35 protein-coding genes, 3 pseudogenes and 1 riboswitch are annotated in these 41,083 nt (G+C 69.4%); of the genes and pseudogenes, 25 read left to right on the top strand and 13 right to left on the bottom strand.

Going from position 1 to position 41,083, the window contains the following annotated elements; translation table 11 throughout:
• The 3 genes and pseudogenes from Asi03nite_RS33470 to Asi03nite_RS33460 form a co-directional block, all read left to right on the top strand.
• Nucleotides 1-322: pseudogene (locus tag Asi03nite_RS33470) on the top strand (methyl-accepting chemotaxis protein); the annotation flags it as partial.
• Between the two features lie 80 nt (nt 323-402).
• Nucleotides 403-723: pseudogene (locus Asi03nite_RS33465) on the top strand (glycosyl hydrolase family 28-related protein); the annotation flags it as partial.
• A gap of 120 nt (nt 724-843) precedes the next feature.
• Nucleotides 844-1,731: an NAD-dependent epimerase/dehydratase family protein gene (locus Asi03nite_RS33460; protein WP_203684519.1), complete on the top strand. Its 888-nt coding sequence runs from the start codon at nt 844-846 to the stop codon at nt 1,729-1,731.
• A gap of 60 nt (nt 1,732-1,791) precedes the next feature.
• Here the strand turns inward: Asi03nite_RS33460 and Asi03nite_RS38665 are convergent, their stop codons facing one another.
• A complete protein-coding gene (locus Asi03nite_RS38665) occupies nt 1,792-1,917 on the bottom strand; it encodes a hypothetical protein (protein ID WP_275409513.1) in 126 nt (41 codons plus the stop codon).
• A gap of 505 nt (nt 1,918-2,422) precedes the next feature.
• Here Asi03nite_RS38665 and Asi03nite_RS33455 point away from each other — a divergent pair.
• The 5 genes from Asi03nite_RS33455 (at nt 2,423) to Asi03nite_RS33435 (ending at nt 7,132) form a co-directional block, all read left to right on the top strand.
• Nucleotides 2,423-3,862: an MFS transporter gene (locus Asi03nite_RS33455; RefSeq protein ID WP_239103104.1), complete on the top strand. Its 1,440-nt coding sequence runs from the start codon at nt 2,423-2,425 to the stop codon at nt 3,860-3,862.
• A gap of 258 nt (nt 3,863-4,120) precedes the next feature.
• On the top strand, nt 4,121-4,528 hold the full coding sequence (locus Asi03nite_RS33450) for a TOBE domain-containing protein (RefSeq protein ID WP_203684517.1): 408 nt from the start codon (nt 4,121-4,123) through the stop codon (nt 4,526-4,528).
• Nucleotides 4,525-5,310 (top strand): molybdate ABC transporter substrate-binding protein, encoded by a 786-nt coding sequence (gene modA / locus Asi03nite_RS33445; RefSeq protein ID WP_203684516.1) that lies wholly within the window; start codon nt 4,525-4,527, stop codon nt 5,308-5,310. The genes Asi03nite_RS33450 and modA overlap by 4 nt, the downstream gene beginning before the upstream one ends.
• Nucleotides 5,307-6,095, top strand: a complete 789-nt coding sequence (locus tag Asi03nite_RS33440) for an ABC transporter permease (protein WP_203684515.1) — start codon at nt 5,307-5,309, stop codon at nt 6,093-6,095. The genes modA and Asi03nite_RS33440 overlap by 4 nt, the downstream gene beginning before the upstream one ends.
• The gene (locus Asi03nite_RS33435; RefSeq protein ID WP_203684514.1) at nt 6,092-7,132 is read left to right on the top strand and encodes an ABC transporter ATP-binding protein; all 1,041 of its coding nucleotides are present in this window, start codon (nt 6,092-6,094) and stop codon (nt 7,130-7,132) included. Before Asi03nite_RS33440 ends, Asi03nite_RS33435 begins: the two co-directional genes overlap by 4 nt.
• 12 nt (nt 7,133-7,144) lie before the next feature.
• Here Asi03nite_RS33435 and Asi03nite_RS33430 read toward each other — a convergent pair whose 3' ends face one another.
• From Asi03nite_RS33430 to Asi03nite_RS33420, 3 genes are all read right to left on the bottom strand, one after another.
• Nucleotides 7,145-8,485, bottom strand: a complete 1,341-nt coding sequence (locus tag Asi03nite_RS33430) for a serine/threonine-protein kinase (RefSeq protein ID WP_203684513.1) — start codon at nt 8,483-8,485, stop codon at nt 7,145-7,147.
• A gap of 141 nt (nt 8,486-8,626) precedes the next feature.
• Nucleotides 8,627-9,280: a biliverdin-producing heme oxygenase gene (locus tag Asi03nite_RS33425; protein WP_203684512.1), complete on the bottom strand. Its 654-nt coding sequence runs from the start codon at nt 9,278-9,280 to the stop codon at nt 8,627-8,629.
• 524 nt (nt 9,281-9,804) lie between these two features.
• Complete coding sequence (locus Asi03nite_RS33420; protein WP_203684511.1) at nt 9,805-10,590, bottom strand: S1 family peptidase; 786 nt, start codon at nt 10,588-10,590, stop codon at nt 9,805-9,807.
• Nucleotides 10,591-10,782: 192 nt separating this feature from the next.
• On the opposite strand from Asi03nite_RS33420, the gene Asi03nite_RS33415 reads away from it, so the two are divergent.
• The 5 genes from Asi03nite_RS33415 (at nt 10,783) to Asi03nite_RS33395 (ending at nt 17,102) form a co-directional block, all read left to right on the top strand.
• On the top strand, nt 10,783-11,535 hold the full coding sequence (locus Asi03nite_RS33415) for a sugar isomerase domain-containing protein (protein ID WP_203684510.1): 753 nt from the start codon (nt 10,783-10,785) through the stop codon (nt 11,533-11,535).
• Nucleotides 11,536-11,649: 114 nt separating this feature from the next.
• On the top strand, nt 11,650-12,810 hold the full coding sequence (locus Asi03nite_RS33410) for a glycoside hydrolase family 16 protein (protein ID WP_239103103.1): 1,161 nt from the start codon (nt 11,650-11,652) through the stop codon (nt 12,808-12,810).
• A gap of 73 nt (nt 12,811-12,883) precedes the next feature.
• A complete protein-coding gene (locus tag Asi03nite_RS33405) occupies nt 12,884-13,330 on the top strand; it encodes a hypothetical protein (RefSeq protein WP_203684508.1) in 447 nt (148 codons plus the stop codon).
• 51 nt (nt 13,331-13,381) lie between these two features.
• A riboswitch (cobalamin riboswitch) is annotated at nt 13,382-13,592 on the top strand.
• A gap of 136 nt (nt 13,593-13,728) precedes the next feature.
• On the top strand, nt 13,729-16,107 hold the full coding sequence (locus Asi03nite_RS33400; protein WP_203684507.1) for a ribonucleoside-diphosphate reductase subunit alpha: 2,379 nt from the start codon (nt 13,729-13,731) through the stop codon (nt 16,105-16,107).
• The gene (locus Asi03nite_RS33395; protein ID WP_203684521.1) at nt 16,107-17,102 is read left to right on the top strand and encodes a ribonucleotide-diphosphate reductase subunit beta; all 996 of its coding nucleotides are present in this window, start codon (nt 16,107-16,109) and stop codon (nt 17,100-17,102) included. The genes Asi03nite_RS33400 and Asi03nite_RS33395 overlap by 1 nt, the downstream gene beginning before the upstream one ends.
• 212 nt (nt 17,103-17,314) lie before the next feature.
• Here Asi03nite_RS33395 and Asi03nite_RS33390 read toward each other — a convergent pair whose 3' ends face one another.
• Genes Asi03nite_RS33390 through deoC form a run of 3 tightly spaced genes read right to left on the bottom strand, consistent with a single transcriptional unit; the run spans nt 17,315 to nt 20,165 of the window.
• Nucleotides 17,315-18,109, bottom strand: coding sequence for a peptidase (locus Asi03nite_RS33390; protein ID WP_373872202.1), 795 nt, complete (start codon nt 18,107-18,109; stop codon nt 17,315-17,317).
• 5 nt (nt 18,110-18,114) lie between these two features.
• Nucleotides 18,115-19,413, bottom strand: a complete 1,299-nt coding sequence (locus Asi03nite_RS33385) for a VWA domain-containing protein (protein ID WP_373872201.1) — start codon at nt 19,411-19,413, stop codon at nt 18,115-18,117.
• 56 nt (nt 19,414-19,469) lie between these two features.
• Nucleotides 19,470-20,165 (bottom strand): deoxyribose-phosphate aldolase, encoded by a 696-nt coding sequence (deoC, locus tag Asi03nite_RS33380; protein ID WP_203684504.1) that lies wholly within the window; start codon nt 20,163-20,165, stop codon nt 19,470-19,472.
• 69 nt (nt 20,166-20,234) lie between these two features.
• On the opposite strand from deoC, the gene Asi03nite_RS33375 reads away from it, so the two are divergent.
• Nucleotides 20,235-20,954 (top strand): GntR family transcriptional regulator, encoded by a 720-nt coding sequence (locus Asi03nite_RS33375; RefSeq protein WP_203684503.1) that lies wholly within the window; start codon nt 20,235-20,237, stop codon nt 20,952-20,954.
• A gap of 139 nt (nt 20,955-21,093) precedes the next feature.
• Nucleotides 21,094-21,651 carry an AMIN-like domain-containing (lipo)protein gene (locus Asi03nite_RS33370; protein ID WP_203684502.1) on the top strand — a complete coding sequence of 186 codons (558 nt, stop codon included), beginning with the start codon at nt 21,094-21,096 and terminating at the stop codon, nt 21,649-21,651.
• Between the two features lie 72 nt (nt 21,652-21,723).
• On the opposite strand, the gene Asi03nite_RS33365 is transcribed toward Asi03nite_RS33370, so the two are convergent.
• Nucleotides 21,724-22,086 carry a hypothetical protein gene (locus tag Asi03nite_RS33365; protein ID WP_203684501.1) on the bottom strand — a complete coding sequence of 121 codons (363 nt, stop codon included), beginning with the start codon at nt 22,084-22,086 and terminating at the stop codon, nt 21,724-21,726.
• A gap of 65 nt (nt 22,087-22,151) precedes the next feature.
• Between Asi03nite_RS33365 and Asi03nite_RS33360 the strand changes: the two genes are divergently transcribed.
• Nucleotides 22,152-22,364 carry a hypothetical protein gene (locus tag Asi03nite_RS33360; RefSeq protein ID WP_203684500.1) on the top strand — a complete coding sequence of 71 codons (213 nt, stop codon included), beginning with the start codon at nt 22,152-22,154 and terminating at the stop codon, nt 22,362-22,364.
• Nucleotides 22,365-22,489: 125 nt separating this feature from the next.
• Nucleotides 22,490-23,725, top strand: coding sequence for a glycosyltransferase family 39 protein (locus tag Asi03nite_RS33355; protein ID WP_203684499.1), 1,236 nt, complete (start codon nt 22,490-22,492; stop codon nt 23,723-23,725).
• Between the two features lie 271 nt (nt 23,726-23,996).
• Here the strand turns inward: Asi03nite_RS33355 and Asi03nite_RS33350 are convergent, their stop codons facing one another.
• The gene (locus Asi03nite_RS33350; RefSeq protein WP_203684498.1) at nt 23,997-27,272 is read right to left on the bottom strand and encodes a DEAD/DEAH box helicase; all 3,276 of its coding nucleotides are present in this window, start codon (nt 27,270-27,272) and stop codon (nt 23,997-23,999) included.
• Nucleotides 27,273-27,504: 232 nt separating this feature from the next.
• On the opposite strand from Asi03nite_RS33350, the gene Asi03nite_RS33345 reads away from it, so the two are divergent.
• The gene (locus Asi03nite_RS33345; protein WP_203684497.1) at nt 27,505-29,031 is read left to right on the top strand and encodes a plasmid pRiA4b ORF-3 family protein; all 1,527 of its coding nucleotides are present in this window, start codon (nt 27,505-27,507) and stop codon (nt 29,029-29,031) included.
• 126 nt (nt 29,032-29,157) lie between these two features.
• On the opposite strand, the gene Asi03nite_RS33340 is transcribed toward Asi03nite_RS33345, so the two are convergent.
• The 3 genes from Asi03nite_RS33340 to Asi03nite_RS33330 are packed head-to-tail and all read right to left on the bottom strand — an operon-like array spanning nt 29,158 to nt 30,995.
• Entirely contained in the window at nt 29,158-29,418 is a 261-nt protein-coding gene (locus Asi03nite_RS33340; RefSeq protein WP_203684496.1) for a hypothetical protein, read from the bottom strand.
• A 53-nt stretch (nt 29,419-29,471) separates the two neighbouring features.
• On the bottom strand, nt 29,472-29,774 hold the full coding sequence (locus Asi03nite_RS33335; RefSeq protein WP_203684495.1) for a hypothetical protein: 303 nt from the start codon (nt 29,772-29,774) through the stop codon (nt 29,472-29,474).
• Between the two features lie 30 nt (nt 29,775-29,804).
• Complete coding sequence (locus tag Asi03nite_RS33330) at nt 29,805-30,995, bottom strand: WXG100 family type VII secretion target (RefSeq protein ID WP_203684494.1); 1,191 nt, start codon at nt 30,993-30,995, stop codon at nt 29,805-29,807.
• A 1,730-nt stretch (nt 30,996-32,725) separates the two neighbouring features.
• Here Asi03nite_RS33330 and Asi03nite_RS33325 point away from each other — a divergent pair.
• Nucleotides 32,726-33,247 (top strand): hypothetical protein, encoded by a 522-nt coding sequence (locus tag Asi03nite_RS33325; protein WP_239103102.1) that lies wholly within the window; start codon nt 32,726-32,728, stop codon nt 33,245-33,247.
• 857 nt (nt 33,248-34,104) lie between these two features.
• Nucleotides 34,105-34,383, top strand: a complete 279-nt coding sequence (locus Asi03nite_RS33320; protein WP_203684493.1) for a hypothetical protein — start codon at nt 34,105-34,107, stop codon at nt 34,381-34,383.
• Nucleotides 34,384-34,542: 159 nt separating this feature from the next.
• On the opposite strand, the pseudogene Asi03nite_RS33315 reads toward Asi03nite_RS33320, so the two are convergent.
• Nucleotides 34,543-35,379 (bottom strand): annotated as a pseudogene (locus Asi03nite_RS33315) (ISAzo13 family transposase); the annotation flags it as partial.
• A gap of 328 nt (nt 35,380-35,707) precedes the next feature.
• Here Asi03nite_RS33315 and Asi03nite_RS33310 point away from each other — a divergent pair.
• From Asi03nite_RS33310 to Asi03nite_RS33290, 5 genes are all read left to right on the top strand, one after another.
• Nucleotides 35,708-36,421 (top strand): creatininase family protein, encoded by a 714-nt coding sequence (locus Asi03nite_RS33310; RefSeq protein WP_203684492.1) that lies wholly within the window; start codon nt 35,708-35,710, stop codon nt 36,419-36,421.
• Between the two features lie 128 nt (nt 36,422-36,549).
• Nucleotides 36,550-39,159, top strand: coding sequence for an FtsK/SpoIIIE domain-containing protein (locus tag Asi03nite_RS33305; RefSeq protein WP_203684491.1), 2,610 nt, complete (start codon nt 36,550-36,552; stop codon nt 39,157-39,159).
• A 38-nt stretch (nt 39,160-39,197) separates the two neighbouring features.
• Nucleotides 39,198-39,458: a hypothetical protein gene (locus Asi03nite_RS33300; protein ID WP_203684490.1), complete on the top strand. Its 261-nt coding sequence runs from the start codon at nt 39,198-39,200 to the stop codon at nt 39,456-39,458.
• Nucleotides 39,459-39,778: 320 nt separating this feature from the next.
• Nucleotides 39,779-40,234 carry a hypothetical protein gene (locus tag Asi03nite_RS33295; RefSeq protein ID WP_203684489.1) on the top strand — a complete coding sequence of 152 codons (456 nt, stop codon included), beginning with the start codon at nt 39,779-39,781 and terminating at the stop codon, nt 40,232-40,234.
• A gap of 48 nt (nt 40,235-40,282) precedes the next feature.
• On the top strand, nt 40,283-40,912 hold the full coding sequence (locus tag Asi03nite_RS33290; RefSeq protein ID WP_203684488.1) for a hypothetical protein: 630 nt from the start codon (nt 40,283-40,285) through the stop codon (nt 40,910-40,912).
• Nucleotides 40,913-41,083: the final 171 nt, after the last annotated feature.

Raw genomic sequence — 41,083 nt, 5'->3', positions numbered from 1 at the left:
CCGGCGGGTCGCCGCGATCCAGGCGGACACCGCCGGCGCGGTCACCGCGATCTCCGAGATCTCCGAGATCATCAGCCGGATCAACGAGTTCCAGACCACCATCGCCTCGGCGGTCGAGGAGCAGACCGTGACGACCAACGAGATGAGCCGCAACGTGGGCGAGGCCGCCGAGGCCGGCGCCCGGGTCGCCGGGACGATCACCGGGGTGGCCGAGTCGGTGCGGCAGACCACCGCCGGGGTGGCCGAGGCGAACCGGGCCGCCGCGCAGCTCGCCGGGATGTCCGGAGACCTGCGCCGGATCGTGGAGCGATTCAAGCTGTAGCGCCGCGAATGACCAGCGCGGTCCGGCAAGAACCAAGCAAAGGTGCGGCTCACCGCCCGGCGGGTGACCACCACCGTCGAAACATCGGGCTCGGGGCGATCCGGTTGCTCGCTCCGGACTCCAGCATCGACGCGGACATCCGGGTGGACGGCGCCGGCACCAGCGTGGTCAGCGCCCGGTCGGCCGGCGACGCCACGTCCGAGAACGTCGACGCCCGCAACGTCGGCGCGGCCGGGGTGAACAACTGCGGCTCGTTCAACCTCACACCCAGCGGCTCCGAGTTCACTCTCGGTGACCTCGATGGCAATGACGGGGGCTGGCTCGGACCGTACCCGCCGAACGTGATCAGCTGCGCCGACCGCCCGGCCGTCGTCCCGCCTCCGGCGCCTTCTTCCTGGTGACCGATATTGTCGAAGTTTGATCCGGCGAGCCGCGGCCGCGCCCGACCTGTTCGGGCGCGGCCGTCGCTCTTGATAGCCTTGTCCGCGCATTTGCCGCGGCGGAAGAGGTTGGGAACTACGTTGAGTCAAACCCTGCTGGTCACCGGCGGCGCCGGATTCGTCGGCACCGCCCTGATCAAGTCCCTGCTGACCGAGTTCCCCGACGCCGCCGTCGTCTCATTGGACAACTACTTCACCGGCACGCCGGAGAACCACATCAACGACCCCCGGGTGACGTACCTGGAGGGGTCGACCACCGAGATCGCCAAGATCTGGGCCGGTCGCGGCCTGCCTGCCCCGGCGCTGGTCTTCCACCTCGGTGAGTACTCGCGGATCGTGCAGTCCTTCGAGGACCACGACCTGACCTGGGACTACAACCTGCTGGGGACCAAGGAGGTGGTGAAGTTCACCGCCGCCGCGGGCGCCAAGCTGATCTACGCCGGCTCCAGTTCGAAGTTCGGCAACGACGGCGACGACGAGAACCTCAGCCCGTACGCCTGGACCAAGGCCAAGAACATCGAGTACATCAAGAACTACTCGAACTGGTTCGGCCTGAACTACGCGATCGCGTACTTCTACAACGTCTACGGGCCCGGCCAGATCGGCAACGGCAAGTACGCCACCGTGATCGGCATCTTCGAGCGGCAGTACCTGGCCGGCGAGCCGCTGACCGTGGTCTCCCCGGGCACGCAGACCCGCGACTTCACGCACATCGAGGACATCGTCCGCGGCCTGATCCTGGTCGCCCGCGGCGGTGACGGCGACGGTTACCTGCTCGGCACCGGCCGGGAGTGGCCGCTGGCCGAGGTGGCCGCGATGTTCGGCGTCGAGTTCAAGCTGATCCCGGCGCTGCCCGGCGAGCGGGTCCGCGGAAAGGCCGACCTGACCAAGGCGGCCGGGCTCGGCTGGCAGCCGCAGAAGCAGCTCAACGAATACATCGCCGAGTTCGTCGCCGCCAACCCCCGCTGAGCGCCAGCGGCCTCAGGGGCGTCGCCCGTTCCCGCCGGCATCCCCGAAGCACCGGGTCCTTCACGGATTGGCGGCTTTCGCCGCGATGGCTTCGAGGATCTCGGCGGCGCGGATCGCGTCGCCGAGGGTGGCGCCGTGCGGCACGCCCTCGGCGATCGAGCGGACGAACAGCGCCGCCTCGATCACCTTGAGGTCGTCGTAAGCTCATCGCGATGCCGGGGCCGGGCCGGAACGCGGAGTACTCGCCGTCGCCCGGCCCGGCGAAGACCGTCCGGCCGTCCACGACCAGCTCGCTCATGCGGCGAAAATCCCAGATCAGGGCGCCGGTCGTACCGTGCATGGCGAAGCCGTAGCGGTTCTGCTCTCCACTCGCGACGCGGCTGGCCTCGACGACCACCCGGCCCCGCCGGCCCGCAGCAGCGGCGCGAACCAGTCGTCGTTCTCCACCGGGCGCAGCGGCCCGGCGCCGCGCCGATCCGCGGGTCGCCGAGCAACTCGCGCCAGTCGGTGGCCCAGGAGGCGAAGCCCAGCCGAACTTGACCACGGCGACACCTGTCGCATCCATCACCGTGCATGGTAATCGGCGTCGCGGGTAAGCGGTGAGCTACATCATGGAACAATGGAGGTGCATCCTATGGCGCAAAGCCTGGGATCTCCTGCCCCGGCTCCCGATTCGGGGACGATCCGGAGCTTGATCCCCGCACGCATCGACCGGCTCAGCTGGTCGCCGTTCCACACCCGCATGATCCTGGCGCTGGGCACCGCGTGGGTGCTCGACGGCCTGGAGATAACCATCGCCAGCGCGATCGGACCGGTGCTCACCGAGAAGGAAACGCTGTCGATGAGCTCGGCCGAGGTCGGCGCGATCGCCACGGTCTACCTGATCGGTGAGGTGTTCGGCGCGCTGTTCTTCGGCCGGCTCTCCGACAAGCTGGGCCGCAAGAACCTGTTCGTCGTGACCCTCGGCGTCTACCTCGCCGGCAACGCGCTGACCGCGTTGACGTGGGGCAACGACATCGCGGCGATCATCTTCCTGTATCTGACCAGATTCGTCGCCGGAGCCGGTATCGGCGGCGAGTACGCAGCGATCAACTCCGCGATCGACGAGATGATGCCGGCGAAGTACCGCGGCCGGGTGGACATCGGGGTGAACGGCACCTACTGGGGTGGCGCGATCCTGGGCACACTGGGCACCTTCGTACTGCTCAACCACATGGACCTGAGCCTGGGCTGGCGGCTCGGCTTCCTGATCGGCCCGGTCATCGGCGCCTGCATCTGGTCGCTGCGCAAGCACCTGCCGGAGAGCCCGCGCTGGCTGATCATGCACGGGCGCGAGGCCGAGGCGGAGGAGAACATCCAGCAGATCGAGCGGGCGGTGGAGTCCTCCGGGCAGACGCTCGCCCCGGTCGACGACGCGAAGGCGATAGACATCCGGCCGACCGAGTCGCACGGCTACCTGTCCCTGATCCGGGTGCTCTTCCGGGAGCTGCCACAGCGGTCGATCCTCGGCGCGACCCTGATGATCACGCAGTCCTTCCTCTACAACGCCATCTTCTTCACCTACACGCTGGTGCTGACGAAGTTCTACGGCGTCGACGAGAAGAACGCGCCGATCTATCTGATCGCGTTCGCGGCGGGCAACCTGATCGGGCCACTCACCATCGGCCACCTCTTCGACGTGATCGGGCGGCGCAAGATGATCGCCGGGACGTACCTGCTCTCCGGGGTGCTGCTGGCGATCACCGCGGTGCTGTTCGACGCGGGCGCGCTGAACGCGATCACCCAGACCGTCGCCTGGTGCGTGATCTTCTTCTTCGCGTCGGCGGGGGCCAGCTCGGCCTACCTGACGGTGAGCGAGATCTTCCCGCTGGAGATCCGGGCACAGGCCATCGCGGTGTTCTTCGCGATCGCGCAGTGCTTCGGGGCGATCGGCCCGATCTTCTACGGCTGGCTGATCGGTGAGGGGGAGGATCCGGGCAAGCTCTTCATCGGCTACCTGATCGGCGCCGTGGTGATGGCGATCGGCGGGGTGGTGGAGATCTTCCTGGGGGTGGACGCCGAGGGCAAGTCGCTGGAGGACGTGGCGACGCCGCTGTCCGCGGTCGCCACCCGACCCCGGGCCACCGGCTGACCCCGACACCCACGTGAACCTTGGTGTCCGGTCCCACCCAGCCGGACTCCGAGGGCGCCTCGACCCCGCTGGGCACCCCTGGCACCCAGCCGGAGCTGATCCGGCTGGGCTTCCGGGGTGCCTCGGGGCGGGCGCGGCGCCTCGGGCGGTTCGAACCGCGGTCGTCGCAGATACGAGCGCTGGAAGGCTCCACCGTCCGAGGATGCGCGTCAGAATTGCGATTTCGGCTTGCAGGTGCGAATCGCTAGGGTGAGTGCCGTGACGGTGTTCCAGATCGGCGAGGCGGCCGAGTTGCTCGGGGTCAGCCCGGACACGGTGCGCCGCTGGGTCGATGCCGGGCGGCTCACCGCCTCCCGCGACGAGCACGGGCACCGGCTGATCGACGGGGTGGACCTGGCCGGTTTCGCGCGGGCCCAGGCCGGCGAGCCGGACGAGCGCTCGGACTCCTCGTCGGCCCGCAACCGGCTGCGCGGGATCGTGACCGCCGTGGTCAAGGACACCGTCATGGCTCAGGTCGACATCCAGGCCGGTCCGTTCCGGGTGGTGTCGCTGATGAGCCGGGAGGCCGTCGACGAGCTGGACCTGCGGGTCGGCTCGGTGGCGGTGGCCGTCATCAAGTCGACCACGGTCGTGGTGGAGCGATCCGCATCGGGGAGGACCAGTTGAGGCTCACGTTCGCGGTCGCGGGGCTGGCGGCCGTGCTCACCCTCGGCCCGGCCGGTTGCGGCGACCCGGCCGGGACGCCGACGGCGCGGGCCGGCGAGGGCGGCGTCAGCGGGACGGTGAACGTCTTCGCCGCGGCGTCGCTGACCGAGTCGTTCACCACGCTCGGCAAGCGGTTCGAGGCGGCGCACCGGGGCGCCACGGTGACGTTCAACTTCGCCGGCAGCTCGGCGCTGGCCACCCAGATCAACCAGGGCGCGCCGGCCGACGTGTTCGCCTCCGCCGCGCCGGCGAACATGAGCACCGTCACCGCCGCCGGCAACGCCGCCGGCACGCCTACCACGTTCGTCAGGAACCAGCTGGTCATCGCGGTGGCCAAGGGCAATCCGAAGAAGATCGCCGGGCTGTCCGGCCTGACCGGCCCCGGCATCAAGGTGGCGCTCTGCGCCGAGGCGGTGCCCTGCGGCGCGGCCGCGAGGACCGCGCTGGACGCCTCCGGGGCCGCGCTCACCCCGGTCACCCTGGAGCAGGACGTGAGGGCGGCGCTCGCCAAGGTCAAGCTGGGCGAGGTGGACGCGGCGCTGGTCTACCGCACCGACGCAAAGGCGTCCTCGGGCGACGTGGACGCCATCGAGTTCCCGGAGTCGGCCAAAGCCGTCAACGAGTACCCGATAGTGGTGTTGAGGAAGGCCGCCAACGCGGCCGGCGCGCGGGCGTTCGTCGACTACGTGCTCTCCGCCGACGGCCGGAGCGTGCTGACCGGAGCGGGGTTCCAGGCGCCGTGACGAGGGGACGGGTCCCGGGTGCGCTGCTCGTGCCCGCGATCGGCGGGCTGATCTTCCTGGTCCTGCCGCTGGCCGGGCTGCTGTGGCGTACCCCCTGGGCCACCCTGCCGCAACGCCTCACCGAGCCGGAGGTGGTCGAGGCGCTCAAGTTGTCGCTGCTCACCGCGAGCCTGGCCACCCTGCTCTGCCTGGTGCTCGGCGTTCCGCTGGCCTGGATGCTGGCCCGCGTCGCGTTCCCGGGCCGGCGCGTGGCCCGGGCGCTGATCACCGTGCCGCTGGTGCTGCCACCGGTGGTCGGCGGCATCGCGCTGCTGCTCGCGCTGGGCCGGCGCGGGCTGCTCGGCGGCTGGCTCGACTCGACGTTCGGGGTGAGCCTGCCGTTCACCACGGCCGGGGTGGTGGTCGCGGAGGCGTTCGTGGCGCTGCCGTTCCTGGTGATCTCCGTGGAGGGGGCGCTCCGGGGCGCCGACACCCGTTACGAGGAGGCCGCCGCCACCCTCGGGGCGAGCCGGTGGACCACCTTCACCCATGTGACGTTGCCGCTGGTGGCACCGGGGATCGCGGCCGGTGGGGTGCTGTGCTGGGCGCGGGCGCTGGGCGAGTTCGGGGCGACGATCACCTTCGCCGGCAACTATCCGGGGATCACGCAGACCATGCCGCTCGCGGTCTACCAGACGATGGAGAGCGGCGACCTGGACGGCGCGGTGGTGCTGAGCCTGATCCTGCTGGCCGTCTCGGTGACGATCCTCGCCGCGCTCCGCGACCGCTGGCTGGCGGCGCCGTGAGCCTGCTGGACGCGCGCCTGGTGGTACGCCGCGGCGACTTCCGGCTGGACGTCGCGCTCACCGTCGGACGGGGCGAGACGGTGGCGCTGCTCGGACCGAACGGGGCCGGCAAGACCACCGCACTGCGGGCGCTGGCCGGGCTCACCCCGCTCTCCGGCGGGCACCTGACGCTGGCCGGGCGTGATCTCTCGACCACCCCGCCGGAGCACCGCCGGGTCGGCGTGGTCTTCCAGGACTATCTGTTGTTTCCGCACCTCAACGCCCGGGACAACGTGGCGTTCGGACCGCGTCGGCAGGGCGCCGGCCGGCGAGCCGCGCACGCGACCGCGGAGCGCTGGCTGGAGCGTGTCGGGCTGACCGATCTGGCCCGCCGCAAGCCGCGGAGCCTCTCGGGTGGGCAGGCGCAGCGGGTCGCGCTGGCCCGGGCGCTCGCCGTGGAACCGGTGCTGTTGCTGCTGGACGAGCCGCTCGCGGCGCTGGACGCGCGGAGCCGGCTGGAGACGCGGGCCGAGCTGCACCGGCATCTCAGCGCGCACCCGGGAGCGACGCTGCTGGTCACCCACGATCCGCTGGACGCCCTGGTGCTCGCCGACCGGTTGGTGATCGTCGAGGACGGGCGGGTGGTGCAGGAGGGCGACGCGGCGACGATCACGGCCCGGCCGCGTACCGACTACGTCGCCCAGCTGGTCGGGCTCAACCTCTTTCGTGGCCGGGGCGAGGGCCACGCCGTACGGCTGGCCGGGGATTTCGTCCTGACCGCGACAGACGTCGTGCACGGGGACGCGTTCGTGGCCTTTCCCCCGGCGGCTGTCGCGTTGCATCCGGCGCAGCCGGACGGCAGCCCGCGGAACACCTGGCCGGCGGTGCTCACCGACATCCAGCGGCACGGGGACAACCTGCGGGTCCGCCTGGACGGGCCGATCGTGGTGGCGGCCGACATCACGCCGGCCGCCGCGGCGCAGCTGGACCTGGCTCCCGGGCGCGCGTTGTGGGCGGCCGTCAAGGCCAGCGAGACCCGGGCGTATCCGGCTTCCTGAGTCCGGAGGTGATCAGCGGCCCGCTCGGCGCGGCGCGGAGTCGGTCTCGTCCGGCAACGGCTCGCCGGCATCGTCCGGCCACAGGTCGCCGGAGCTCGGCGGATCCATGACGGTGCCGGATGCCGGTGGGGTGGGCTCGGTCGCCGGCAGCAGGCTGATGGCGGCGAAGGCGCCTCCGGTGAAGATCAGGACGGCGGCGACCACGACTCCCGTGACGGTCAGCAGGCGGCGGGTCCGAACCCGCCGCTGGTCGTGGCCGCCCGAGGCGGGGGAGGCCGAGTCGCCGGAGGCCGGGCCGTGCCGGTCCGGCGCGGGCCTCGCCGCGCCGGCGAACCGCGCCCGCCCGGCCACGGTGCCAGCCATCCGGGTGGACCGGTCCGCGACAGCACCGGCCCGCGTCGCGGCGGCCGCGACGCTGCCCCGGGCCGCGTCGGCCGCGCGCGCCGGGACGGGAGCGGCCGCCTCCGGCGGATGGGGGCCGGCGCCGGGCTGTGGCGGCCGCGCCCCGGCCAGGTGGCTGAGCAGCCGGGTCGGCGTGATGCCGTCGATGCTGCGCAGGTGGCGGCACTGCGTGATGATCTCGTCGGGTGAGGGCCGCGCGGCCGGATCGCGGGCGACGCAGGACCGGATCACCGCGGCGAGCCGCGGGTCGACGCCTTCCAGGTCGATCTGCTCGCGCATCAGGCGCAGGTAGATCGCCTGGAACGAGCCATGGCCGTACGGCCGCCGCCCGGTCGCCGCCCAGGCCATCGTCGCGCCCAGCGCGAACACGTCAGCGGCCGGCGTGAGCCGGTCGCTCTCCACCATCTCCGGCGCGATGTACCCGGGTGTGCCCATCGCGATCCCGGTGAGCGTCAGACCGCTGGCCCCGGTCCCGCGGGCCAGGCCGAAATCGATCAGCTGCGGCCCGGTTGCCGACAGGATCACGTTCTGTGGCTTGAGGTCCCGGTGACAGATGCCGTGCCGGTGGATGTCGGCCAGCCCCTCGGCCAGCGCCGCCATCACCTCGGCGCAGGCGCCGGGCGCCATCGCGCCGTCCGCCTCGACCGCCGCGGACAGCGTCGGCCCGGGAATGTACTCGGTGGCCATCCAGTACGGCGGCGTGTCCAGCTCGCAGTCGATCAGCCCGGCCGTGTACGCGCTGCGGACCGCCCCGAGCATCTCGGCCTCGCGCCGGAACCGGGCCACCGCCTCCGGATGACCCAGGTAATCCGGGCTGATCACCTTGATCGCGGCCGGCCGGCCGCCCGGCGACCGTCCCAGATAGACAGTGCCCATCCCGCCGCTGCCGAGCGACCCCTCGATCTCGTATCTGCCGACCCGCAGCGGTTCACCGGGCAGAAGTGGCCGCATCGATCCGCAATCCCCTTCGGCCGTAGATCAGCAAGAGACCCGCACATGGTCGCAGATGCTTCAAAACCGCCTGGATCCGGGACGATTTCCCGAACGTCCTTTTTGTTCAGGTGGACCAGGCCGCTTCCGGCCGCCGGCTCGTCAGGCCGCCGGGACCAGATTCCCGGGGTACGTCGTACCGAGCTCCTGGAAGACCGCCGCGTTCAGGGTGAACGCCAACCGCGACTCGTTCACCAGGACGTCCAGCTCCCCCGGCGAGAGTTCGAGCGCGTCCAGCCGGGCCCGGTAGACCGCCTTGTACGCCTTCGGATCGGCGATGCGATCGAACCGGTAGAACGCCGTGCCGCGCCGGTCCAGCCCGTACGTCGCGGCCACCTCGCGCCCCACCAGCTGCCCGCCGGAGAGATCGCCCAGATAGCGCACGTAGTGATGGGCCACGAAGTGCGCCGGCGAGGTGTGGCAGTGCTCGCGCAGCCGTTCCGCGTACCGCCGGGTCGCCGCGACCGGCTCGACGTGCGCCTCCCAGTCCGGGCCGTACAGGTGGGCCAGATCCGACTCCAGGGCGGCGACCCGGGACAGGGCCGGGTCGGCGAAATCGCCTGCCACCGGGTTGCCGCGCATGGTCACCGCCGCCGCCTCCAGCTCCCGGTAGACGATCAGGTACTGCGCGGTGAGCGCGGCGAAGCCGGCCGGCGGGACGGTGCCGCCGATCAGCCGGGCGATGAAGCCGCGGGTCTCGGCGTCGCGGTGCTCGGACATGGTGGCTTGGCGGAGGCGTGCGGCGAATCCGGTCATCTGTCGGCTCGTCCTTCCTGGCGGCGGTGGGGAGGACGCACGACCGCGGGCGTCGTACTCGATCATGCTGCGGGGGCGGGGCGGTGTCCAATGCCGTGGCATCGGCCGGCACCGGCGCCGAGATCGGGTACGGGATGTCCGGCCGGGTGCTCGCCGGCGCGGTGCGGCTCGCGGCGCCGGGCGTGGACTGGACGCCCAGGTCGGTGGGCCGGCGCGCGGGTGCGGCGACCAGCGCTGCACCGACGGACATGGTGCTCCCTACGATGGGTGCGGACCGGCCGGGAATCGTTGCGGAATTCCCGGCCGGTTCCCCCGCCCGAGCGCCGCGGGTGCGGCTGGCCCTACAGGGTGGTCATCGGCCCGTTCAACCACGATGAGCACCAGCCGGCGGGTCCGGCTGGTGCTCATCGTGGTCATCGCCCCCGTTTCGACGACGATGAACGCCGGCGTGGGCGGGTTGGCCGAGGGGGAAGCGGCGGCCGGCCGCTGGGGGGAGGCGGCCGGCCGCTGGACGAGGTCGCGGGTCAGCCGCCGAGGGAGGCGGCAGCCGAGGCGATGGCCGAGGCGAAGTAGCTGACCTGGGTGTAGACGCCCGGCCTGTTCGGGCGGGCGCAACCGTCGCCCCAGCTCACGATGCCGACCTGGACCCAGGCGTTGGAGGCGTCGCGGCGGAACATCGGGCCGCCGGAGTCGCCCTGGCAGGTGTCCGTGCCGCCGGAGGCGTAACCGGCGCAGATCTCGTTGCTGGCGATGATCTCGCCGTTGTACATCGAGCTGGAGTTGCAGGTGGCGTCACTGACGAACGGGACGGTGGCCTTGAGCAGGTAGCGCTGCTGCCCGCCGCCTTCGGTCGCGGCGCCCCAGCCGGCGATGGTGAACGTCCCGGAGTCGTACGCCGTGGTGGTCGCGATCGGCAGCGTGGCCAGCGTCGTCACCGGGCTGGACAGGCGGATCAGCGCCCAGTCCTTGCCGTTGCCGTTGTAGCCCGGGGCCCGGTAGACGTAGTTCGACTTCCGGGTGATCTTGCTGGTCGAGTTGAGGTCGACCACGCCCAGGGTGGCGGTGATCGAGGTGTTCGTGCCGGTCCCGCTGACACAGTGCGCGGCGGTGAGCACCAGGTTCGGGCTGTAGAGCGCGCCGCCGCACCCCATCGACAGCCGCACCATGAACGGGAACTCGCCCTGCGCGGCCCGGGTGCCGCCGACCACGTTCGCGTCGGCCTGCGCCGCGCCCGGTGCGGCCAGCGCGCCCATGGTAGCCGCGGTGACCGCTGCTGCCAGGGTCGCCAGAAGGATTCGCCATCTGCGCATCTTCGGTTCTCCTCGTCCCGGGGGGTACGCCCGGTGGGGCGTGAGGAGAGCGTGCCAGCTGCATCCATATTCCTGGATATCCCAAACGGCTCATACCGTGGCGGTGATCGAGGCATGGAGATTCTTGTTGACGGCAGGTGTTGACGGTCGTAATTTTCATCAATAACAACAGTCGATGAAAAGGATGACCGGGTGCGTGTCACGAGCGAGGAGTACCTGCGGCAGGTCCGGGCCGTCATCGACCGGGTCGGCGCCGGTCAGGCCGGCGACAAGCGCCGCGCCGCGGAACTGCTGGCCACGAGCGTGCGTAACGGGGGCGTGATCCAGGCGTTCGGCTGCGGCCACTCCGAGGCGCTGGCCATGGAGATCGCCGGCCGGGCCGGCGGCCTGGTCCCGACGAACCGGATCGCGTTGCGTGACGTCGTCCTCTACGGCGGCGACCCGCTCCAGGTGCTGGCCGATCCGATGGTCGAGCGTGACCCGGCGATCGCCCACCGGCTGTACGAACTCGCGCCGGTCAAGCCGGACGACGCGTTCGTGATCGCCTCCAACTCCGGGATCAACGGCGCGGTCGTCGAGATGGCGCTGCTGGTCAAGGAGCGCGGGCATGCCCTGATCGCGATCACGTCGGAGCGGCACTCGGCCGGCGTCGTGTCCCGGCACCCGAGCGGCCGCAAGCTCGGCGACATCGCGGACGTGGTGCTGGACAACGGCGCGCCCTACGGCGACGCGGCGCTGCCGCTCCCGGGTGGCGGCGCGGTCGGCGCGGTCTCCTCGATCACCGCGGCGCTGCTGGCCCAGCAGATCGTCACCGAGGTGGTCGCCATCCTGCTCGCGGCGGGGATCGCCCCGCCCGTCTACCTGTCGGACAACGTGCCCGGCGGAAAGGAGCACAACGCGGAACTGGAGGCGCGGTACGCCGGGCGCATCCGGCGTACCGCATAGGAAGACAGCCCAGACGAACTCGTCAACCCTCTCAGAACGTACCCCATCATCCCGAATCCCCCTAGGGAGAATCCGCCCATGCTTATCAATAAAGGCAAATCAATGGGTGTGGTCGTGGCAGTGCTGGTCGCGTCCGGCGCCGTCGCGGTGGGCTCCGGGGCCCCGGCCTCCGCGGCCGACTGCGGCTACCTGTTCGACGACTTTCACTACAACAGCTCGGCGGACGCGGCGCTGACCGCGAACGGCTGGACCCCGCGCGGCTACAGCGGCGGCCCCGGGGTGGCCGGCGCCACCTGGTCACCCGCCAACATCACCTTCCCGTCCTCGAACGGGGACAAGGTCGCCCAGCTCACCGCGTACACCGACGGCACAGCGGCCGGCACCGGGCACGCCGAGCTGTACTCCACCCAGAAGCGGTACCTGGAGGGCACCTACGCCAGCCGGATCCGGTTCGCCGACGCGCCGGCGAGCGGCCCGGACGGCGACCACATCAACGAGACGTTCTTCACGATCAGCCCGCTCAACGGGGACCTGGACCCGACCTACAGCGAGCTGGACATCTCCGAGTACCTGCCGAACGGCGGCTGGGGCGAGACCGGACCGATCAACTACCAGACCACCTGGTACACGTACCGCAACGAGCCCTGGTACGCGGACAACCTGCACTCCTCGCAGCGGTCCGGCCTGGACGGCTGGCACGACCTGGTCGCCCAGGTCGCGAACGGCCACGTCGTCTACTACATCGACGGCGTGCAGGTCGGCGACCACGGCGGGAAGTACTTCCCGCGCCAGACCATGACGATCAACTGGAACCTGTGGTTCATCGACCTGGCCGCGCACACCGGCGGGAAGAGCACCTACGTCCAGCAGGTGGACTGGGTGCTGTTCGCCAAGAACCAGGTGCTGGCGCCGGCGCAGGCGGCCTCGCGGGCGGCCGGCTACCGGTCCGGTGGCACGGCGTTCCTGGACACCGTCGCCTCCAGCGGCACCTGCTCCAACCCGCCGGCCTCGCAGCCACCGACCGGCCCCACCTCCGGCCCGCCGTCGTCGCCGCCCACCTCGCAGCCGCCGGCCACCGGCTGCTCGGACGCGCCGGAGTGGGCGTTCGGCGCCGTCTACCTGGGCGGGGCGCTGGTCAAGCACGAGAAGAGCAGGTACGGCGACCCGAACGGCCCGGCCTCGGGGCAGGGCAGGCACCTGTGGAGGGCGCGCTACTGGACGCAGGGCTCCGAGCCCGGCTGGACCGAGCAGTGGCAGGACCTCGGTCCCTGCTGATCCGCCGGCGGGGCGCCGGTGCGTGCGGGCGCCCCGCCACGGTTGTGTCGTACCCGGGTGCTTCGATACGCCCATGGGTGCTTCCGGTTGGAATTACTACGTCGCTTACCAGCCCGATCTGGGCCGGGCCCTCGCCGAACTGCGCACGCGCGTCTTCGACGAGGGTGACTACTGGTGGGCCGATGCCGCGGAGCTCGGCAAGCCCGCCTCCGCTTTCCCTGATCGTCCGCGCACCGAGGACGAGCTGTGGGCGTCCGAGTCGGTCCAGGAGAGCGGGACCCATTCGATCCTCGACATGTTCTCGGTGGTCCAGCCCGGCGAGAAACCGGCGTTCGGCACCGTCGAGCCGGTCAGCGAGCAGGAGGCGTGGGATCGCGCCGGGGTGACCAGGCTGACCCGGGCACACGTCGATGCGATCGACGACCTCGCCGACGAGCGGTGGTTCGGGCGGTGCGCGGTGCTGCACGACGAGACCGGGGCGCCGTCGGAGATCTACTTCTGGGGCGCCTCCGGGGATTGAGGATCCCCTCGCGACACACCATGTGGCGTTGCGTGGCGCAAGTCGTACCCATATATAGTGTCGATCGCAGCTGGTTCGGCGCGCCCTTCCGGGCGTGCCGAGGCAAGAGGGAATCCGGTGCGAGACCGGAACTGCCCCGCAGCGGTGAGTGGGAACGACCGCCGTCACACGGCACTGGGCCTTGCGGCCCGGGAAGCGACGGCCAGTAGGAACGAGTAGTCCGCCCGCGAGTCCGAAGACCTGCCAGCGCGCCGCACGCATCCGTGTGCGGCGGTCGAAGGCCGCGCGGGACGGCCGACGCCGAGGTTGATCGAGGGGTGCGCCCGCGCGCGCCCGGAGTCAGCGTGGTGTCCCCCTGCGCGATCGGCGGCCGTGTCGACTCGCCAGGGAAGAAGGCCATGACGCTGACACCGGAGAAGAGTTCGGAGAGCGTGCCGGCACAACGCCGGCACGGCATGCGGGTGCGCGAACGCGACGGCGAGCTGACGCCCGTCGACGTGCACCGGGTCCTCGCCGCGGTCGAGCGCTGGGTGACCGGTCTCGACGAGGTCGACCCGCTGCGCGTGGCGACCAGAACGGTCAGCGGCCTGTACGACGGCGCCACGAGCGACGAGCTGGACCGGCTCGCCGTCCAGACCGCCGCCGAGCTGATCGGCGAGGAGCCGCAGTACTCCAAGCTGGCCGCCCGCCTGCTGATCGACCTGGTCGGGCGGCAGGTCCGCGAGCAGGGCGCGACCACGTTCAGCGAGTCCGTCGCGCTCGGGCACGAGCAGGGCCTGATCGGCGACGACACCCTGGCCTTCGTCCTGCGGCACCGGTCCGAGCTGGACGCCGCGGTGGACGTCACCAACGACCTCCGGTTCGAGTACTTCGGGGTCCGTACGGTCGCCGACCGCTACCTGTTGAAGCACCCGGTGAACCGGACGCCGATCGAGACCCCGCAGTACTGGCTGCTCCGGGTGGCGTGCGGGCTCTCCGGCAACCCGGCCGAAGCGGTCGCGTTCTACCGCCTGATCGCCAGCCTGGCCTATCTGCCCAGCTCACCGACCCTGTTCAACTCCGGCACCCGGCACACCCAGATGTCCTCGTGCTTCCTGGTGGACTCGCCGAAGGACGAGCTGGACTCCATCTACGAGCGGTACCACCAGGTCGCCAAGCTGTCGAAGTTCTCCGGCGGCATCGGCATCGCCTGGTCCCGGGTGCGCGGCCGGGGCGCGCTGATCCGGGGCACGAACGGCAAGTCCAACGGCATCGTCCCGTTCCTCAAGACGCTGGACGCCGGCGTGGCAGCGGTCAATCAGGGCGGCCGTCGCAAGGGCGCGGCCTGCGTCTACCTGGAGCCGTGGCACCCGGACATCGAGGAGTTCCTGGAGCTGCGGGACAACACCGGTGAGGAATCCCGGCGTACCCACAATCTGAATCTGGCCAACTGGATCCCGGACGAGTTCATGCGCCGCGTCGAGGCCGACGCCGACTGGTCCCTGATCGACCCGTCCGACGCTCCCGAACTGCCGGACCTCTTCGGGCCGGCGTTCGACGAGGCTTACCGGGCCGCCGAGAAGAAAGCAGTCAAAACCGTCAAAGCCCGTGACCTGTACGGGCGGATGATGCGCACCCTGGCGCAGACCGGCAACGGCTGGATGACGTTCAAGGACCGGTCGAACGCGCTCTCCAACCAGACCGGCGCGCCGGGCAACACGATCCACCTGTCGAACCTGTGCACCGAGATCCTCGAGGTGAACAGCGACGACGAGACGGCGGTGTGCAACCTCGGCTCGATCAACCTGGGCGCCCACACCACGGCCGGCGGGGTGGACTGGGAGAAGCTGCGGGCCACGGTACGTACCGCGGTGGTCTTCCTGGACCGGGTCATCGACCTCAACTACTACCCGTCCGCCCAGGCGGCGACGTCGAACCCGCGGTGGCGGCCGGTCGGGCTCGGGCTGATGGGCCTGCAGGACGCGTTCTTCACGCTCCGGCTGCCGTTCGACTCCCCGCGGGCCAGGGAGCTGTCCACCCGCGTGCAGGAGGAGATCCTGCTGACCGCGCTGGAGACCTCGGCCGGTCTCGCCGAGCGGTTCGGCCCGCACCCGGCCTTCCCCGAGACCCGGGCCGCGCACGGTGACCTGCACCCGGACCTGTGGGGCGCCCAGGTCACCCAGACCGCCCGCTGGGCCGGGGTGAAAGCCCGGATCGCGGCGCACGGGCTGCGGAACTCGCTGCTGGTGGCGATCGCGCCGACGGCGACCATCGCGTCGATCGCCGGTTGCTACGAGTGCATCGAGCCGCAGGTCTCCAACCTGTTCAAGCGCGAGACGATGTCCGGCGAGTTCCTGCAGATCAACACCTATCTGGTACGGGAGCTGAAGGCGCGCGGGCTGTGGACGGCGCGGATCCGGGAGGCGATCCGGCGGGCCGAGGGCTCGGTGCAGGGCATCGCCGAGCTTCCCGCCGACCTCAAGGAGCTCTTCCGGACCGCGTGGGAGCTGCCCCAGCGCGCGCTGATCGACCTGGCCGCGGCCCGGGCGCCGTTCATCGACCAGTCCCAGTCGCTGAACCTGTTCCTGGCCGCGCCGACCATCGGCAAACTCTCGTCGATGTACCTCCACGCCTGGAAGTCCGGGCTGAAGACGTCGTACTACCTGCGTTCGCGGCCCGCGACGCGGATCCAGCAGGCCACCGTGGCGGTCGCCCCGGCCGTCGCGCCGATCCCGGCGCTGACCGCCGCGGAAGCCTGCTCCCTGGAGAACCCCGAATCGTGTGAGGCGTGCCAGTAATGCTGCTCGACCCCGGAATGGACCTGACCCTGCGGCCGATGAAGTACCCGCACTTCTTCGACCGCTTCAAGGACGCCATCAAGAACACCTGGACGGTCGACGAGGTCGACCTGCACGCCGACCTCGCCGACCTGGCCCGCCTGACGCCGGCCGAGCAGCACCTGGTCTCCCGGCTGGTGGCGTTCTTCGCCACCGGCGACACCATCGTGGCGAACAACCTGGTGCTCAACCTGTACCAGCACGTCAACTCGCCGGAGGGCCGGCTGTACCTGTCCCGGCAGCTGTTCGAGGAGGCCGTGCACGTCCAGTTCTATCTGAACCTGCTTGACACCTACGTCCCGGACTCCGACGAGCGCGCGGCGGCCTTCGCGGCCGTGGACAACATCCCGTCGATCGCGCGCAAGGCCGAGTTCTGTTTCACCTGGATCGACTCGGTCTTCGATCTGCGCAGGCTGGAGACGAAGGCGGACCGGCGGGCGTTCCTGCTCAACGTGATCTGCTTCGCGGCGTGCATCGAGGGATTGTTCTTCTACGGCGCCTTCGCGTACGTGTACTTCCTGCGCTCCCGCGGCGTCCTGCAGGGCCTGGCGTCGGGCACCAACTGGGTGTTCCGCGACGAGTCGATGCACATGGCGTTCGCCTTCGACGTGGTCGACCAGGTACGCGCGGAGGAGCCCGACCTGTTCGACGCGGAGATGGAACGGCAGGTCCGCGACATGCTGGCCGAGGCCGTCGAGTGTGAGGTCCAGTTCGCCGAGGATCTGCTGGAGCAGGGGGTCAGCGGGTTGTCGCCGGGTGACATGCGGGAGTACCTGCAGCACGTGGCCGACCGGCGGTTGCAGGTGCTGGGGATCGAGCCGATGTACGGCAGCCGGAACCCGTTCGCCTTCATGGAGCTGCAGGACGTGCAGGAGCTCTCGAACTTCTTCGAGCGCCGGGTCTCCGCCTACCAGGTCGGCGTCACCGGCTCGGTCACCTTCGACGACGACTTCTGACCACCCGCGTTCCCGGGCCGCGGCGAGCGGCCCGCCCGGCGCCGGAACCTTGAGCCGCGCCGCCGGCTGGAGTGGGCCGGAGCCTCACCGCCCGCGAGCATGCTGAGCCCGCGGGCGGTGAGTGGCCGTTTCAGTCCGGCGGCGTCGGTAATCGGCCGGTCCGGTCCGGTGGCGTCGTGGTGGGCCGGTCCGGTGGCCTCGGTGGGTGGGGGTCAGGTCCGGCGGCGCCGGCGGGTGAGCGAGAAGCCGAACAGGCCGGTCAGAGCGGCCAGGATGCCGCCGCCGGCGGTCCAGAACCAGCGGCCGGAGAAGTCCGGAAGCCAGTCCAGGCTGAAGCCGCTCTCCTCGCTGTCCGGATCCGCGGACGCCGAGGGCGCGGGTGTGGTGAGCACCGTGCCGGGCTGGTTGTTCGGGACCAGCGGCTTGGCCAGCTCGCCCTGGTCGGCGTCGAGGTCGCCGTCCGGGGTGGTCAGGGTCAGGCTGACCTTGAGCGGCAGGCCGAGGTCCTTCTCCGGCAGCTTCGTGCTGGACAACCGGACGTAGTAGGTGCCCGGCAGCGGGTCGCCGTCCTGCGGCTCGGCCCACGAGCGGACCTGGCGGATCCGGCAGCCGAGCGTGACGTCAGCGGCGTCCTTGGCCGCGATCGGGCTCTGCTCGCCGGCCACGCAGGCCTGCCGGCGGCGGAGCCCGTCGAAGACCTCGATGATCCACGACTCGGCGCCGGTACGGCCGTCGGCGGGCAGGGTGACCTTGGTGGTGATGTCCGGGCGCTGGCCGGCCTCCGCGCTGAACTGCCAGTACAGGTAGTCGCCGGTGACCGCGCCGACCTGGACCGGCTGGTTCGCGGTGATCGGCACCGCGGTGAGGAACGACGTGCCGGCGGTGTTCACCGCGGGCGCCGGGGACGGGTCGTCGGCGAGCGCCGGAGCCGGGACGGCGGCGATGCCGACGATCGCGGCGCCGGCGACGGCGACGGCGACGGCGCCGGCGACGGCGAGGTGCTTGATCCGCATCAGTTCTCCCTCCAGGTGGCCACCCAGTACCGGGTGATCCAGCCGGCCAGGATGCCGGCGATCAGCCCGGCGACCGCCACGACCAGCAGGAACAGGAAGCCGCGGCCGAGGCCCGGGGCATCGGGGGTGTGCGAGGCGTCGACCAGGTCGATGCTCAGCTCGACAGGCATGCCGGGGGCGGTCGCCGCGGTCGTGGCCGCGAACGAGTTGCTGACGATCAGACAGACCTCTGTCGACGCGTCCTCGGCCTTCTCGGCCGCCTCGTCGTCGTCGGCCGCCTCGGCCGACGCCTTCGCGTCCGCCTTCTGCTCGTCGGCCGACCAGCGCAGGCCCGCCGACAGGACGTCGGCCCGCCCGCTGCCGGCGTCGACCCCGCGGACCAGCTCCCGGCCGCCGGTGGTGGAGGCCTTCAGCAGTACGCCGTAGTCCGGATTGACCGGCCGGTCGAGCGCGATGCTCACCGAGGCCCGCAGCTCCTGGTCGGACGGGACGGCGACGCGGTAGTACCGGTGCTCGCTGATCTTCTCCCGGTCGGTGTAGACGCCCGGGGCGAGCAGCGGCGCGTTGGCGCAGTCCGCGGTGCCGGTGACGGTGGCCGGCTGGACCGGGGGCGGCGTCGCGGCCCGGTCGACCAGCTGCTGGACCCGGTCGGTCAGCTCCTCCTCGCTCTTCGCGGCGGCGTACGTGCCGCCGGTCGCGGTGGAGATGCAGACCAGCTGTTTGCGGGTCTTCTCGTCGGGGGTCAGGCCGAGCGTGTCGACCACCAGGTGGGTGCCCTGCGCGGCCAGTTCCCGGGCGACCTCGCACGGGTCCGGTGGGGTGCAGGTGTCCTCACCGTCGGTGATCAGCACGATCCGCCGGATGGAGCCGGTGTCGCCGAGGTCCTCGGCCGCCTTCTTCAGCGCCAGCCCGATCGGCGTGTAACCGGTCGGTTTCAGCGTGGCGATGGCGTTCTTGGCCTGGACCGCGTTGACCGGCCCGACCGGGACGATCTGCTGGGTGTCCTGGCAGGCCACCTTCTTGTTCTTGCCGGGATAGGTGGCGCCGAGCACCCGGATGCCGAGCTGCGTGTTCTCCGGCAGCGCGTCGACGACCTTGCCGAAGGCGCGCTTGGCCACCGCGATCCGCGTCTCGCCGTCGATGTCGGCGGCCTTCATCGAGCCGCTGACGTCGAGGACCAGCTCAACGTTCGGTGGTTCGGAGTTCTCGGTCTCGTCGGCGAGCGCCGGGGCGGCGCCGAGCAGGGTGGCGGCGCCGATCAATCCAGTCGCCACCACTATGGACAGACTTTTGTGGATCACACGCCAAGATCATAAGGGCTTGTCGCATTCGTGATCGTTGGCGGGGCCTCGCCTCAGCCGCGGCGCGCGTAGCTGGCCGCCTGGCGCCGGGCCAGGTCATCCAGGATCTCCGCGGTGGCCGAGGTGCCGAAGCGGGTCACGCCGACCGCTGTCATCGCCAGCAGGGTGTCCAGGCTGCGGATCCCACCGGACGCCTTGACCTGCACCTTCGCCGACACGGCGGACCGCATCAGGGCCAGGTCGTCGATCGTCGCGCCGGTCGGGGCGAAGCCGGTGGAGGTCTTCACGAACGCCGCGCCGGCCCGCTCGGCCGCCCGGCACGCCGCGAGCTTCTCCTCGTCGGTGAGGTACGCCGTCTCCAGGATCACCTTGACGTGCGCCTCGCCGGCCGCGCGCACGATCTCCTTGATCTCGGTCTCCACCGCCGCGACGTCCCCCGACCGCAGCCAACCGATGTTGATCACCATGTCGATCTCGGTGGCGCCGCGGGACACCGCCTGCTCGGTCTCGGCCACCTTCACCTCGGTGCTGGTGTCCCCGTGCGGGAAGCCGATGACCGTGCCCACCCGCACGTCGGTGTCGCCCAGCAGCTCCACCGCGAGCGGCACGTCGGACGGCCGGACACAGACGGAGGCGACCTGGTACCTGGCGGCGACGGCGCAGCCCTGACGGACGTCCTCGAGGGTGAAGTGAGGCTGGAGGATGGAGTGGTCGATCATGCGAGCGATCTGCGGCACCGTGAAATCCATGGGAACGAACCGTACCTGTCTAGACAACCGCCTGTCTAGACAGGTTGCCCCGCTCGGTAGGGTGTCCTCATGTCCGCCGGACCAGACTTCGCGCCGCGCTATTTCCGCATCGAGCAGGCGCTCCGGGCGCGGATCGCGCAGGCCCGGCCGCACGATCCGCTGCCCTCCGAGCCGGAGCTGGCGCGGGAGTTCCGGGTCAGCCGGATGACCGCCCGCGCCGCTGTCACCCAGTTGGTCAACGACGGCCTGGCGTACCGCGCGCCCGGCCGCGGCACGTTCGTCGCGGTGCCCACCGGCCCGCGCCGCGCCGACAACCTGATCCGGCTCAGCGAGGAGATCCGCAAGCGGGGCAAGGTCCCGACGTCCCGGGTGGTCAGCGCCGATCTGCGGCCGGCCACCGTGATCGAGGCGACCCGGCTGCGGCAGCGGGCCGGCGACGTGGTCGCGATCTACCGGGTCCGGCAGGCCGACGGCGACCCGTTCGCCTTCGAGCACGCCTGCTACCCGGGCGTGCTGAACGCGCTGCTCGACTTCGACCTCTCCGGCTCGGTGCACGAGGCCCTGGTCGCGCTCGGCCGCGTCCCGACCCGCGGCACCTCGACGATCACCGCCCAGCCGGCGAACGAGGAGGACGCCCGGGAGCTGGGCGTCGAGGTGGGGACCGCGCTGCTGGTCGAGGAGCGGCTGATCCTGGACCAGGAGGGTCGGCCGCTGGAGCTGAGCGAGTCCCGCTACACCGGCACGAAATACCGGCTGGACGTCGCTTTCGGAGTGGAACCGCACCATTAGCGCCGGAGAACGCGGTTCGTGCCGTGGGGCGGCGGCCGGAGTCCCGTCTCGCGTGGCGCGGGCACGAATCCGGGAGCACAGGTCGGCCGGGAGCGCCTAGGTTCGGTGGTATCCAGAAGCGTATACGGAGGCCACGACCATGAAGGGAAACACGGCTCTCGTCATCGTCAGCGCGTTGATCGCCGCCGGCGGTTGCGCGTCCACCGCCACCGCCACCACCGCCGCGCCGGCCACCACCGGCGCCGCGCCGGCGGCCACCGCCGCCGCGGTGGCCGCCTGGCCCACCACACCGGTCACCGTCACCCACCACCCACCCGTTCCACCGGTCCCGGTGATCGAACGGGTCCGCTACGCGACGCACGACGGATACGACCGCGTCGTCCTGGACATCCCGGGAGCGTTGCCCGGCTACACCGTCGAGTACGTGACCGAGCTGCGCCAGGACGGCTCCGGCAGGGTCGTCACCATCCCGGGGAAGGCGTTCCTGCTGCTCGTGCTGCATCCGGCACAGGCGCACCGCGACGACGGCGCGGTGACCGTGACCGGGACGCACCGGATCGACCTGCCCGGGATCACCTCGTACGCGGTGGTCGGCGACTACGAGGGTTACGTCTCGTTCGCCCTGGGGCTGCCCGCGAAGAAGGGGTTCCGCGTCGGCGAGCTCTCCGGCCGCATCTACGTCGACGTCGCGGTCTGACCCGGCACCGGGCGGCCGGCGAGGCCGCCCGGTGACCCACCGACGGCCCCGCGCGTCGAGACCGCCCCGCCTTCACCGGCAGTGCCAGACCACCGGCACCGCGGTGCCGGCGCCGTCGTGCCAGATCACCGCCTGGTATCCGCCTACCCGGGAAGAGGACCGGCCGACGAAGTACTTCCCGGCCGGGTCGCCGCCGGAGATCAGCGCGGAGGGAGCGCCGTCCGGGGCCGGCAGCTGCTCGACCGTGCGGCTTGTGGGCGGGGTGACCGGCGCGGCGGCCGGCTCCGCGGTGCGCTCCGCCTTCTCCACCGGCCGGTTGATCATCAGTGCACCGCCGGCGACGGCGGCCAGTGTCAGCGCGGCGGCCCCGGCAAGACCGGAGTTGCGGACCGCCCGCTTACGGCGCGCGGTCGTGATCGCCAGATCGACGTCCACGGTGGACGGGCGCCGCGGCTCCCCGTCCAGGGGGCGCAGCAGATCGGCGGTCCTGTGATCGTCTGTTGCACCAGATCGTCGGCGCGGTGCTCGTCACCGGCGAGGAGGAACGCGAGCCGGCGCAACGCGGGTATCCGCGCCGCGACGTACTCGACGTACTCCTTTTCCGCACCATCCCGCATCGCGTCACCTTCCGTCGGTTCATCACCCCTCGGACGGGCCCGCTCGCGCGTCCGGTTGTCATTCCCGTCTCAGTTTTCGCCCGCCGCTTCCGATGACGGCGGACGCGGGATCGGGTAAACGTTTAGGCATGGCCCGACCGCAGGTTCGGCGGCCTGCGAGACGCCCGAGCCGGCGGCCGCGCGCCGACCGCCGCCAGACGCGACCACCCCGACGGAGTCGGGTGCTGGTTCGGGTCATCGCCCCTCCGGTGTCGCCGCTCCCACCCGCTCCGCTACCCGGGCCGCCGCCCGCGGCGCGGATCCCGGCGCCGGTCGCGGCCGCCGCGCCGGTCCGGCCGCGCTTCGGTCCGGCGATCGCGATCCTGCTGTACGCGGTTCTGCGCGCCACAGGCGTCGCGGCGGCCTGGTGGTTCGCGTCCGGTCCGGGCATCCCGGCCGGGCAGCGACGCGGTCTACTGCGGATGCTCTCCGCGTACGACGCGAACTGGTATGTCGGCATCGTCCGGTACGGCTACGACACCGCGATCCCGCTGAAGCTCGACGGCGGCCTGGCCACCACGAACCTGGCGTTCTTCCCGCTCTTCCCGGCCCTGATCGCCGCGCTCGATCCGCTGCTGCCCGGCGGCCCGGAGGTGGCCGGCGTCGCGGTCTCCTGGCTGGCCGGGCTCGCCGCGGCGGGCGGCCTCTACGCGATCGGCGCGCACCTGCGCGGCCGCGGCAGGGGCATCCTGCTGGCGGCGCTCTGGGCGGTGCTGCCGCACGCCTTCATCGAGTCGATGGGTTACACCGAGACCCTGTTCACCGCGCTGGCCGCCTGGTCGCTGTACGCGGTGATCCGCCGCCGCTGGCTCGCCGCCGGGCTGCTCTGCCTGCTCGCCGGACTGACCCGCCCCACCGCGGCCGCGCTGATCCTGGTGGTCGGCCTCTCCGCGCTGATCGCTGTGACCCGGCGCCGGGACGGCTGGCGCCCCTGGGCCGGTGGCGTCCTCGCGCCGCTCGGCCTGCTCGGCCACATGGCCTGGGTCGGCGACCGCCTGGGCCGCCCGGACGGTTACTTCCACGTGCAGAACGACGCCTGGAAGATGACGTACGACTGGGGTCAGTACACCGTCTCGACGATCGGCACACTGCTGAGCGAGTCGTCCCCGCCGGCGATGTACGCGGTCACCCTCACCCTGGTCGTGGCGATCGGGCTGCTCGTCGTGCTCGTCACCGCGCGGGTGCCGTGGCAGCTCAAGCTGTTCTCGGCGGTGCTCCTGGCGATGTCCTTCTTCGGCCACGGGTACTACCACTCCAAGGCCCGGCTGCTGCTGCCGGCGTTCCCGTTGCTGCTGCCGGCCGCGGCGGCTCTGGCCCGGGCGCGGCGGCCGGTGGCAGTCGCGGTGCTGGCGACGCTGACCGTGATCTCGACCGGCTACGGGATTTATCTCGGCACGGTGTGGACGTTCTCCCCCTGACACCGACCCGCTCGGCGTGCCGCCTCGTTCCGGTGTGCCGGCTTGCTCGGCGTCGCGCCGGCCCCTTGACGTGCCGCCCCGCGCCTGCCCCTCGACGACGGCATGGTCCCGGCGGGCGCCGCCTACGCCGCCATCCGCGCTCTCCGCCTGCCCTCGTCGACGTGGAACCGCACCGCCGTCATCGGCATGCTCCGACGTCGCGCCGATGTCGGGGGCATCTCTCCATCCAGCCGAGTCCGCGTGATTCAAATGCGATTCGGTCGCCTGGGAGCTAACCGAGGAGTTCGCGGATGTCGGCGGCGGTGAGTGCGGCGGACGCGAATTCTCCGCCGTCCATCACCCCGGCGAACAGTTCGGCCTTGCGGGCCTGCAAGGCCATCACCTTCTCCTCGATGGTGTCCCGCGCCACCAGGCGATAGACCATCACGTTGCGGGTCTGCCCGATGCGGTGGGCCCGGTCCACCGCCTGCGCCTCCGTCGCCGGGTTCCACCACGGGTCCAGCAGGATGCAGTAGTCCGCCTCGGTCAGGTTCAGGCCGAACCCGCCGGCCTTCAGGCTGATCAGGAAGACCGGCGCGGCGCCGGTCTTGAACTCCTCGACCACCCGCTTGCGATCACGTGTGGTGCCGTCCAGGTATGCGCAGACGATGCCGGCCTGCTCCAACCGCTCCCGCGCGCTGCCGAGGAAGCGGGTGAACTGGCTGAACACCAGCGTGCGGTGGCCCTCCGCGACGATGTCGGTGAGTTGCTCCACGAGCAGGTCGAGCTTGGTCGAGGAGACCGCGCGGTGCTGATCGCCGACCAGCGCCAGGTCCAGACTGGCCTGCCGGAGCAGCGTCAGCGAGCGGAAGATCTCGAACCGGTTCTTCTCCAGATCGCCGAGCAGGCCGAGCACCTTCTGCCGCTCCCGCTGCAGGTACTGCTGGTAGACCTTGCGGTGCGCGGGCGAGAGGAGGACATCGACCACCTGTTCCTGCTTGGCCGGCAGTTCGGCGGCGACCTCGTTCTTGCGGCGGCGCAGCACCAGCGGGCGGATCCGGCGGCGCAACTGGGCCAGCCGGTCCTGGTCGCGCTCGCGTTCGATCGGGGCGCGGTAGTACTCGGTGAACCGGTCGAGCCGGGGAAAGAGGCCGGGCGCCGCGATCGAGCAGAGCGCCCACAGCTCGGTCAGGTTGTTCTCCATCGGGGTGCCGGTGATGGCGATCTTGAAGGGTGCCGGGAGGCGGCGCGCGCACTTGTACGCCTGTGACTGCGGGTTCTTCACGAACTGCGCCTCGTCGAGCACCAGGCCGGCCCAGTCCATCGCCGCGTAGTCGTCATGTTCCAGGCGGAACAGCGTGTACGAGGTGACCACGACATCGGCCTGCCCGATCGCCTCAGCCAGATCGGTTCCTCGCCGGGCCGAGGTCGACGTGATCGCCCGGACCTCGAGATCGGGGGTGAAGCGACCCGCCTCGGCCACCCAGTTGTGCACGACGCTGGCCGGCGCGACGACCAGGAACCGGCCGTGTTTACGGGCATGGCACAGCAGGGCGAGCGCCTGCAGCGTCTTGCCCAGACCCATGTCGTCGGCCAGGATGCCGCCGAGCCCGTTGTCGTGCAACGCTGCCAGCCAGCGGAAACCCTCCTGCTGGTAGGGACGCAGTTCGGCGTGCACCTCGGCCGGCACCGGCTGGTCGAGGAGCACGCCGGCAGCGCTGAGCGCGGCCACCGTACGCTGCCAGTCGGCGGCCTGGCCGGCCAGCTCACCCAACTCGCCCAACTCGTCCCAGACACCGGCCTGGAACCGGCCGACCCGCAGCACCCCCGGCGGGCTGTCGGTGAGCGCACGCGACTCCTCGATCAGTGTGCGCAGCTGCTGGAACTCCGGCTGCTCCAGGCCGAAGTAGACACCACTGGGCAGGATCAGGAACTCCTGGCCGCGGGCGAGGGCGACGAACAGCGCCTCGAAGTCGACCTGTTCGCCGCCGACCTGGACCTGGACTGACAGGTCGAACCAGTCCGGTTCGCCGGCCTGTGCGGCACCGGCGAACGTGATGACCGGCGCCGCGTCGCTCTCCTGCAGGTCCCAGCCGTCCTCCGGCTCGATCACGCGGACACCGAGATCGGCCAGGGCGGGCACGGTCGTACTCAAGAAATGGATCATCGCGTCGCCGCCGAGCTCCGATCCGGCGGCGAGCCGGGGCCCGAGCGGGCCCGCTTCGAGCAGGCCAGACCCAACAAGATCAGCCACCCGCTGTACGACATCGGTCTGCTCTTCCGACAACGCCGACGACCAGAGCGGCTCGCCGTGCCGGCCACCGCCCACCTCGACCACCCAGTCCCAGCGCAACCGCAGACGGTGCCCGCGTTCAGCGGTCAGCGTCACGGTGAGGACCGGAGCCCCCACCGCGGGCAGGCTCACCGCGGGCCCGGCCGGCACCACCTCCACCTGCCGGACCAGACCGGGGTAGAACTCGGCGAAGAACCGCTGCTCCTGCTGGCCGGGAATCCGGATGCTCGGCGCCGTCAGGACCTTGCGGGTCGAGCCCGGAAGCGGCCGGGCCAGCGGAGCCAACCGCAGGACTCCCGCCGGCCCGGCCTCACCGCGGACGCCCCAGGAGGCGATGCCGTGCGCCGGATCACCGATGAAGAGGGCGCTCTCCAGGTCCACCGGCAGGCCGTCGTCCTGCACCACGGCCTGCACCGACAGGTCACCGTCGACCCGGTCCACCCGCATCGACACCCGGGCCGGGCGGCGTGCCACCACCACCGGCCGGGCGTTCTTGCCGGGCTGCACCAACGGCAGGCCGGACTCCTGCGCCTCCGCCAGCAGATCCCAGACGCGCCGGCTGGCGAACTCGTCGAGGAAGATGTTCGCGCTGGGGCTGCCGTAGTAGCGCGTGCGGGAGCCGGACAGTTCGAGGATCTCGGTGAGCAGGCGGCGGTACTGCTCCAGTTGCCGTGAGCGGCCCCCGGCGTAGCCGATCGAGTGCCAGCTGATCCCGGTGCGCACCCAGCCCTTGCGGCCGGGCAGCACCGGGCGCATCGAGATCCGCTGCCCGGTCCCGCGGCTCCGCGGAAGATAGGCGGTGACCACCTCGAACTGCAGACCGATCCCGGGCTCCGCGGGCTCCGGGGGCGGCGGCGTTCCGGCCACCTCCCGCACCCAGGCGGACAGCTGGGACTCCCACCGGCTGGTCCCGGGCCGCCGCTGCGCCGGCGCCGGGGACTTCTTCTCCCCGGCGGCCGGGACGTTTTTCTCCCCGGCGGCCGGGACGTTTTCTTCCCCGGCCTCCCGCTGGGCGGCGATCAGCAGTGCCACGATGTGGGCGCAGTCCGCGTCGGCGCAGGTGCAGACGCCCGACAAGGCGGGCACCGGATCGGCGACGATCTCGCCGGTCACGACGCCGCCGTCGCGGACCTTGCCGACCGCTTGACCGGACCCGCTGACAACCTGGACCTCGATCTGCCCATCGGTCACCGCTGCTCGCGCCCGCAGGAAGGTGGGGGTTCCGACCAGGTCGCGGAGAATCGCTTCCTTCGGGGAGAGGACCAGTTTCGCCATGGTCGCCTTTCGCCGCAGCCGGTGCCACTCTAGACGGTTGACGATCAGCAGCGCACACGATGTCCCCGAGAAGGGGGATGTCGCGGGTTCGCGGGAGGAGTCGTCTTCTTCCCCGGTGAGTGAGTGAGGCGGAATCTGGTCAGCGGTGCAGACTGGTGCGATGAGTTCTGGTAGCCGACGTCCCCGGAACCGCGCGGCAGCCGAATCCGCGCGGCGCGGGAAACTAGCTGTCGTGGCCGATGAGAAGCAGGCATGTGACTGCCCGGACTGTGTCGGCGGTACGGCCGATCCCGGTCGGATGCTGGCCGATCTCATCGAGGACGCCGCCACCTTGGCGGAGACCGAGGATCCGCTGGACGCGGAGCTGGCCGGTGCGTTCTTCGTGGCGTTGGCGCAGTCCGACGGAGACGCCTCGTTGACCGCTTTCGCTGATGCGCTGGTCCCCGCGGTCGAGGCGCGTGGCACTCGTGCGGCCCTGACTCTGCTCGCCGCGATCAGCGCAGTGGCCGGCGACGAGCCAGGGTCGGTCGCCGCAGCTGCGCGGGCGGCGGCCGAGCGGCTGGTCGGTGCCGGTGTCGCGGCGCCGGCGTGGGCGGACCGTCTGGCGCAGCCGCTGACCGCCGGGCCGTTCACCCGGATGTATGACGCGGAGGACACGATGTCGGTGTTGATCGGCGTTTTTCAGCGCGCTGGTCGTGGACACGCGCTCGTCATCGTGGTCGATCACGAGAATTGCGGCGCCGCGGACGAGATCTACCTGGTCGGGGAAGACGAACTACCGACCCTGGTGGCGGGGATCCACCAGAATGCCCGGGGCGACGGGGTGACCATAAAGACCAAGACGCTGAATGCGCCCGAGTTCCGCTGGTATGCCGAGCAGGCGCTCGAAATCCGCGCCGACCACGATGCGGAGGACGGGCCGGCCGAGAGTCCGGAAGACCTGGATCTGGTGGATGAGGACGGACCCGGGTACGCCCCGCTCGCCGTGCTCACCCGTAGCCGGCTGGCCACCTTGCCGCCGGCGCGCCGGCCGCGTGGCGCTGTCGCGTCCCCGCATGCCGGCAACCGCATTCCGCTGGACGTGTTGCAGCAGTTCGCCGCGTTGATCGGCCGCTCCGGCGGGCTCGGCGCTCCCGGCCCCGACCTGCCTTCCCAGCGCCGGCGGCAGCCGGCGAAGCTGCCGGCCAAACGGAAGAAGTCGAACGGGCCGGCCCCGGCCTACCAGCTCAAGGTCAGCCTGCGGGGCGCGAAGCCGCCGATCTGGCGACGGCTGCTGGTGCCCGGCGACATCACGTTGAACCGGCTGCACCACGCGCTTCTCGCGGCATTCGGCTGGCACGGCGGCCACCTGCACGTCTTCGACACGGACTACGGCCAGTTCGGCCGCGCCGACCGTGACCTCGGGCATCGTTCGGACGGGCCGGTGACCCTGGAACAGGTCGCACACGGGGTGACTGACAAGTTCCGGTACACCTACGACTTCGGCGACAACTGGGAGCACGAGATCCTGGTCGAGAAGGTGACGCCCGCGGATCCCAGTCTCGAGTACCCACTGTGTACCGGCGGGCGGCGGGCGGCCCCACCCGACGACTGCGGCGGCATCTGGGGTTACCAGGAACTGATCGAGATCCTCGCCGATCCCGCCCATGAGGAACACCGGGACCGGCTGGAGTGGCTGGGCCTGACCGACGCGAGCCGGTTCAACCCGGCGACGTTCGACCTGGAGCAGGTGAATCAGCAGCTGAGAAGCGCGCGGTGACCAGACCTGTCCAGGCTGGTTGGGAACGTGGCGTCAGCGGCAGGGCCGGCGCCACCAAGCTCATCGCCACAGTCCATGAGCTGCCCCGCAAGCCGCTCGGCTCGCTCGACCATGTCTCGACCTCGACTAGCCTTCGACGGTCCAGATGCGCCCCACCTCGACATATTCGGCGTCTGCTCGATCGACGACCAGGATGGTCTCACCGGTACGTCGAGTGCGGGGCGTGGGATGATCGATCGCGAGCACGTGGACAAGATTTCCACTGGTGTCGTCACGGAGGCGCGGGACGCCAACGATCTCGCCATCGCGAATCCGTCCTACGGCGATCAAACCACCCCGCGCCGGTATGTCGAATACCTCGCTGATGTGGAACCGCAATCTCGTCATGGCGTACTCCTGCGCCGTTCAGGCGCTTCGAAGTCGTTCGCTTCGTCCTGACCTCAGTAGTAGTAGGCGTGCGCGGTTGCAGGCGCAGCTCCGGAGCGTCGATATGCGCGCATGATCGCGACGACCACCTGGTTGAAAAGTCGTCGGTTCACGCCAGCCGCCGTGCCGGACGGCTCACCTTCGGTGGGGTCGAACAGTAGATCCCCGATTGGCTGGCCGCTGTCGTCCGCGGGGCGAATTCTCCGGGTCGGCACTTCGAAGATCACGAAACCGGTCTGCTGGTCGGCTTCCCACCGGTAAAGGATACTTTCGCCGGTTCGGTCCCCCTGCGCCCAGATCCCGATCGAGGCAGTCATTGCTGGCGTCCTCCCAAGCCGACCTGGCGTCTAGTAATTTCGCTGATAACCGATCCCATCTCGTGCCGCCGCTTCAGGATCCCATGTGAATCCGGCCTCGATGGTGGCGGTATGCGCACGTCCGTAGCTCGGGTCGCCGGTTCCGGCCATGTACTGCGCTTCGAAACGTTCGTGTCGCAGCAAGTCGATGTCGGCCGGGTGAGGGTTGCCGGCGGCCAGTCGCTGCCATGCCTCTGCCATGCGCGGGTTGGCGTCGAAGCGCGCGACGATTTGATCTCCGTAGAGGTCGAGTAGATGCTCGTCGCGGAAAATGTGATTTTTGATGGTCGTGATGTCATCGGGGCTGAAACCGTATTCCTGGGCGGTCGCGGCAATGGCGGGAAGTTCGTCGTCGGAGGCCCGGAAAGTTTCGTAGGCATGATCAGCCCAATACTCTTCGAAATCGATGTCGCCGCGGGGGCGTCGCAACTCACCGCCGGTCTGGCGTATCCACGCGGTCGCGTCGGAGGTGCTTGTCGTCGGGTCGGAGCGGCTGAGCCTGCCAAGTTTGTTCTTGAGCTCGTCCAGTATGCGGCTAAGGTCGGTGATTTTGCCGTTTAGCCGGCGCAGGCTGTTCAGTAGTGCTCGGATGAAGCCTTGGATCCGGTTGACCCATTTGGCGACCAAGGCGCTTACCTGGCTGATGACCACGGGAGTGGCGAAGCCGAGGGTCAAGCCCTCTTCGGCCAGCCATTGAGGCAGCCGGGCGGCGAGGGTGGCCACGAACTGGGCTATCAGATCGCGAACGATGCCGCGGACCAGGCCGACGAGCAGGCCGGCACCTTCGACGGCGTACGAGATTCCCTCGGTCGCGTTGGCGATGCCGCCGAGGGCGTCGAGCTGTTGCGCCGCGTGATGCCGGTAGGCGTCGCCGGAGGTGCCTGACCATCCGGTCGTCTGGTCGCGGATGGCGTCGGCGTAGTGCTGAAGGGTGGCGGTCGTGGCCGTGGCGACATTACGCCAGGTCGCAGCATGTGCGGCGATCTCATCGGGTTGGCCGGCGAGCCAGTCCAGGGCCTCACGGAGTGGACGTACGTGTTCCATCAGCCAGCCAACGCCCCAGGCGACCAGTGAGCCGAGCGGGTCGAGCACGGTTCCGAGCAGGTCCAAGGTGCCGCCGACGCTGCCCAGCGTGCCGTCGAAGGCACTAGCGGTGAGATCGAGACTTGTCGGCACGGCCACCAGATGGTTACAGGCCCTCGCGTACTCGTCGACAAACGCTGATGTAGTGGAACATCTTCTGTGTGTGGAAGCGACCGCGATTCGACGGCGTCAGCCCCGGAGAGGTGTTTAGACCCGATCTCTACCGATACAAGTTCTACGGACATCGAAAGAGGCTCAGATTCGGCTATACGGCTTCCGCGCAGAAGTTCGCGGTCGAGGCTCTGGAGTTCGAACCGATGAGCAGGCCAGATAGGGCCCATGTGTACCTGTTGCTGCCCGTTTACCCCGCAGACCACACCACAGTTTCGATCGGTTTGCCGCAGGTGATCGCGGCGCTCGCTGAAGAGTTCCAGCTTCCATCGCATCTACAGGACTGGCCGGACGACGCACCGGGCTGCGGCATCGTCGTCGCGCTGGCCGGGCCTGAACCCGGATGGTGGAAGAGCTGGCCGTGGGCGAGCCCGGGTATCGAGATACCGGTCAAGTGGCTACGGGGCATCGATGCCTTCGATGCGAGATTGAGAAGTCGGCGGCACGAGGCGTCAGCCGACCAAGTAGCGGCATGCTTGAACATCAAGTTGCCGGTTTGGCCGGCCGCAACCAATGAAGCCTCTGTGGTCGCCACCTGGCAGCCAGGTGACCGCCCGGCCATCTGTCCTATCCCAGTGGATCGAACCGATTGCTGGCTTACTTACCGCTATGCGGCCCAGGAGGCTGTTCGACTTCCCAGCTGCGGCTTCACCGATCTGGCGACGGAAGTCCACCAGGTGATCGTTCAGGAAGCGGCCGAACGAAACGACATTATCCATGTAGACGAGGCCCGGTCGTGGACGCCCGCTGCCTTGATCGCTCCGCCGGAACACTCAGCGGGGTACGAGAACTCCAGTACCTGCCTTCTCGATGCTGCGCACCTGCTCTTGGGCTCAGCTGGCACTCCGGCCGGAGTCGGCCGGGCTGTCATACGCTTGTTCTCTGACCCGATGCGGGGCGACCCCGTCGTCGTCCCAATCCAGAGTTTGCCTACGGAGTGCGCGGACTACCTCCGTGGGGCGTCAGTTTCGCACCGGAACAGCCCGAGAACCCGGCACCTACTGGATGCTGCCACGAACCGTACCGGGCACGACACATGGCAACTCTGCGAGGACCGACGCGACGGCGCGCTATACCTCTATGCATTCAACGCGACGCATGTGGCGTGGCTTCCCGTCGGTGATCGGCTATACCCGCAACATAGTCATGAGCTACTTCCCAATATGCCGGACACGGTACACCTGACTAGAGACACCGCTGGATCACTCGGCGGCTGGGTCCGGAGTGTCGATGAAACCTTCACCCCTCTTCCCAACATCAATGGCAGGGGCGGCACTGCGTTGGCACTAGCCGCGACCGTCACGGGTCGGACTCCGAGGCGCGGGACTAGCGGCCAACGCCTTCAACGCCTGCTCCAACAGGTACCGGAGAGTGATCACCAAGTCATACCGTGGCATCAGCTTCGCTCATACGCCGAAGAACTCGAATGGACCGAGCCTTCGCGAGCCGCGCGGACACCGTTCTGCTCAGGCGATGAGGTGCTATCAGAAGGATCATCAGAACCTTCGGGGCACATGCCGAATGGGGAACCGCTCGAGCGGAAAGATACCGAACGCGCAGGCTTTCCTGCGGCCGCTGAGCAAGGTAGTTGGACGCTGGCGGCCGCCCAGTATCCTCAACCCGGCGAGAGATATCAAAGCGAGGAGATCTTGGCCAAGGTGACGATCAACAAGCGTGAGATCGCACGGATGATGCGCGACATGCAAAAAGAGTTCAACAAGCACCCGATCCGCGTGCCCATCGAGGCTGATCCGCAACTGCAGCCTGGCAGCAACGCGTTCCCTAATACCACGATCAACAACAACTTCGGGGTGATCTTCCACGGCAACGCCGACGGCGCGCAGGTGGCGCTGAACAACAGTGGAGAGATCAACCAGCAACACCATGGCGATCAGGTAGCTCACGGATATGAGCCCCTCGCCCAGGCCGTCGCCCTAGTCATGGAGGGCCTGGCGAAGGTGGAGCTAACCGACGACGACCGTCACGACGCTGAGGAAGCCGCCGCCGAGATAGTCGCCGAGGTGACCGCCGAGCAGCCCGATCCGGGCAAAATCCGGCGCGCCATGAAGGTACTCAAAGGCGTCCTAGCTCCAATTGGCGCCGGCCTTGCTACCGCCACGAGCGCTGAGGCCCAGGAGTGGGCGCGCACCGCGATCGACCAGTTGGGCTCCGCACTGTAGGACGTCGGTGATACACAATCTGCACCGCGACGGACGCCCGGCCTCGGCTACGGATCAGAAGGTTAGGGGTTCGAGTCCCTTCGGGCGCACAAGATTTAGACGGGCCTGAACTGCGGAAACGCGGATCGGGCCCTTCTTGCTGTCCGGCCTTATTGGACGTGGGTGTCAGTTGGGTGCCACCATGGGTGTCATCACTTTCCGTGACGGAATGGGTTGCGGCGGGCGCGTGACCTGAGGCTTCGCTTCTTGGTGCCGGGCCGTTTCTCCGAAAATGCTTGTTTTCCGTCGCGGCTGGCGGGCCGGTTCTTGGCCGCCTTCTCCTTGATGCGTTTGCGGGTGTGCCGGCTCCTGACCTCGGTTCCGGCCATCTCCTGAATCAGGGAAACGCCCGGTGGGCAGGGGTGCACGGCTGCCTAGCAGGTGGACCACGGACGATCGAATCGTGGTCTGCCCCTCGCCGATCGGAACCCGCACCCAGTTACCGTGCGTACCCTCAGACGGCTGACTGTCCGGCCTCGGTTTCGGCCAGAGCAGCGTGGTAGCGGCCGACTTTGACGCAGAGTGATTTGATCACGTGGTGATCCGGTGGTGATCGGATGTCGGCGACCGTTTCAGCACGGGCGCGACCAAATCAGCACGACGGATTGAGCGATGCCCGTTCCGCGGGTCTAGAAATCACGCACTCGGCCGATGCCTGCGAATACCTGCACCCACTCTGATCTGGCTCAACGCCTTCGAAGCGGTCCTGCGCGAGGGTGGACACGGAGTGTACTAGTGACCACTAGGCGTCTGACTTCGGATCAGATGGGTCATCGTCCGAGTGGTGATTTGCCGATTTCTAACGCTAGGGTGGTCCGATGACTGAGGGCGGCAGCAAGCGCTGCCAGCTGGCAGTCGACGAAGCTATCAAGGTCGCCGCTGACCTGAATGAGTTTGTTGTCACATTCGACCAGATTCTTTCGCGGATTGCTTTCGGGGAAGCGAGTTCGGACTTGCTGATGAGTTATGTTTCGGAAAGAAATGTTCGGCAACGTCTTGCTTCGGCGCGAAGCACGATCTTCGACGCTCTTGAGCGGGTGATTGGGCAGGAGGCGTCAGATAGGATCGCGGAAGAAGGCTATAGGCACTTCGACTGATTTGCGTCGGCACCCGTTGCTGCCGATATTCTTGTTCTCATGAGAGCGTGCTAAGCCGCAGCATTCAGTGCTATTGGTGACGGAAGGCGCGCGACTTTTGTCTTCCGTCACCAATCCGGACACCGGCAGGTGGTCCATGCGCTCGGCGTGAGCTGGCGCTTTCGAGGTGCCCGGCGGGAAGTGACAGACCGCGACCGTCAGCCTTGCTTCGGCGGCGAACGCAGCCAGCTCGGCCTTCCAGGGCCGACAGCGATAGCTGTTCGACCCACCCGCATCCGCGGTGATCAGCAGACGCGTGGCCTGCGGATAGCCGAGTCGACCTCGCGCTCGCCACCAGGCCCGGACCGAAGCGGCCGCGAACGCCGCGGTGTCACGGTCGAGCCCCACGTTGACCCAGCCCGTGTTCGCGGTCATGTCATAGATCCCGTAGGGGATGACCGTGTCTACCCGCGGCCCGGCGAAGAAGCTGTGGTCTTCGACCTGGATCGGCTGTCCGGACGGTCGCCATTCCCGCCCGGCCATCGGCACGAGTCCGACCTGCTCCTTCTTCTTCGCATCCACGCTGATCACCGGCTGTCCAGCGCCTTGATGCTCTTTAACCTGGTCGTTGAGATAACGAAACTGCGCGTCCCGGTCGGGATGCTGATCACCCTCCAGGGTCTTGGCGGTGCCCTGCAGGCTGAATCCTTGGCCTTCAGTAACCGCCCAACCGTCATCGCGGAGACCGTCCGGCCCTGTCTGCGCAGTTCAGCGGCTAAATTTCGCAGCGACTTCGTCGTCCACCGCAAAGGTGAGCCCGGATCGCCCCGTTCGTCCGGCTCCACCAGGCCGAGCAGCGCCGGCACCAGTTCTGGATCAAGCACCTCGGCGCGGCGGCCGCCACCACCGGCTCGGCGGACACGCCCAGCCGGGTGGCAGATCGGCGTCGGACCCTAGTTCGCAGACGCCACGGCGGACCGTGGTCTCGCTGACTCCGGCGGCCCGAGCCACCGCTTGGCGATGCGGTCGGGCTGCTGACCGTCTCGTCGCGTATCCCCACAACGGGTTCTGTCAGATCCTGGGGACACTCTCGTTCTGTAGATGCGACAGAATCGGCCGAACGGCTGATGTGCAAAAGCCGTAAATCATCCTGTAGACCCGCTCGGTCGGAGCTGCTGAAGGTGCACTCAGGTTCCGTTCTGTCAGATAACAGTTCACTGCTGGTATCTCCATGGCGACCCTGATCGCTTGCGACCTGCCTTCGAACCCGCAGGCGGCCCGTCGCTCGAGAACTCGGCCGCGGAGGGATCCGCCGTTGCTGGGGGCCACCTGTAACGATTGATCCATGAACCCGCTGCCGACCACGACCAGTGACGAAGAGAAGTGGCGCGCCGCACGCGTCGCGGTACTGCCGGTTGGAAGTTTCGAGCAGCACGGTGCCTATCTACCTTTGGCCACCGACACCGTGGTGGCCTGCGCCATCGCAGAGCGCATCGCAGCCGCGTACGACCTGTTCCTGCTGCCGCCTGTCACCATCTCCTGCTCTCACGAGCACAGCGCTTGGCCGGGCACGGTGAGCATCAGCCACACCACACTGACCGCCGTGATCACCGATGTGTTTGCCTCGCTGAGGAGATCGGGGATCAGCCGGCTCGCTGTAGTCAATGGGCACGGCGGCAACTACGTGCTCAGCAATATCGTCCAGGAGGCCAACGTCGCCGAGCCGGTGATGACCTTGTTCCCAGCCCGAGAAGACTGGAGCGCAGCCCGACGGGTCGCCAGCCTGACCAGCGATGGTCATGCCGACATGCACGCCGGTGAACTGGAGGTTTCCTTGCTCCGGCACGTCGCGCCCGAGCTACTGCGAGAAGGTGTCGAGACGTCCGACCACCTTGCCGGCAACCGGAAACTGCTGCTGGTGAACGGGATGGCGGCCTACACGCGGACGGGAGTGATCGGCATGCCGTCGGCCGGAACGGCCGAGAAGGGAAGGATGGTTCTCGATAGCCTGGTCAGCACTTTCAAGGAGCACCTGAGCGCGCTGATCGCAGCTCGGTGACCGTCCACATCGAACCTGACCGTCCGGTGTTGCCGTTCGATACGCAGCGATACTTCGGCCTTACTCAAGGTGCTTGCATCCGATAGGGTGACGCCCGGTTGATGCCGCATCGCTACGGGGAGGCTGCGATGGGTTCGATCGCGCAGTTTCTGGGGCGCGCGGCTTATTTGCACCGTCAGGCGGCATCGCTGCTGCTCGACGCCCAGGCCACGGTCCAAGGCCTGGAGACTGACCAGTTCGCGGGTGCCGCGGCGGACCATGAGCTACGGCAACTGACTGCCCGCCTGCGACATCTCGCCCGAACGGGGCTCGAGGGCTGGCGCGGTCAGCCGCTGGACGGCTCCATCGTCGACCGGCCCGTGGGCCACGATGTCGTGCCGGATGGCCCGCTGTTCGTCAAGGTGGGCGAGGCACAGCCGATCGCCGATCGGACGTTCTGGGTCGCCGCTCCCTTCGTCGGCGCGGGCCACCTGGCGATCGACACCGATGCCCGAGACCGGAGGGTCGCCGCGTGGTTCCGCGGCATCCTGCTGCGTACCTTCGCCGCCCTGCCGGAAGGCGTGGTCCGGGTGCTACCGGTCGACGGGGCGATGCTCGGCGCAACGTTCGCGGCGTTCCGGCCGCTGGTCGACGCCGAGGTCTGGGCTCCCGCGGCCACCAACCTCAGCGGCTGGCGGGCCACGCTTGAGGAGGCGGAGCAGCAGATCACCGCGGTGCAGTCCGGCGATCTGACCGAGCCGCCCGTGCTCGTGCTCGCGGTCGCCGCCTTGCCGACGGGCCACAGCCGCGAGGACTGGGCGCGGCTGGCCGCGATCGCCCATGCCGGCCCGTCGGCCCGAGTGCATCTGCTACTCGCGGGCTGGCCGCCGTCGCTGCTACACGGCGACGGGCCACCCCGGTTGGACTACACGACCTTTCTGAGCTCGGCGGGCGACGGCTGGTGGCGGATGTCGGAGCCACCCGGCCCGTATCGGCTGTCGCCGGACAACACGGGCTTACCAGCGTTGATGCGATTGGACGCGGGAGCGAGCGAGGACGTCGTCGCCGCGGTGTGCCGGCGCGCGGCCACGACCGCGGCGGCATCCCGGCGTACCGATTTCGGGTCGCTGATGCCCGAGCAGATCTGGCAGGAGTCGTCCGCCACCGGGCTACGAGCGGTGGTCGGCCGTGGCGGACGGATTCCGTACGAGATCGTGCTGGACGACGCGACCCCGCACATGCTGCTGGCCGGGCGCTCCGGCGCCGGCAAGACGAACTTGCTGCTGGTCCTGCTGTACGCGCTGGCTTCGCGATACTCCCCGGACGAACTCGGGCTGTATCTGCTCGACTTCAAGGAAGGCGTCTCGTTCGTCGAGTTTACCCCGACCGGCAACGACCCGTCCTGGGTACCGCACGCGCGAACCGTCGGCATCGAGTCCGACTGCGAGTACGGCCTCGCGGTGCTTCGAGCCCTGACCCGGGAGATGAACCGGCGTGCCGGTGCGCTGAAGGCCGCCGGTGTCACCAAGCTCGCCGCACTGCGGGCCGGTAACCCGGATGCCGCGATGCCCCGGCTGGTGGTGGTCATCGACGAGTTCCAGGTGCAGTTCGCCGGCAACGACAGCCTGGCCCGCGACGCCGTCGCCGCCCTGGAGGAGCTGGCGCGCAAGGGACGCTCGTACGGCATCCATTTGATCCTGGCATCGCAGACCATCGCCGGGATCGATGCCCTGTACGCGAAGAAGGACTCGATCTTCGGGCAGTTCCCGCTGCGGATCGCTCTGCCCGGCGGCTCCGGCATCCTCGACGCCGGCAACACCGCCGCCGACGGCCTGCCGGTCGGCTCCGCGATCGTCAACACCGCAGGCGGCGTAGCCGAGGCGAACCGGGTCGTACGTTTCCCCGAAGCCGACGCCGCCTCGCTCACCACCCACCGGCACACGCTGTGGCGGGCACGCTCCCCGCTCAACGAGCCACCCGCGGTGTTCGCCGGCTACGCCGAGTACCAGATCGGCGACGACCCGCTGTACCAAGCGCTGACGCCACAGGTCCGCCGCCGCCAAGCCCTGGTCGGCCGGGCTGTGGACGTCGGGCTGCCCACGGTCGGGTTCGCCCTCGACGCGGTGCCCGGACGGCATCTGGCCGTCCTGGGCACCTCCACGGTCGGAGCGGACGTGCTGCACGCCGCGGCAGCGAGTCTCGCTCGCCAGCATGAGCCCGGCACGGTGCGGTTCGTGATCGCCGGGTTCGCCGCCGTCGCCGATGAAGTGGTCGACGACTTGGTCGCCGTTCTCACCGGAGCCGGGCACGACTGCGCGGAGGTCGATGCCGCAGGGCTGCGCGCCAGTCTGGCCGAACTCGCCGCCGTCCCGCAGCCGACGTACCTGGTCACGTTCGCCGCCGATGTCGTGGTGCCGCTGCTCAACGAGCGCGGGCCGGACCGGCGCACCGGCCTCGACGACCTGCGCACCGTGCTGCGCCAAGGCCCCGGCTACGGCGTACACCTGCTGAGTTGGTGGCGCGGAGCGCGCCGCTTCTCCGACGCCATCGGCGGATCCGCCGGCCGTGAAGACGTCGCCTGCCTGGTCGCGCTCAACGTGCCCGGCAGTGAACTGGCTTCACTGCTCGGCGACCACACGCTGACCTGGCAGATGCGACCCAACCGCGCCCTGCTGCTCGACCGCCACGACCAGCGCCAACGACTGGTCGTGCCGTTCGTGCGCCCCGGGCGGCACGACGAGATCAACGAACCGGCGTGAGCCGACAGCTGTAGACGTACAGGAAGGAGGTATCCACCATGTCCGCAATCGAGGAAGTCATCGCCGCGCTGCAGGCGGTGGTCGACGAACTCAACGACACCAGCAACGCCGCCGCCAGCGCGACCGCCAAGGCCGACGACGCGATGTCGCAAGCCGTCGTCCTCGGTGCCACCGCCACCGTCGCCGGACTCAGCGCCGTCAAGGAGAGCATCGAGAAGCTGTCGCAGCAGGTCCAAGGCACCCTCGATATCGCCAACGACATGATCACCCAAGCCCATGCCGTAGCCGACGGCACTTGAAGAGGGGGTGGTGCCCAGCAAGGCGGCTCGCGCCCTCCGCCGCGATCAGGATCGCGAGCGAACGAAGAGCAGCGAGGGCGGGAACGGAAGCGTCGCGATGCTGACCGGCGGAAGAACCACCCCCCGCGTCGGGGCCCGCGGGCCAGCGTTGAGGCCATAGGTGCCGCCGGCGCCACAGCGGGAACGGCTTGGGCTGCGCTCGCGGAGTTCATGCCACTCTCCGCGAAGGCGATCGGAGGCGCCGTGCTCGGTGCCGTTGGCGCCATCGGCGCGGTGAAGACGTGGATGGACAAAAGGCAGCAGGACCGGAAGGACGACAAGTGACCGTGATTGATAGCCGTACAGAAGAACTTGTACGAGAGTCGCTTGCCGCAGTGGTGGGGCAAGAGCCCGACCGTCTGCAGCGAGCCATCGCAGCCTTCCCTGACAACGAAGCCATGACCATCGGCATTCGTCTGGCTGCAGGCGCGGCACTGTTCGCCCTATCCGAGCGCTACAACGGCCGACGGCCGACGAGTGAGGAGACCGCTGAGGTCGCTCACAACGTCGTTGAAGACGAAGGATGGACGGATGTCTCGGAACACGAGGTAGTCCTGTATCTGACTGCCGCCTACGACAAGGCACGTGTTGATCAGGTCCTTCCGATGGACAGAGTGATCATCGTGGCGTTTGTCGTTGCCGCGAACCTCCTGTCCTCCCACCGGAAAGACGATGAGGAATGGTGGGACCACCTCGACCGCGCTGAGGCCGCGATCGAGGCCGGCTCGGCGCTGTAGCCCTTTCAACTTCCGGTCCGGATCCGAGCGTCGTGCTGGGGAGGCGTTGTGCAGTGGGCTGAATACACCGAGCTGTCTCGTCGGCTCGCCGACCTGCAGAGCCGGGAGGCGGTGAGGAAGGAGGATCTCCAGCAACGTGTCTCGGCTGCCCGCGCCGCGGTCGATCAACTGCAACGACGGCTGGTCGTTCAACGTGAGCACCTCCTCGGCTTGGGTCAGCGACTGCGAGAACCGCAGCCGGCACTCGACGGCGTGACGAACACCGGTCTCAACGACCTGGACGAAGCCGTACGTCGAGCGCGGGAAGCTCTCGACCAGGCAGACGCCGAGGCGAGACAGGCTGAGGAGCGGGGCATGCGCCCAGTCCTGCTTCCGTCGATGTCGCCGACCGGCCGCAATGTGCTGGTCTACTCGGCTTCGACACTGGCCATGTGGCTGGTGGCCTGCGGACTCTCCTCCCTGGCTTCGAACAGGTCGGCAGGCCTCGTGCTGTGGTCGCTGTGCGGCCTGCCGGCCCTCGCGTTCTTCGCCGGGTACATCGTCATCTCGGTGTTCGCCCGTCCGCGGATGCAGACGCTGAACCAGGTCGATCACATGGTCCGGATCGGTGGGCTGATCTGCGTCCTGGGCACCGTGGCCTGCTGGCTGGTCCTTCTCGTCGTGACAGCCCTGCTCTGACGGGCCGTCACCCGCAGCCGGGATCAGCCCCCGAGTACCGCATCCGGGCCGGTCAGGTTTGGATCGTGCACCGGGATGCCGGCCGTGCGGAAGAAGGCGAGCATCCTTTCCAAGAGGGAATGTAAGTCCACCGGAAATACCTAAGCGCCTGGCCAGAACTGTTGTCCGTAA

Origin of the sequence: Actinoplanes siamensis, assembly GCF_016862395.1 — a bacterium.
GTDB lineage: Bacteria > Actinomycetota > Actinomycetes > Mycobacteriales > Micromonosporaceae > Actinoplanes > Actinoplanes siamensis.
The sequence above is the reverse complement of the archived record's forward strand: the minus strand, read 5'-3'. Positions and strand labels throughout refer to the sequence as shown.

Excerpts from the sequence above, each read along its gene's own strand:
- Asi03nite_RS33430 (WP_203684513.1), bottom strand. The coding sequence starts at position 8,485 with ATGCGGCCACTTCTGCCCGGTGAACCGCTGCGGGTCGGCAGATACGAG.
- Asi03nite_RS33425 (WP_203684512.1), bottom strand. The coding sequence starts at position 9,280 with ATGACCGGATTCGCCGCACGCCTCCGCCAAGCCACCATGTCCGAGCAC.
- Asi03nite_RS33420 (WP_203684511.1), bottom strand. The coding sequence starts at position 10,590 with ATGCGCAGATGGCGAATCCTTCTGGCGACCCTGGCAGCAGCGGTCACC.
- Asi03nite_RS33405 (WP_203684508.1), top strand. The coding sequence starts at position 12,884 with ATGGGTGCTTCCGGTTGGAATTACTACGTCGCTTACCAGCCCGATCTG.
- Asi03nite_RS33400 (WP_203684507.1), top strand. The coding sequence starts at position 13,729 with ATGACGCTGACACCGGAGAAGAGTTCGGAGAGCGTGCCGGCACAACGC.
- Asi03nite_RS33395 (WP_203684521.1), top strand. The coding sequence starts at position 16,107 with ATGCTGCTCGACCCCGGAATGGACCTGACCCTGCGGCCGATGAAGTAC.
- deoC (WP_203684504.1), bottom strand. The coding sequence starts at position 20,165 with ATGGATTTCACGGTGCCGCAGATCGCTCGCATGATCGACCACTCCATC.
- Asi03nite_RS33375 (WP_203684503.1), top strand. The coding sequence starts at position 20,235 with ATGTCCGCCGGACCAGACTTCGCGCCGCGCTATTTCCGCATCGAGCAG.
- Asi03nite_RS33370 (WP_203684502.1), top strand. The coding sequence starts at position 21,094 with ATGAAGGGAAACACGGCTCTCGTCATCGTCAGCGCGTTGATCGCCGCC.
- Asi03nite_RS33350 (WP_203684498.1), bottom strand. The coding sequence starts at position 27,272 with ATGGCGAAACTGGTCCTCTCCCCGAAGGAAGCGATTCTCCGCGACCTG.
- Asi03nite_RS33340 (WP_203684496.1), bottom strand. The coding sequence starts at position 29,418 with ATGACGAGATTGCGGTTCCACATCAGCGAGGTATTCGACATACCGGCG.
- Asi03nite_RS33335 (WP_203684495.1), bottom strand. The coding sequence starts at position 29,774 with ATGACTGCCTCGATCGGGATCTGGGCGCAGGGGGACCGAACCGGCGAA.
- Asi03nite_RS33320 (WP_203684493.1), top strand. The coding sequence starts at position 34,105 with ATGACTGAGGGCGGCAGCAAGCGCTGCCAGCTGGCAGTCGACGAAGCT.
- Asi03nite_RS33310 (WP_203684492.1), top strand. The coding sequence starts at position 35,708 with ATGAACCCGCTGCCGACCACGACCAGTGACGAAGAGAAGTGGCGCGCC.
- Asi03nite_RS33305 (WP_203684491.1), top strand. The coding sequence starts at position 36,550 with ATGGGTTCGATCGCGCAGTTTCTGGGGCGCGCGGCTTATTTGCACCGT.
- Asi03nite_RS33300 (WP_203684490.1), top strand. The coding sequence starts at position 39,198 with ATGTCCGCAATCGAGGAAGTCATCGCCGCGCTGCAGGCGGTGGTCGAC.